This is a genomic window from Janthinobacterium sp. GW460-12-1-14-LB5 (assembly GCF_059423585.1).
In genome coordinates, this window is sequence record NZ_JBWKYD010000018.1 from 55,895 (window position 1) to 113,352 (window position 57,458).

50 protein-coding genes, 1 tRNA gene and 1 pseudogene (2 of these 52 running past the window's edge) are annotated in these 57,458 nt (G+C 60.1%); 28 read left to right on the forward strand and 24 right to left on the reverse strand.

Annotated elements, in window-relative coordinates; translation table 11 throughout:
- The 14 genes from pseG to AC07X6_RS19110 form a co-directional block, all read left to right on the forward strand.
- Window positions 1-196, forward strand: partial view of a UDP-2,4-diacetamido-2,4,6-trideoxy-beta-L-altropyranose hydrolase gene (gene pseG / locus AC07X6_RS19045; RefSeq protein WP_494792019.1) — the 3' end only. It extends 1,337 nt beyond the left edge of the window; 196 of the gene's 1,533 nt are visible here — the last part of the coding sequence; the start codon falls outside the window, past its left edge; the stop codon is at window positions 194-196.
- A 4-nt stretch (window positions 197-200) separates the two neighbouring features.
- A complete protein-coding gene (pseI, locus tag AC07X6_RS19050; RefSeq protein ID WP_230539896.1) occupies window positions 201-1,256 on the forward strand; it encodes a pseudaminic acid synthase in 1,056 nt (351 codons plus the stop codon).
- A 118-nt stretch (window positions 1,257-1,374) separates the two neighbouring features.
- On the forward strand, window positions 1,375-2,700 hold the full coding sequence (locus AC07X6_RS19055; RefSeq protein ID WP_230539895.1) for a UDP-glucose dehydrogenase family protein: 1,326 nt from the start codon (window positions 1,375-1,377) through the stop codon (window positions 2,698-2,700).
- Window positions 2,701-2,815: 115 nt separating this feature from the next.
- A complete protein-coding gene (locus AC07X6_RS19060; RefSeq protein WP_230539894.1) occupies window positions 2,816-3,754 on the forward strand; it encodes a UDP-glucuronic acid decarboxylase family protein in 939 nt (312 codons plus the stop codon).
- A gap of 85 nt (window positions 3,755-3,839) precedes the next feature.
- Entirely contained in the window at window positions 3,840-4,790 is a 951-nt protein-coding gene (locus AC07X6_RS19065; protein WP_494792020.1) for a phytanoyl-CoA dioxygenase family protein, read from the forward strand.
- A 23-nt stretch (window positions 4,791-4,813) separates the two neighbouring features.
- Window positions 4,814-6,073 carry a polysaccharide biosynthesis protein gene (locus tag AC07X6_RS19070; protein ID WP_230539892.1) on the forward strand — a complete coding sequence of 420 codons (1,260 nt, stop codon included), beginning with the start codon at window positions 4,814-4,816 and terminating at the stop codon, window positions 6,071-6,073.
- A complete protein-coding gene (locus AC07X6_RS19075) occupies window positions 6,070-7,068 on the forward strand; it encodes an acyltransferase (RefSeq protein WP_474292667.1) in 999 nt (332 codons plus the stop codon). The genes AC07X6_RS19070 and AC07X6_RS19075 overlap by 4 nt, the downstream gene beginning before the upstream one ends.
- Window positions 7,069-7,089: 21 nt before the next feature.
- Entirely contained in the window at window positions 7,090-8,373 is a 1,284-nt protein-coding gene (locus AC07X6_RS19080) for an oligosaccharide repeat unit polymerase (protein ID WP_494792021.1), read from the forward strand.
- 13 nt (window positions 8,374-8,386) lie between these two features.
- Complete coding sequence (locus tag AC07X6_RS19085; protein ID WP_494792022.1) at window positions 8,387-9,955, forward strand: capsular polysaccharide export protein, LipB/KpsS family; 1,569 nt, start codon at window positions 8,387-8,389, stop codon at window positions 9,953-9,955.
- Window positions 9,945-10,703, forward strand: a complete 759-nt coding sequence (locus AC07X6_RS19090; protein ID WP_494792023.1) for a glycosyltransferase family 2 protein — start codon at window positions 9,945-9,947, stop codon at window positions 10,701-10,703. The genes AC07X6_RS19085 and AC07X6_RS19090 overlap by 11 nt, the downstream gene beginning before the upstream one ends.
- A gap of 61 nt (window positions 10,704-10,764) precedes the next feature.
- On the forward strand, window positions 10,765-11,751 hold the full coding sequence (locus AC07X6_RS19095; RefSeq protein ID WP_494792024.1) for an NAD-dependent epimerase/dehydratase family protein: 987 nt from the start codon (window positions 10,765-10,767) through the stop codon (window positions 11,749-11,751).
- Window positions 11,735-12,295 carry a sugar transferase gene (locus tag AC07X6_RS19100; RefSeq protein WP_494792025.1) on the forward strand — a complete coding sequence of 187 codons (561 nt, stop codon included), beginning with the start codon at window positions 11,735-11,737 and terminating at the stop codon, window positions 12,293-12,295. Before AC07X6_RS19095 ends, AC07X6_RS19100 begins: the two co-directional genes overlap by 17 nt.
- Window positions 12,296-12,410: 115 nt before the next feature.
- Window positions 12,411-14,357, forward strand: coding sequence for a polysaccharide biosynthesis protein (locus AC07X6_RS19105; RefSeq protein ID WP_474292658.1), 1,947 nt, complete (start codon window positions 12,411-12,413; stop codon window positions 14,355-14,357).
- 52 nt (window positions 14,358-14,409) lie between these two features.
- Complete coding sequence (locus tag AC07X6_RS19110; RefSeq protein WP_230539884.1) at window positions 14,410-15,678, forward strand: GumC domain-containing protein; 1,269 nt, start codon at window positions 14,410-14,412, stop codon at window positions 15,676-15,678.
- A 107-nt stretch (window positions 15,679-15,785) separates the two neighbouring features.
- Here the strand turns inward: AC07X6_RS19110 and AC07X6_RS19115 are convergent, their stop codons facing one another.
- On the reverse strand, window positions 15,786-16,682 hold the full coding sequence (locus AC07X6_RS19115; protein WP_230539883.1) for a sulfurtransferase: 897 nt from the start codon (window positions 16,680-16,682) through the stop codon (window positions 15,786-15,788).
- A gap of 125 nt (window positions 16,683-16,807) precedes the next feature.
- Here AC07X6_RS19115 and dnaE point away from each other — a divergent pair, with 125 nt between their 5' ends.
- Window positions 16,808-20,356: a DNA polymerase III subunit alpha gene (gene dnaE / locus AC07X6_RS19120; protein WP_442908059.1), complete on the forward strand. Its 3,549-nt coding sequence runs from the start codon at window positions 16,808-16,810 to the stop codon at window positions 20,354-20,356.
- Between the two features lie 63 nt (window positions 20,357-20,419).
- On the opposite strand, the gene AC07X6_RS19125 is transcribed toward dnaE, so the two are convergent.
- From AC07X6_RS19125 to AC07X6_RS19140, 4 genes are all read right to left on the reverse strand, one after another.
- Window positions 20,420-20,650: a DUF6139 family protein gene (locus AC07X6_RS19125; RefSeq protein ID WP_230539881.1), complete on the reverse strand. Its 231-nt coding sequence runs from the start codon at window positions 20,648-20,650 to the stop codon at window positions 20,420-20,422.
- Window positions 20,651-20,823: 173 nt separating this feature from the next.
- On the reverse strand, window positions 20,824-21,819 hold the full coding sequence (locus AC07X6_RS19130; RefSeq protein WP_230539880.1) for a VirK/YbjX family protein: 996 nt from the start codon (window positions 21,817-21,819) through the stop codon (window positions 20,824-20,826).
- A gap of 49 nt (window positions 21,820-21,868) precedes the next feature.
- Complete coding sequence (locus AC07X6_RS19135; RefSeq protein WP_494792026.1) at window positions 21,869-22,408, reverse strand: universal stress protein; 540 nt, start codon at window positions 22,406-22,408, stop codon at window positions 21,869-21,871.
- Window positions 22,409-22,510: 102 nt separating this feature from the next.
- Complete coding sequence (locus AC07X6_RS19140; RefSeq protein WP_494792027.1) at window positions 22,511-23,332, reverse strand: MipA/OmpV family protein; 822 nt, start codon at window positions 23,330-23,332, stop codon at window positions 22,511-22,513.
- Between the two features lie 157 nt (window positions 23,333-23,489).
- Here AC07X6_RS19140 and AC07X6_RS19145 point away from each other — a divergent pair, with 157 nt between their 5' ends.
- The 4 genes from AC07X6_RS19145 (at window position 23,490) to AC07X6_RS19160 (ending at window position 27,874) form a co-directional block, all read left to right on the forward strand.
- Window positions 23,490-24,176: a response regulator gene (locus AC07X6_RS19145; RefSeq protein ID WP_230539877.1), complete on the forward strand. Its 687-nt coding sequence runs from the start codon at window positions 23,490-23,492 to the stop codon at window positions 24,174-24,176.
- Window positions 24,173-25,561: an ATP-binding protein gene (locus tag AC07X6_RS19150; RefSeq protein ID WP_474292651.1), complete on the forward strand. Its 1,389-nt coding sequence runs from the start codon at window positions 24,173-24,175 to the stop codon at window positions 25,559-25,561. Before AC07X6_RS19145 ends, AC07X6_RS19150 begins: the two co-directional genes overlap by 4 nt.
- Window positions 25,562-25,680: 119 nt before the next feature.
- Window positions 25,681-27,276 carry an ATP-binding protein gene (locus AC07X6_RS19155; RefSeq protein ID WP_230539875.1) on the forward strand — a complete coding sequence of 532 codons (1,596 nt, stop codon included), beginning with the start codon at window positions 25,681-25,683 and terminating at the stop codon, window positions 27,274-27,276.
- On the forward strand, window positions 27,263-27,874 hold the full coding sequence (locus AC07X6_RS19160; RefSeq protein WP_230539874.1) for a response regulator transcription factor: 612 nt from the start codon (window positions 27,263-27,265) through the stop codon (window positions 27,872-27,874). The genes AC07X6_RS19155 and AC07X6_RS19160 overlap by 14 nt, the downstream gene beginning before the upstream one ends.
- 15 nt (window positions 27,875-27,889) lie before the next feature.
- Here AC07X6_RS19160 and AC07X6_RS19165 read toward each other — a convergent pair whose 3' ends face one another.
- The 4 genes and pseudogenes from AC07X6_RS19165 to AC07X6_RS19180 form a co-directional block, all read right to left on the reverse strand.
- Window positions 27,890-28,990: a glycosyltransferase family 9 protein gene (locus AC07X6_RS19165; protein ID WP_494792028.1), complete on the reverse strand. Its 1,101-nt coding sequence runs from the start codon at window positions 28,988-28,990 to the stop codon at window positions 27,890-27,892.
- A 35-nt stretch (window positions 28,991-29,025) separates the two neighbouring features.
- Window positions 29,026-30,759, reverse strand: a complete 1,734-nt coding sequence (msbA, locus tag AC07X6_RS19170; protein WP_494792029.1) for a lipid A export permease/ATP-binding protein MsbA — start codon at window positions 30,757-30,759, stop codon at window positions 29,026-29,028.
- Window positions 30,760-30,810: 51 nt separating this feature from the next.
- Window positions 30,811-32,022 carry an O-antigen ligase family protein gene (locus AC07X6_RS19175; protein ID WP_230539871.1) on the reverse strand — a complete coding sequence of 404 codons (1,212 nt, stop codon included), beginning with the start codon at window positions 32,020-32,022 and terminating at the stop codon, window positions 30,811-30,813.
- Window positions 32,023-32,276: 254 nt separating this feature from the next.
- A pseudogene (locus AC07X6_RS19180) lies at window positions 32,277-33,515 on the reverse strand (malic enzyme-like NAD(P)-binding protein); the annotation flags it as partial.
- A gap of 207 nt (window positions 33,516-33,722) precedes the next feature.
- On the opposite strand from AC07X6_RS19180, the gene AC07X6_RS19185 reads away from it, so the two are divergent.
- Together AC07X6_RS19185 and AC07X6_RS19190 are read left to right on the forward strand one after the other, a co-directional pair.
- Window positions 33,723-34,748, forward strand: coding sequence for a LacI family DNA-binding transcriptional regulator (locus tag AC07X6_RS19185; protein ID WP_230539870.1), 1,026 nt, complete (start codon window positions 33,723-33,725; stop codon window positions 34,746-34,748).
- A 73-nt stretch (window positions 34,749-34,821) separates the two neighbouring features.
- Window positions 34,822-35,361: a hypothetical protein gene (locus tag AC07X6_RS19190; protein ID WP_494792030.1), complete on the forward strand. Its 540-nt coding sequence runs from the start codon at window positions 34,822-34,824 to the stop codon at window positions 35,359-35,361.
- Here AC07X6_RS19190 and AC07X6_RS19195 read toward each other — a convergent pair.
- From AC07X6_RS19195 to AC07X6_RS19260, 14 genes are all read right to left on the reverse strand, one after another.
- Window positions 35,337-35,960, reverse strand: a complete 624-nt coding sequence (locus AC07X6_RS19195; RefSeq protein WP_494792031.1) for a LysE family translocator — start codon at window positions 35,958-35,960, stop codon at window positions 35,337-35,339. The two genes, AC07X6_RS19190 and AC07X6_RS19195, sit on opposite strands and share 25 nt — an antisense overlap.
- Before the next feature lie 79 nt (window positions 35,961-36,039).
- On the reverse strand, window positions 36,040-36,831 hold the full coding sequence (locus tag AC07X6_RS19200) for an AraC family transcriptional regulator (RefSeq protein ID WP_494792032.1): 792 nt from the start codon (window positions 36,829-36,831) through the stop codon (window positions 36,040-36,042).
- A 2-nt stretch (window positions 36,832-36,833) separates the two neighbouring features.
- On the reverse strand, window positions 36,834-38,297 hold the full coding sequence (rng, locus tag AC07X6_RS19205; protein WP_086143927.1) for a ribonuclease G: 1,464 nt from the start codon (window positions 38,295-38,297) through the stop codon (window positions 36,834-36,836).
- A 43-nt stretch (window positions 38,298-38,340) separates the two neighbouring features.
- The gene (locus tag AC07X6_RS19210) at window positions 38,341-38,961 is read right to left on the reverse strand and encodes a Maf family protein (protein WP_494792033.1); all 621 of its coding nucleotides are present in this window, start codon (window positions 38,959-38,961) and stop codon (window positions 38,341-38,343) included.
- 7 nt (window positions 38,962-38,968) lie between these two features.
- A complete protein-coding gene (gene rlmH, locus AC07X6_RS19215) occupies window positions 38,969-39,439 on the reverse strand; it encodes a 23S rRNA (pseudouridine(1915)-N(3))-methyltransferase RlmH (RefSeq protein ID WP_494792034.1) in 471 nt (156 codons plus the stop codon).
- 6 nt (window positions 39,440-39,445) lie between these two features.
- A complete protein-coding gene (gene rsfS / locus AC07X6_RS19220) occupies window positions 39,446-40,135 on the reverse strand; it encodes a ribosome silencing factor (RefSeq protein WP_494792035.1) in 690 nt (229 codons plus the stop codon).
- On the reverse strand, window positions 40,136-40,792 hold the full coding sequence (gene nadD, locus AC07X6_RS19225) for a nicotinate (nicotinamide) nucleotide adenylyltransferase (protein WP_230539864.1): 657 nt from the start codon (window positions 40,790-40,792) through the stop codon (window positions 40,136-40,138).
- 23 nt (window positions 40,793-40,815) lie between these two features.
- On the reverse strand, window positions 40,816-41,730 hold the full coding sequence (hemF, locus tag AC07X6_RS19230) for an oxygen-dependent coproporphyrinogen oxidase (protein WP_494792036.1): 915 nt from the start codon (window positions 41,728-41,730) through the stop codon (window positions 40,816-40,818).
- Between the two features lie 101 nt (window positions 41,731-41,831).
- Complete coding sequence (locus tag AC07X6_RS19235) at window positions 41,832-42,635, reverse strand: hypothetical protein (RefSeq protein WP_494792037.1); 804 nt, start codon at window positions 42,633-42,635, stop codon at window positions 41,832-41,834.
- Window positions 42,632-43,279 (reverse strand): hypothetical protein, encoded by a 648-nt coding sequence (locus AC07X6_RS19240; protein WP_474292626.1) that lies wholly within the window; start codon window positions 43,277-43,279, stop codon window positions 42,632-42,634. Before AC07X6_RS19240 ends, AC07X6_RS19235 begins: the two co-directional genes overlap by 4 nt.
- Window positions 43,280-43,283: 4 nt before the next feature.
- Window positions 43,284-44,576, reverse strand: coding sequence for a hypothetical protein (locus tag AC07X6_RS19245; protein ID WP_494792038.1), 1,293 nt, complete (start codon window positions 44,574-44,576; stop codon window positions 43,284-43,286).
- Window positions 44,577-44,640: 64 nt separating this feature from the next.
- On the reverse strand, window positions 44,641-45,387 hold the full coding sequence (locus AC07X6_RS19250; RefSeq protein ID WP_494792039.1) for a hypothetical protein: 747 nt from the start codon (window positions 45,385-45,387) through the stop codon (window positions 44,641-44,643).
- Between the two features lie 84 nt (window positions 45,388-45,471).
- A complete protein-coding gene (gene purD, locus AC07X6_RS19255) occupies window positions 45,472-46,740 on the reverse strand; it encodes a phosphoribosylamine--glycine ligase (RefSeq protein WP_494792040.1) in 1,269 nt (422 codons plus the stop codon).
- Between the two features lie 60 nt (window positions 46,741-46,800).
- Entirely contained in the window at window positions 46,801-47,526 is a 726-nt protein-coding gene (locus AC07X6_RS19260) for a YebC/PmpR family DNA-binding transcriptional regulator (RefSeq protein WP_100428161.1), read from the reverse strand.
- A gap of 143 nt (window positions 47,527-47,669) precedes the next feature.
- Here AC07X6_RS19260 and AC07X6_RS19265 point away from each other — a divergent pair, with 143 nt between their 5' ends.
- The 4 genes from AC07X6_RS19265 to AC07X6_RS19280 all read left to right on the forward strand — a co-directional run bounded on the left by AC07X6_RS19265 (window position 47,670) and on the right by AC07X6_RS19280 (window position 52,623).
- Window positions 47,670-50,153 carry an alkaline phosphatase D family protein gene (locus tag AC07X6_RS19265; RefSeq protein WP_494792041.1) on the forward strand — a complete coding sequence of 828 codons (2,484 nt, stop codon included), beginning with the start codon at window positions 47,670-47,672 and terminating at the stop codon, window positions 50,151-50,153.
- Between the two features lie 117 nt (window positions 50,154-50,270).
- Entirely contained in the window at window positions 50,271-51,191 is a 921-nt protein-coding gene (locus AC07X6_RS19270) for a DMT family transporter (protein WP_230539856.1), read from the forward strand.
- Window positions 51,192-51,220: 29 nt separating this feature from the next.
- Entirely contained in the window at window positions 51,221-51,610 is a 390-nt protein-coding gene (locus AC07X6_RS19275; protein WP_230539855.1) for a methylglyoxal synthase, read from the forward strand.
- Between the two features lie 23 nt (window positions 51,611-51,633).
- Complete coding sequence (locus tag AC07X6_RS19280) at window positions 51,634-52,623, forward strand: quinone oxidoreductase family protein (protein WP_494792042.1); 990 nt, start codon at window positions 51,634-51,636, stop codon at window positions 52,621-52,623.
- A gap of 183 nt (window positions 52,624-52,806) precedes the next feature.
- Here AC07X6_RS19280 and AC07X6_RS19285 read toward each other — a convergent pair whose 3' ends face one another.
- The gene (locus tag AC07X6_RS19285) at window positions 52,807-53,436 is read right to left on the reverse strand and encodes a DUF4136 domain-containing protein (RefSeq protein ID WP_474292611.1); all 630 of its coding nucleotides are present in this window, start codon (window positions 53,434-53,436) and stop codon (window positions 52,807-52,809) included.
- 198 nt (window positions 53,437-53,634) lie between these two features.
- On the opposite strand from AC07X6_RS19285, the gene pepN reads away from it, so the two are divergent.
- The 3 genes from pepN to AC07X6_RS19300 all read left to right on the forward strand — a co-directional run.
- The gene (gene pepN, locus AC07X6_RS19290) at window positions 53,635-56,289 is read left to right on the forward strand and encodes an aminopeptidase N (RefSeq protein ID WP_494792043.1); all 2,655 of its coding nucleotides are present in this window, start codon (window positions 53,635-53,637) and stop codon (window positions 56,287-56,289) included.
- Window positions 56,290-56,323: 34 nt separating this feature from the next.
- Window positions 56,324-57,325 carry a class 1 fructose-bisphosphatase gene (locus AC07X6_RS19295; protein WP_034747152.1) on the forward strand — a complete coding sequence of 334 codons (1,002 nt, stop codon included), beginning with the start codon at window positions 56,324-56,326 and terminating at the stop codon, window positions 57,323-57,325.
- Between the two features lie 115 nt (window positions 57,326-57,440).
- Window positions 57,441-57,458: transfer RNA gene (locus tag AC07X6_RS19300), tRNA-Thr, on the forward strand (it continues 58 nt past the right edge of the window).

Here is a 57,458-nt window from a genome sequence, read left to right on the forward strand (position 1 = left end):
CCTGGTTCCCGGCACGAAGCAACGGGGCTTGGGTGCAGAGTTGCTGGCAAGTGCCGAGCAATGGCTGCGAACAGCGCGTTCTGATATCAAGATAATAAGGGCCGAGGTGCTGGGCGATAACCAGCCTTCGCACCGCCTGTTCCTGGCTGCATCGTATGTCAGGGATTCCACATGCTATTTTAAGAAGGTGAACTAAAAATATGACTGATTCGATAAAAATCGGCAATCGCCTGATCGGCAAAAACCATCCGCCATTCGTGATCGCGGAAATGTCCGGCAATCACAATCAATCGCTGGAACGCGCGCTGGAAATTGTTGAGGCTGCGGCCAGGACAGGTGCGCATGCGCTGAAAATTCAGACCTATACGCCAGATACCATGACGCTGGATCTGGATGAGCGGGAATTTCACATCAGCGATCCCAAGAGCCTGTGGGCCGGCACATCGTTGTACAAGCTGTACGGTGAAGCGTACACGCCTTGGGAATGGCACGCACCGATCTTCCAGCGCGCGCGTGAACTGGGCATGATCCCGTTCAGCACACCGTTTGACGACACGGCAGTCGACTTCCTGGAAACGCTGGACATGGACTGCTACAAGATTGCCTCGTTTGAAAACACCGACTTGCCGTTGATACGCCGCGTGGCAGCCACTGGCAAGCCAGTGATTATTTCCACGGGCATGGCAACCGTTGCCGAGCTAGACGAAACCGTGCGCGCAGCGCGCGAGGCCGGTTGCCGCGATTTGATCCTGCTCAAATGCACCAGCACTTATCCTGCCACGGCCGCGAATACGAATATCCTGACGATTCCTCATTTGCGTGAATTATTCGGCTGTGAAGTCGGCCTGTCCGATCACACCATGGGTGTGGGCGTGTCGGTGGCCAGCGTGGCGCTGGGCGCCAGCGTGGTGGAAAAACACTTCACCTTGAGCCGTGCCGACGGCGGCGTCGATAGCACGTTCTCGATGGAACCGGCTGAAATGGCGCAACTGGTGGTAGAGACCGAGCGTGCCTGGCAAGCGCTGGGTCACGTTGCTTACGGTCCGACCGCAGCCGAGATGAAATCGCTGCAATTCCGTCGTTCGCTGTATGTTTCGCAAGATATCAAGGCGGGCGAGATGTTAACGAAGGAAAATCTGCGTGCAATCCGTCCTGGCTTGGGGCTGCCGACCAAGTTCATGGACGTTTTCCTGGGCAAGTGCGTGACCAGCGATGTGCCGCGCGGTACGCCCCTGTCCTGGGACCTGATCGGTTAAGCATCGCGTTCGCCATGCCCGTATGGGCCTGATGCCTGATGCCTGCTTCTGTTGCCAGCATCAGGCAGGATAGCCGTTATCCATCGATAAAGTAGAAGATTTTTAAAAGAGTAAGATTATGAATGTGACTGTCATTGGCACGGGGTATGTTGGCTTGGTCAGCGGTACCTGTTTTGCGGAAGTCGGCAACAATGTGCTGTGCCTGGACCTGGACGCGGAGAAGATCCGTATCCTGAATGAAGGCGGCATCCCAATTTTTGAGCCGCATCTGCTGGAAATGGTACAGCGCAATATCGCCGCCGGCCGCCTGCAGTTCACCACCGACGTCAAGAAGGCTGTTGATCATGCTTCGGTGCAATTTATTGCTGTCGGCACGCCGCCAGATGAAGATGGCTCGGCCGATCTGAAGTATGTGCTCGCGGCAGCGCGCAGCATCGGTCAGCACATGCAGGGTTACAAGGTGATTGTCGACAAATCGACGGTGCCGGTAGGCACGGCCAGCAAGGTGGCAGCCGTTGTGGCAGAAGAATTGGCATTGCGTTCCGCCGATATCGGCTACAGCGTAGTGTCCAATCCGGAATTCCTGAAGGAAGGCGCTGCCATCGACGATTTCATGCGTCCCGACCGTATCGTCGTCGGCGCCGATGATGAACAGGCTATCCACCTGATGCGCGAGTTGTATGCGCCGTTCCAGCGCAACCATGAGCGCCTGATCATCATGGATGTGAAGTCGGCCGAACTGACCAAGTATGCAGCGAACGCGATGCTGGCGACGCGTATTTCCTTTATGAACGAGCTGGCCGATTTGTCCGAGCGCCTCGGCGCCGATATCGAGTCGGTGCGCCTGGGCATGGGTTCCGATCCCCGCATCGGTTATCACTTCCTGTATCCCGGTTGCGGCTACGGCGGTTCCTGTTTCCCCAAAGATGTGAAGGCGCTCATCGGTACCGCCAAGGAACACCAGCAGGATCTGCAGATATTGAATGCCGTGGAATCGGTCAACAATGCTCAAAAGCATGTGCTGACAAAGAAGATCAAGGCCCGTTTTGGCGCCACCCTGAAGGGCATGCGTTTCGCCATCTGGGGCCTGGCCTTCAAGCCGAATACGGATGACATGCGTGAAGCGCCAAGCCGTGAACTGATCGCCGATTTGCTGGCGGCAGGTGCCGTGGTGAGCGCATACGATCCCGTGTCCTTGCATGAGGCCAAGCGAATTTATGCTGGGCAAGATGGAATTACTTTTGCGGAATCGCATCAGGACGCCCTGGATGGCGCCGACGCCTTGGTAATCGTGACTGAGTGGAAAGAATTCCGCAGCCCTGATTTTGCTGCGATCAAGGAAAAATTGAAAACGCCGGTGATTTTCGACGGACGGAATATTTACGACCCGGCGACGGTGCTTGCGCATGGCTTTGAGTATTTCCCGATTGGCCGCCGGGCATAGCAGCGGCTCAGGCGAAGCGTGCCGGCTCCGTGCTGGCTGCCGCACCGCCGCATATTGATATGGGCGCTTGACCGCCAAACCTGCCGAATAGGCAAACTTTTAAAAGTATATTGCGATGAAAAAAATTCTAGTAAGCGGCGGCGCCGGTTTCCTTGGCTCACATTTGTGTGAGGAATTGATCAGGACTGGAAATGATGTCTTGTGCGTCGATAATTTCTTTACGGGCAGCAAGCGCAACATCGCGCATTTGATGACCAATCCGTATTTCGAAGTGATGCGCCACGACGTCACCTTTCCTTTGTATGTAGAAGTTGAGCAAATCTACAATCTGGCATGCCCGGCCTCGCCCGTGCACTACCAGTTCGATCCCGTGCAAACGACGAAGACCAGCGTGCATGGCGCCATTAACATGCTGGGATTGGCAAAGCGCCTGCAAGCGCGCATCCTGCAAGCATCGACGTCGGAAGTGTATGGCGATCCGGAAGTGCATCCGCAACCGGAAGAGTACTGGGGCCGCGTGAATCCGGTGGGCATCCGTAGTTGCTACGACGAAGGCAAGCGCTGTGCTGAAACCTTGTTCTTCGATTACTGGCGTCAGCACGCTTTGCTGATCAAAGTGGTGCGCATCTTCAATACCTATGGCCCGCGCATGCATCCGAACGATGGCCGCGTCGTCAGCAATTTTATCGTGCAGGCAATTCGCGGCGAAGACATCACCATCTATGGCGAAGGCCAGCAAACTCGCAGCTTCTGCTATGTCGATGACTTGATCAATGTAATGGTGCGCATGATGAATTCGCCCGACGATTTCACCGGCCCGGTGAATATCGGCAACCCTTGTGAATACACGATGCTGGAACTGGCCGAAATGGTCTTGAAGCTGACGGGTTCGACCAGCAAACTGGTCTTCAAACCCCTGCCATCGGACGATCCGAAACAGCGTCAGCCAAACATTGCGCTGGCCAAGGAAAAGCTGGGCTGGGAACCGAAGGTCAGCCTGGAAGACGGCTTGACGCGCACTATCGAGTATTTCAAGAAGGAATTAAGTTTATAACCAGGAATTCCAGGGAGGGGGCGTAATGGCAAGCCTTCCTGGCGACCTCGGTAATTTTTTCTGATGCATGCCTTTGGGAGCATAAATGGCGGTAGCAAAATTGATGCAATTGGCTGGATCATTCAAGAAAAATCCAGGATATGTGGCGATGCGTAGTATTGCTCGTTTCAGACTGGTACGGCATGTGGTGAAGGCCGGACGGCACTATGCGCAAAAAAATGCTTGGGAGAAATACAAGCAACAGTTGCGCGCCGCTCTGCCCAATAGCGTTTTTGCCAATTGTGATCCGGATGCTTTTGTAGCAGAGTTGCGGCGCGATGGTGTCGCTTTTGGCCTGGCCTTGCCGCCGGCCTTGCTGGCGGAGATTTGCGCGTATACCGATCAAGCGTCATGTTATGCGGACCGTGAACCTGAAAAAGGCTTTATGGCGCAGCAACGGGGTGATGCGGAAGCGCACCTGGGCAAGCCGGTATTGGTGGCGCAATACCTGAACACAGAAAAAAATTGCCCGGCGATAGAACAGTTGCGTAATGATCCATTCCTGTTGTTAGTTGCCGCCGAGTATTTGGGAAGCATACCGACGCACGTCGGAACAAATTGCTGGTGGACCTTCCCTGTAGATGCCTCTGCGGAGGATAGGGTGCGCCATGCGCATGTATTTCATAGCGACCTGGATGATTTCAGTTTCTTCAAGTTCTTTTTCTATCTGAGCGACGTTGAAAATGATGGGGCGCATGTCTGCGTGCCAGGATCGCATACGCGTCCGCCACGTTTGAGCTTGCGTGACCATTTCCTGGTTCGACGCTGGCGCGATCAGGAAATTGAACAGTTTTATGGTGAAGAGAATATCCTGAGCATTAACGGCAAGGCCGGTACCGGATTTGCGGAGGATACGTATTGCATGCATAAAGGCAGTACGCCCATGCATCAGCCACGATTGCTGCTGCAGATGCAGTTCGCCTTGTTCGATTACGGCGTTCAGCACGACAATGTCGCGCCGAACAGGCTGAAACAGATTGCGGATGTGAATTGTTGAATATAGCTGCTCGCACCAGATCAATGACGGCGCGCATCATTGCGCACCTGAAATATACACCCATACTTGGTTTTGCAGCCATGCTCGGCCTGGTGCGGATAGGTATTTACGCCAAACTGCTGGACGTTGCTGAGTTTGGACTGCTGTCCAAGGCGCTGTTGATATCCGGATTCTTCTGTGTGGCTGGCAGCTTTGGTTTTCAAATACTGGCGCAGCGTGATTTACCTAGCGTATTTGCGCATCACCGCTATCGCCATGGCCTGGTGATATTGGGCAAGGCCGGCATGATTACATCGATGGCGGCATTGTTGCTGTGTTTTCTGCCGTTGTTGCGTTTTGTTCCGCTGCAAGTCAGTGCGCTGGTTTTTTTGATTGCAGTCCTACATGGTTGGGCTTTGCAGAATTTCATGCTGCTGGTATTGGACAGCCGTAGCCGGCTGGAAATGATCCCTTACTCCATGCATATTCTGTCGAGAACAGTTTTCTCTATGGTACTGGCTAGTGTCATCGCATTGCTGGGGGGAGGCGGTATCGGCATCTTGTTGGGCGAGTTATTGGTGACCCTTGTCCTGGCTGGCCGGATCATGCAGAAGTTATTGTCTGCTGCCCATTTTTCGTGGGGTATTTTCCTACGTTTGTGCAAGAAGGGATTTACGCGTAAAGAGTGGTCTGTCGCGGGAATATTGTTGTTGGGGACGACATTGGCTTTCCTGAGCAGCAGTGCCGATCGGTGGATCGCTGCCGATGCCCTGAGTGCCAAACAATTCGGTTTGTATTCATTTTCGTGGATACCCTTGGTGGCTGCCATGTCGATACAGAGCTTGTTGAATGCCGGCTTGTTTCCACTCATTGCGCAGCGGCGGGTTGCCGGATCGGACGGAAAAGCGCTGCGCGTCACAGCCATGGTTTCAATTGGTTTATTGCTGTTTTCATTTGCGGCAGCATTTTTGGCGAACTACCTGATTGCCTGGATTATTCCGAAATGGTATGGGCAATATACTGAGGCGTTGCCTTTGTTCCTGCCTTTACTGTTGGCCGCTGCCTTCAGGGTATCGGATTTTTGGTCAAGCTACTTGATCATCGTGCATCGGCACATTAGTTTGCTGGTCACGCAATCTTTTTTGATTTTGACGGCATTCCTGTATTGCCGTTATGGCTTGCAGGGTACTGATTGGATGAGCGACCCATATAATTTCACTTTGCTGGCCTTATTTTTGGCAGTGGGAAACTATATTGTGAATGCTGTTGTTGCATTTTTTGCAGGATATAAGGTTGGTTCGTGAAAAAAATAAAAAGAATTTTCGAGCTTTCACCGTTCTGGCGCTGGTGGAGCTGTTTTTTCTGGGCGCGTCAGCGTGTCCGGTTGCATCCGTCTGTCCGTATTGAAGGTAGTGCTGCCCGTCTGCGGATTGGTCATTCCACAAAAATTGGCGCTGCTTCTGTGCTGGAGATCGGACCTGCATCTCGGGTCGCGATCGGCTCTCATTGCTGGTTTTATCGTGATATTGAAATACGCAGCAATGGCGTCCTGTCGATCGGTAGCAGGACCACGCTGCAAAAAGGTGTGACTTTGAATGGCAATGTCAGAATCGGTGCGAACTGCATATTGGCACCGAATATCTTCATTTCTTCGGGTACGCATATTTTTGACCGTTGGCCAGGCTTGCCGATTCAATGGCAGGAACAGTTTTTTCACGAAGGTGTCGCAGCTCCTGCGGGCGCCAGGCTGGCTAGCGATTATGACCGTCCGGTGGAGATTGGCGAGGACTGCTGGCTTGGTGTCAACGCGATGATCCTCCCAGGCGTGACGATAGGGCGGGGCTGCGTGGTGGGCGCCGGCTCCGTGGTGAGCAAATCTGTTGCGCCATACAGTATCGTGGCAGGGGTGCCCGCCAAGCCGATAGGCCAGCGGCTGATATGGCTACCGCCGGTCAACCTGGATGCGTCACAGCGTGACGCAATACCCTATTTATATGAGGGGTTCGATTGCCAGTTACAGGCGCAGATGCTGGTCGCGCGCATGGGTGAACGTACCAGGATTGCGCTATCGTCAGAAGTTGCGGCCAGCCTTAGGATGAAGCTGCATGCTGCTGCAGGTGGGCGTTTGCGTCTGGGTGAACATGAGCAGGATTTGGTCGCTGGTGACAACCTGCTGTCTTTCCCTGTTACGCAGGCGACGGGGCAGAGTTACGCAGGCGCAGTCCTGTATGAGTTCATTCTGTCTGGCTCAGCCCTGAACAATAGCGTGACATTATTGTCTTGCGAATTGTCAAATTGAAATTTTATTAAAGCAGGATTTATGCCTTATAGCTTGCGTGTATTTGTAGGGGTCTGGATATTATATTTCTTGCTGGTATTACTTGCACCGGCATATTCAATGACGTCGGAAATGAATCAGGTGGTATTTTTGGATGCCGGATTTGTGGCGCTGACGTCGTTGGTGGCGGTATTGACCAATTATTTTCTTGAAAAAAAACTGCGCGTGGATAGTGGCTATTATCTGCAACAGGCACAAGGTATTTCAGATAAGTTAATTCGCTTCACTTTGTTATTGGCATTGGTCGGTTTGCTGGCGTTGATGTTCGATAAAATCCAGGTGCAACATATTGACTATAGCGGTGAGCTGGCGCGTGCTCGAGAAGAGTGGCGCGAGTTGGGCGAGGGACGCGAAGGTGTGTCATCGCCGTATAGCATGATTGGATATGCACTCTCGACCTGTTTTATCCTGACGCTCGTTCCACTCATGCTGAGCCCCAGGCTCTTGCGTCCGGCAAAGATCGGCATTGCCTTGCTTGGCTTGTTCTTCTTTTTAATGTTGAATTCGATTTTGATCGGCGGCAGGTCGATTATTTTGTTGACACTATGTTTCGCAGTGGCGTTTTATGTTATCCGCCGGGAACGCGGTGACAGGGCATATACCTTTTCAAAAAAAACAAAAATAGGTTTGCTGATATTGGGTGGGATCGCCATCATGTATATTTTCTATGTGTTCATGTCGCGCGCCAGTGCTACCCATGACGGCGTTTCTGGCGCCGAATATCTTGAGGCGATGCAAGAGTATATGGAATTGAAAACTGCGACCTGGCCGGCGCTTCTGGAAAAATCGTTTCCTGCGCTTGGGTCCCTGGTCGCATTTGGCATGTTGATCATCACTTATTTATGTCATAGCGCCTTCATCTTTGCCGAGTACTTGCAGCATCAGACTGATTATGCGGGTGATCCATTTATCCTGTTCAATCATATGCGTGGGATTTTCGCCAAACTGGGCCTGATAGGCCCTCAAAGTACCGATTGGTTCCTGGCTGGACGTTTTCCGTCTTTGCCAGGAGCATTATTTCATGATGGCGGATATGTTTTATTGTTTGTGGGGACTTTGATATTGGGTGGATTAGTTGGTGTAGCGAATTTTTTCACCAAGGCAAAGCAGATGTCGCTCATGCGTGTCGGTTTCGTCTCTTCCGTCTATACAATTCTTTTCTTGTCGCCATTGCTTTTCGCGCCGGACATCATGAGCTTCCCCTTCATCGTATTTGAATTTATCATGTTTGGCGTATTGTTTTCCAAATTCAGAATTACAAAATAAAGTAGGTGTAAAAATGCGTTTAGGTTTAGTTTCCCTGTATTCGTTCCGGCCCCATGTCGAACATTTGTATTATGTGTCGACACTGCTGAAGGAGGCCGGCCATGAATTGTTCTTTCTGACATGCGACGGTGCGCTGGACAATTGTTATGGGCGGGCCTTGAAGGGAACCTCCAAGTTGGCGGAATGTCCTACTTGCATGGCAGGCGGTATCCGTTCGTTCCCGGTTTCGCAAATCACGTCGGTCCGCGCCAAGCATCGCGTCAACTTGTCCGAAGATGAACGTAACTTATTGGCCTCATCGAGCGCATGCACCTTGCTGCGTACCGAAACGGAGGCCGATACGCATTTGCCGGACTATCTGGCGCTTAGAGAAACATTCTACAAGCCCGTCGAAACGATGTTTGGCAATGCCGCGCAATGGATCAAGAGCAATCAGCTGGATGGCGTGATTTGCTTTAATGGCAGGATGGATGGCACGCGTGCCATCACTTATGCGTGCGAACAGCTGGACATTCCTTACCTGACGATGGAACGGCCATGGTTTAGTGATGGGTTGCAATTCATCCCACAAGCTAATTGTCTATCCTTGAAAGACGTCGACCGTCTGAATATCCAGTACCGCGACGTGCCGTTGACCGCGCGCCAGGCTGGCGTGGCGGCCCAGTTAATCGCCTCGCGCTTTGTGCGCACGAATCTGAAAGAGTGGCGTGCCTATAACCTGAATGCCACCCAGGCCGACTGGCCGACCGATGCCGTTGCCGGGCCCAAGGTGTTGATACTGCCAAGCAGCCGTAATGAATTTCAGGGACACCCTGAACAGGAAAGCGGCTGGGAAAGCTATGTGGAAGGCTTTGAACTGGTGCTGGCATCGCTGGGTATTCCCGCGGCGAATGTAGTGCTGCGTTGTCATCCCAATTGGAGCGAAAAGATTGGCGTCGCCGACGGTGCCAGCTCCGAACGCTATTATGCCGACTGGGCAAAAGGCCAGGGCATCCGCTGCATCGGCGCACGCGAAACAGCCAGTACTTTTGACTTGATCCAGCAATGCGACATCTTGCTGGTCAATGGCAGCAGCGCGGCGTTTGAGGCGGGTGCCTGCGGCAAGAAAATTATTTGTCTGGGGCATTCCACGTATCAGGAAGCGGGTATCGCTGTGCATCTGGACAAGCGTAGCGAATTGCACAAGCTGCAGGCATTGGAACAGCATGAACCGCTGGATGTGATTCGCCGCACCTTGCGCTACGGCTATACGATGGCGCGCCGCTTTGCTCAATTCACGGATTTTGTCGAAGCGCTGACGCCCACGCGCTACCGCTATTTTGCGGGTGCCGACGCCGACAGGATCGTGCGCGCGTTGTGTTCCGGCATGCTCGAAGCCGACGACCCGGAAGTGGCCGCCGACGACATTAGCGAAATGGACGTGGTTGCCAAGATGCTGGACAAGAAATGGGATCAGCTGGCTGTATTCGATGAGGCAAGGCCTGTACGCCCGGAAATTGACATCGGCCGTCGCGTTGGTTTGCGCTGGCTGGACCGCGCGCGTGAAAAGTTACCTACAGGGGATTTGTGGCATGGAAAATAATAAACTGGTATCGATCATCACACCGGCCTATAACGCGGCCAGGTTTGTGGAAGAGACGATACGTTCGGCGCAAAGCCAGTCTTACCCGCACTGGGAAATGTTGATCGTCGATGATTGTTCGAAAGATGATACTTGCGCGGTCATCGAGCGCCTGGCTGCGGATGACGCACGCATTCGCCTGATTCGCCATGAAAAAAACGGTGGCGCGGCAGTGGCGCGCGAAACGGCCTTGAAGGCTGCCAGCGGCCGCTATATCGCGTTTCTCGATAGCGATGATGTGTGGCTGCCGGAAAAGCTCACGCGCCAGCTGGCTTTCATGGAAAGCACTGCGGCCCCCTTGTCCTACACCAGTTTCCGGCGCATTTCCGAGAACGGCGATAGCTGTGGCGAACCGATTGCCATCCCCTTGAGCCTCACGTATCGGCAGTTGCTGGGCAATACGGCAATCGCCACGTCCACGGCCATCATCGATCGCGAAAAGACGGGGCCATTTGCCATCACGCGCACCTATTATGATGATTTTGCCCTGTGGCTGACCGTGCTCAAGCGCGGGTTGGTCGCGCATGGCTTGCGCGAAGACCTGATGCGTTACCGTGTGGTGAATCAATCACTCTCCCGCAACAAGAGCAAGTCGGCCATGAAAGTGTGGCGTGCCTATCGCGACCTGGAAAAATTGGGCGTCCTGGCTTCGTCGTGGTATTTCGTGAACTATGCCTGGAACGCATCCAGAAAGTATCGCAATTTATAGATGGCCATTCACCCTTGCCAGCGTGAGCTGGCATCGTAGTTTTTCTTCAGGTAATTATATTGTGCAAAATAATCAAGGTGAATCCAGACACATCGCCGTCACCGGTGCAAATGGCTTTATCGGCAGGCAGTTATGCGTCCACTTGAGCGATAAGCAGCACCAGGTGCGGGCGATCGTGCGTGCGCAGGGCGCGCAGCCGGTCAAGGTAAGGCAAGTCGTCCAGGATCTGGCTGCGCTGGCGCCGGACAGCCGGGTGTTTGAGGGCTGCGATGTCGTCGTCCACCTTGCCGGGCGTGCCCATGTCTTGCACGATCAGGTGGCCGATCCGCTGGCGGAGTTTCGCAAGGTAAATGTGGAGCTGACGCGGCACCTGATCGCCGATGCGGCGCGTTGCGGCGTCAAGCGCTTCGTCTTTGTCAGCTCGATCGGCGTGAATGGGAATGCCAGCGCTGCGCATCCATTTACGGAGGCCGATGCGGCAGCTCCGCATGACTTGTACGCGATCAGCAAGCATGAAGCAGAGCAAATGATAGGGGAGCTGATTCCAGCATCCGAAATGCAATTTGTCATTGTGCGTCCGACGCTGGTTTTCGGCCCTGATGCACCGGGCAATTTTGCCTTGTTGCTCAAGCTGGCAGCAAAGTCCCTGCCATTGCCCTTTGGTAGAATCGCCGCCCGGCGCAGTTTGTTAAGCATCTGGAATCTGGTGGATTTTCTGCATGTGTGCGCCATGCATCCGGCCGCTGCAGGAGAAACATTTCTTGTGTCCGATGAGCAAAGTTTGACGCTGGGAGATATTTTCCGGCACATAGGGACGGGCATGGGAAAAAAGCAACATATATGGCCCATTCCTGCGGCCGTGGTACGGGCCGTGGCGACGCTCTGCGGGAAGCGGCAGATGTATGCGAAATTGACCGCACAATTGCTGGTAGATACAACTAAAGCAAAGTCCATTCTTGGTTGGCGCGCGCCATACAATAGTAGCGCAGCACTCGAGCGCGCGGGACGGGAATACATATCAGGGAAGATGAATGAAACGAGTATTTGATTTGGTATTGGCGTTGATCGCGTCGTTGTTGCTGCTGATTCCGGTTGGCCTGGTCGCCCTGATGGTGCGGCTGACGTCCGCGGGGCCCATCGTTTATTGGTCTGATCGTGTGGGGCGGAAAAACAAGATATTCAAGATGCCGAAGTTTCGCACCATGCGTGTCGATACTCCCGCTGTGGCGACGCATTTGCTTCCGGACCCCAAGCAATTCCTGACCCCGGTGGGTTCCTTTTTGCGCAAGTCCAGCCTCGACGAATTGCCGCAATTGTGGAGCATATTGAAGGGCGACATGAGCTTTGTGGGGCCACGTCCGGCCTTGTTCAACCAGTACGATCTGATCGAATTGCGCAGCCGCCATGGTGTCGATGGCATCTTGCCTGGCTTGACGGGATGGGCGCAAATCAATGGGCGCGATGAATTGCCTATCGTGGAGAAGGTCAAACTGGATGCCGAGTACTTGCAGCGCCGTTCGCTGGCACTGGATCTGCGCATTCTGTTCCTGACGTTCCTGAAGGTGGTGCGCCGGGATGGAGTGACCCATTGATGAATATCTCGTCCGGTTTGCCAGAGATTGTGCCTGGCAATCGCGTATCGCTCATGGCGCAGGCCAGGTGCTGCCTGGCATTGGCGCCAGCCGCTGTAGAAAAAGGAACCTTTGAATGAAGCCGATATTCAATTTTTCGCGTTTTCACAAGCAAATTGTGGCGGCGTTTGCTGATCTGTTTTTCTTGCCGCTGACTTTTTGCATTGCGATTGCATTGCGTTTCGATGGCTTGGCAAATGCCCAGTTTTCCCCCTACATTTGGCTGATCCTGGCGGCGCCGCTCGTCTCATTGCCTATTTTTATCAAATTGGGCTTGTACCGCGCAGTGATCCGCTTTATCGACTACAAGATCGTTTATGTGGTTTTTCTTGGCGTCAGTTTGTCCGTGGCCGTATTGCTGGCCATGGCCGTGTTTTTGAATGGCATGAATGGTTTGTCGCGCGGCGTTTTCGGCATTTTCTGGGTGTGCGCCATCATGTACGTGGCGGCCAGCCGTTTCCTGGCGCGCGCGTATTTTTTGTACGCTAACCGGCGTGCGGATGGCATACGCGTGGTCGTTTATGGCGCTGGCGCTTCCGGCAATCAGCTGGCCCAGGCCCTGAACCATGCTGGCGAGTACAAGGTAGTCGCTCTGATTGACGACAAGAAAGAACTGCATGGCGCCAGTATCGGCGGCATACGGGTATATGCACCCGAAGCTTTGTCTGATTTGGTGGCAAGCAAGGACATCAGCAAGGTGCTGCTTGCCATGCCGTCCCTGAGCAAGGCGCAGCAACGCCGTATTCTGGAAAAGCTGGAACCGCTGAAAATCAAGACCTTGGTGACTTCGCCGATCAAGAGCTTGATACGCGCCAGTACGCAGGTGCAGGATTTGCGCGAAATCGAAATCGAGGATTTGCTGGGGCGCGACGCGGTGGAGCCGGATCAGGACTTGATGGCTATGTGCATTTCTGGCAAGACAGTCATGGTGACTGGCGCAGGTGGTTCGATCGGCTCCGAATTGTGCCGCCAGATATTGCGTCAGCGGCCGGCTTGCCTGATTCTGTATGAAATGTCGGAATTTGCCTTGTATTCTATCGAACAAGAATTGCAAGGATTGAAAAAAATCCTGCGGGTCGAGGTGGAGTTGCTGCCGTTCCTGGGATCCGTGCTGGAAACAGCCAAGTGCGAAAGAATACTACGAACTTTCCGTGTTGAAACTTTGTATCATGCCGCTGCGTATAAACATGTGCCCTTGGTGGAGCACAATCCAATAGAAGGTATACGTAACAATGCATTGGGAACGCTGAGCATGGCGCGTGCTGCGATCGATGCCCAGGTGAAGCGTTTTGTACTCATTTCTACAGACAAGGCCGTTCGTCCAACCAATGTGATGGGCTCCACCAAACGGCTGGCAGAGCTGATTTTGCAGGCATTTGCCCGTAAACAGGACAAGACGCGGTTTTGTATGGTTCGTTTTGGCAATGTACTGGGATCGTCTGGCTCGGTTGTGCCCTTGTTCCGCAAACAGATTATGGCGGGCGGGCCGATTACGATCACGCATCCGGAAATCACGCGTTATTTCATGACAATTCCCGAGGCCGCGCAGCTGGTATTGCAGGCGGGTGCCATGGGACAGGGGGGAGATGTTTTTGTTCTGGATATGGGTGACCCTGTCAAGATCGTCGACCTGGCCAAGCGCATGGTGCATTTGAGTGGACTGGAAGTCAAAAGTGAACAGGCGCCCGATGGCACCATCGAAATTCATCATGTTGGTTTGCGTCCAGGCGAAAAGCTGTATGAGGAATTGTTGATTGGAGACAATGTTGAAGGTACAGATCATCCGTTGATCATGCGTGCGCGCGAGGTTGAAATCCCCTGGGCAAAGCTGGAAGGTATGCTGAGCGCATTGACGATGGCATGCGATCAGTTTGACCAGGCCGCCGTACGAACGTTGTTGCTGGAAATCGTTACCGAATATGAGCCGCAGTGCGGCATCGAGGACTGGGTCTGGAATGCCCAGCGGACTGCGCAATCCAATAGCCCGGTCGTGGTGATGGCGCGCCAGGCCAATGCAGACTGATGGTCAGATAATTGCTTTTATTTTTGATGTACTTATTACTTAAAGAAGAATCATGGACAAATTGGTAGAAATGAAACAAGCGCCAGAGCAGCAAGGTGCGCCTGAATTTTCCTTGACGGAGGTACTGATCGTTTTATGGAAAGGCCGTAAATTGATCGTGGGCGGTACGGTGGTCGTGATGATATTGTGCGTATTATTTACCTTGTATACGGCAACGTACAAAAGCGAGGGCTTTTACCAGTTTGGCGGTGCAATTCCGGTACTGAAAGAACAGGTCAATGGTGAAAGAGACAAGGATAAAGAGAAAGAAAAAGAAAAAGAAAAGGAGCCACCTCCAGGTATCGCGCTGGGCGACTATAAGCGCTATGTGGCGGCATTAAGCAGTAGTGGTCGCTTTGACGACTATATGCAACAAGTTAAGCTGAACAATGACCCTACGGTGCAAGAGTTACGCCATACGCTGATCGTGCGCAACAATTTTTCCAAATTTCTGGAGCCGATTTATCCGATGACCAAGCTCGATGCCAAGGAGTTGATGGATACAGCCAAGGATATCAGCAATAATGTTATCGGTTTGCGTATCAGTTACGAGGCGACGACGCCTCAGGATGGGCAACGTATGGTTGCCCTGCTGGGCCGTTATACGATGGATAGTGTGATTTACCTGGTATATTCCGACTTCTTGCGTTCTAAACACCTGGATTTGACGAGCAAGATTACCAAGCTTGATAATGAGATTATCAGCAACAAAGAGAAGCTGGAAAGTTTTGCCCGTAAAGGCGATACCTTGAGAAAAATTGTTTCGCGCTATCCTGATGCTGCGGGGCAGGGAAGCCGCCAGGTGGTCAGCGTGACCGAGGACAATGCGCGTTATCTGTCGCCATCGACGCAGTTGATGTCAACCGAGGTAGATGCCTTGATGGCAAACGAAGCAATTCTCAAGGCGCTGCGTGAACAAAAGCAAAATCTCATATTGCGCGAATACTATGATGGCGCCAAGGTTGTGCTCGATAGCAATAAGTCCGGCGAGGCGGTCTTGCGTTCGCTCGAATCGATCAAGGAAAATGTCTTCAAGAAGAGGGACTTGAATGATGAGTCAGTCAAGGAGGTGTTCAATACGATTACGGTCGATAATCAGAAAGCCACGGCCGTCTATCTGGAAAAGAGCCGCTTTATTGCGGGACCCACCTTGCCAGAAAGCCGCACCAGCCGCTTGTCGAATAGCTTGCTGGCGGGTTTTCTGACCGGTCTGGCGTTCTTCTCGTTGTTGGTGTTCGGCCGTAGCTGGTGGCGGGCAAACCGGTTGAAGTTGGCTGACTAACTGTCGTCACAATGACCGCCATGTGCTGGCGGAATGGAAATGCCCATCCTGGCAGGCAACGGCCAGGATGGGCATTTCAGTTTACTGCAGGCGCGGGGAGCCGCTTCTCATTTTTCGTCACTGTTGTAGCAATGCGGGCAAGATACCTCGTAGACATATTCCGGCGCCAGTTGCTGGCGCGGCGTGACGACGGCGCGGCACACAAAACATTGCACGGTTTCCGTCGGTTCCAGTTTCGGGTTCAGGGCCGTGCGGTAGTCGAAGACGAAGCAGTCGCCCGTGTAGTGCTCGCCGCCCACTTCCTCGAAATATTTCAAAATGCCGCCGTCGAGCTGGTACACGCTGTCGTAGCCGATTTCCTTCATGTGGATGGCGGCCTTTTCGCAGCGGATGCCGCCCGTGCAGAAGGTGACGACGGTCTTGCCTTCCAGTTCGTCCTTGTGGGCGGCGGCCACGGCCGGGAATTCCGTAAACTTGTCAATACGGTAATCGAGCGTGTTGTTGAACGTGCCCACGTCCACTTCAAAGGCGTTGCGCGTTTCCATCATGACCACCGGTTTACCCGCGTCATCGACGCCGGCATCGAGCCAGCGCTTGAGCGTATGCGCGTCGACGGACGGGGCGCGGCCCAGTTCCGGCTTGATCAGCGGCATGCGCATGGTGATGATTTCTTTTTTCAGCTTGACCAGCATGCGCTTGTGCGATTGCTCGTTCGACAAGCTTTCCTTCCATTCCAGATCGGCCAGACGGTCGTCGCTGCGCACCCAGGCGAGGAAGCTGTCGATATGCTCGCGCGTGCCCGACAGGAACATGTTGATACCCTCCGGTGTCAGCAGGATCGTGCCCTTCAGTCCCAGCGCCAGGCATTGCTCCTGGTACAAGGGACGCATGGCTTCCGTATCGGCCAGCGTAATGAATTTATACGCGGCGATATTGACAAACGTGGCGGCCGGCGGGCAGACGGTGGCGGAAACGGCGGGTGTTGCTGGGGTGATGGCTTGCATGATGGCGATCGGCTTAGACTGAACAGCCGATATTATAAGCCCGACAGGCCAGGCAGGATACCCGGTCCGTACGCGCGACGCGGTAGAATAGACCCCATTGAATTTTGCACGAAACGGTACACAGGATGGAAATGGTAATGCAAGAGGCCGGCGCTCCGGCAGGTTCACCGCAAGCCCCGCAAGGGCCCGCATTTGTCCACTTGCGCGTGCATTCGGAGTATTCGATCGTCGACGGCCTGGTGCGCATCGACGACGTGGTCAAGGCGGCGGCGAAGGACAAGCAGGTGGCGCTGGCCGTCACCGATCTGTCGAACTTGTTTGGCATGGTCAAGTTCTACAAGGAAGCGCGCGGCAAGGGCATCAAGCCCATCGTCGGCGTCGACGTGTGGATCACGAATGACGACAACCGCGAAAAACCGTCGCGCCTGCTGTTGCTGGCGAAGAACCGCATGGGCTATCTGCAGCTGTGCGAACTGCTGTCGACGGCATGGCTGACGAACCAGTACAAGGGGCGCGCCGAACTGCGCATCGAGTGGCTGCAGGCGCTGGCGACGAATACCTACGACCTGTACCCGGGCGAGAGCGCGGCGAATGGCTTGATCGTGTTGTCCGGCGCGCATTTCGGCGACGTCGGCATCGCCATCGAGAATGGCAACCTGGCTCTGGCCGAGCGCAATGCGCAGCGCTGGGCCGAGATTTTCCCTGGCCATTTCTATATCGAAATCCAGCGCGGCGGCCAGGCCAACCAGGAAGCGCAGGTGCGCCATGCAGTGGCCCTGGCGGCCAAGCTGGGCTTGCCCGTGGTGGCCACGCATCCCGTGCAATTTATTTCCCCTGAAGAATTTATTGCCCACGAAGCCCGCACCTGTATCGCCGAAGGCGAAATGCTGGCCAACGCCAAGCGGGTAAAGCGCTTCAATGACAGCCAGCGCTTCCTGTCGCAGGCCGACATGGCGGAATTGTTTGCCGACTTGCCGGCCGCGCTGGCCAATTCCGTGGAAATCGCCAAGCGCTGCAACCTGACCTTGACCCTGGGCAAGCCTCAATTGCCGAATTTCCCCACGCCGGACGGCATGACGATCGACCAGTTCCTCGTCGCCGAATCGCAGGCGGGCCTGGAAAAACGGTTATTGCAGCTGTATCCGGACCCGGAGCGCCGCGAAAAGGAACGTCCGCGCTACGAGTCGCGCCTGAAATTCGAGACCGACACGATCTGCAACATGAAGTTCCCCGGCTACTTCCTGATCGTGGCCGAGTTTATCCAGTGGGCCAAGGAAAACGGCGTGCCCGTCGGCCCGGGCCGCGGTTCGGGCGCCGGTTCGCTGGTCGCGTATTCGCTGCTGATTACCGATCTTGATCCATTGCAATACAACCTGCTGTTCGAGCGCTTTTTGAATCCCGAACGCGTCTCGATGCCCGACTTCGATATTGACTTTTGCCAGGAAGGGCGCGACCGCGTCATCCAGCACGTCAAGGATTTGTACGGCAAGGAGGCCGTCTCGCAGATCGCCACTTTCGGTACCATGGCGGCCAAGGGCGCAATCCGCGACGTGGGCCGCGTGATGGACTTCGGCTACAACTTCTGCGACGGCATCTCGAAGCTGATCCCGTTCAAGCCCGGTAAGCCCGTGTCGATCGCCGACGCCATCGAGGAAGAGCCGCTGCTCAAGGAACGCCTGGAAAACGAGGAAGAGGTCAAGCAGCTGCTGGACCTGGCGCAGCAGGTCGAAGGCATCACGCGCAATATCGGCATGCACGCGGGTGGCGTGCTGATCGCCCCGGGCAAGCTGACGGATTTTTGTCCGCTGTACACGCAGGGCGGCGATTCGGGCGTCGTGTCGCAATACGACAAGGATGACGTGGAAGCCGTCGGCCTGGTGAAGTTCGACTTTTTGGGTCTGACCACGCTGACGATTCTCGACCGCGCCGTGCGCTACATCAAGCAGCTTGATCCCGCGCAAGCTAATTTCGATCTGGCAACATTGCCGCTGAACGACAAGCCGTCGTATGACTTGCTGACCAAGGCCAAGACCGTGGCCGTGTTCCAGCTGGAGTCGCGCGGCATGCAGGGCATGCTGAAAGATGCGCGTCCCGACCGTTTCGAAGACATTATCGCGCTCGTGGCGCTGTACCGTCCGGGCCCGATGGACCTGATTCCCGATTTCTGCAAGCGCAAGCACGGCGAACGCTTCGATTATCCCGATCCGCGCACGGAATCGATTCTTTCCGAAACCTACGGCATCATGGTGTATCAGGAGCAGGTGATGCAGATGGCGCAGATCGTCGGCGGCTACTCGCTGGGCGGCGCCGACATGCTGCGCCGCGCCATGGGTAAAAAGAAGGCCGAAGAGATGGCCGAGCACCGCGAGATCTTCCGCGCCGGTGCGGCGAAAGATGGCTTGACGGCGGAAAAGGCCGACGAGATCTTCGACTTGATGGAAAAGTTCGCCGGCTACGGTTTCAACAAATCGCACGCCGCCGCTTACGCCCTGCTGTCGTACCACACGGCGTATTTAAAGGCGCACCACACGGCCGCTTTCATGGCCGCCAACTTGTCGCTGGCCATGGACGACACGGACAAGATCAAGATTCTGGTGGAAGACTCGCTGGAAATCTGCAAGCTGACCTTGTTGCCGCCAGACATCAACGAATCCGATTACCGCTTCATGCCGAGCGGTGCGGCGCCGTCCGTGAGCGGCAAGAAAGTCACGCAGATCCGTTACGGCCTGGGCGCCGTGAAGGGCTCGGGCCAGAACGCCATCGAAGCCATCATCGCCGCGCGCGAGGCCGGTGGACCTTTCACGAGCCTGTTCGATTTCTGCAAGCGTGTTGATAAAAAGCAAATCAACCGCCGCACCATCGAGTCGCTGATCCGCAGCGGCGCCTTCGATTGCCTGAAGGTCGACCGCGCCATCCTGCTCGCATCCGTGGCCTTCGCCATGGAGTGCGCCGACCAGGCCGCCAAGGCGGCGAACCAGGTGAGCCTGTTCGGCGGCGACGACAGCGACATGGTGGCGCCGCCCGAGTACGTCAAGGTGCCCGTGTGGAGCGATAAACAGCGTCTGACGGAAGAAAAGATCGCGCTGGGCTTTTACCTGTCCGGCCACCTGTTCGATTCGTATGCGCCCGAGGCGCGCCGTTTTGCACGCACGAAATTGTCCGAACTGTCGCCGTCGCGCGAGCCGCGCATGATGGCCGGCGTCATCACGGGCTTGCGCACGCAGATGACGCAGCGCGGCAAGATCCTCATCGTCACCCTGGACGACAAGAGCGGTACCGTCGAGGTGACGGTGTACGGCGAATTGTTCGATTCCAACCGGAAAATCTTCAAGGAAGATGAATTCCTCGCCGTCGTGGGCAAGGTGTCGGAAGACCGTTTTTCGGGCGGCTTGCGCATCACGGCCGAGAGCGCCTTCGACATCATCGCCGCGCGCGTGCAGTATGGCCGCCAGCTGGGTTTGACTTTGCCCACGACGCTGGACATGAAACGCATCAGCGACGTGATCATGCCGCACCGGGCTGTGGATGGCTTGCCGATCGCAGCCAAGGTCAGCCCGCAAGGCGTCAGCTGCGTGCTGCAGTTTGGCGACGAGTGGAAAGTGGCGCCATCGGATGAATTGCAGATGGCGCTGGAGCAAATGCTGGGCGCGCAAGAGGTGGCGGTCGAATACTGACCGGCACTGCCCGGCGCGTACAGCAAAGCCAAACCGCAGGCATGCAGGTTTGGCTTTTTTCGTTTACATGTCTTTCAGGCCCGTGATCGCATAACCCTTGGCAGCGATTTGCTGGTGCGGCTGTTCGATATGGTAGTCGGGCAAGACCTGGGCATCGTCGGCCACTTCGCTGGCGCGTACTTCCAGTTGCCAGTCGGTATTGGTCACTTCTTCCGGAATGAGCTTTCCTTCCGGCACGGCGAGATAGGAAAAAATGCCGTCGTGCTCGGCCCGGCGGTAGATGTCTACGCGCATGAATGCCTCCTAGTAAGCGTTGGGGGAACCGGCGCACCGCAGTGCATGCCGATAACGCTAGCGTAACAGGATTGTGCCGCGCACGGGTTGAAGCGCGTGCGACAGGAACGGCGATGCGGAAGTGACGGCGAGCAACGACGCGAGGGCGGGCGCCGTGCGGTGGCCGGGGAGCTTCAGGCGGCAGCGGAAGCGTAGTCGTCGTCGAGATCGGCCGATAGCCCCACCTGGTTGGCAGCTGCGGCAGCGCCTGCCGTGGCGACCTGCACGGGGCTGCGATGGGCGTCGAGACCGCTACGCAGGCTGCTGATCATGGCCAATGTCAGTTCGTGGCGCTTGCGGGCTTCCGAACGTTTCTTTGAAGGAATTTCTTCCAGGGCAGGCAAGGGCAGATTTTCGCATGGCAATTCGAAGTCGCCATCCTGGCGTGCCTGGGCGCCCAGTTCTTGCCAAAGGGAATTGTAGTCGGCGAACAGACGGCTCTTTTTTGCGGCGTGATGCACGGCGCGGTTGGCGTTGCCTACAAGCACCATGGTGCGGCAGCCATGTTCATGCCCCAACTGGCGCACCAGGCGCACCATCAGGGCCTTGGGACGCATGCCATGCAGGTCGCGCGTTGCCTCGCGCACGCGGCGCAAGCCTTCCGCGCCGTGCGGACCCTGGATGCAGCCGATGCCCACGCCCATGCTGGCGCGCGCGCGGGAACCGAAAAAGGTAAACGCGACCGAGTAAAGCATGTCATCGCCATGCACCAGTTGCAGAACCATCTCGCCTTCGCGGTCCATCGGTTGTAGCGAACATAACTGCAAATGGTAGGGCGCGCCCGACTTTCCCGGCACGGTGCCCAGCCGCACCGGCGCGCGCGCCGCTTGCGCCATCAGCTTGCCCCAGCCTTGTTGCAGGATGAAATCATAGTGTTCGACCAGCATGGCGACGCGCTGGCGGCACGACAGATTCGTGCTCAGATAATGGCGGTACACCTTGTGCATCATGCGCGGATAGGCTTGCAGCAGCTCGTGGAACACGGGATGGGAATTGAGCAGCTGCAGCCAGATGCGCGTCTGCCGGCGCTGCAGCTGTGCCCGCAATTGCAGCTTGAGCAGCTCGCGCGTGCGCGACATGCCTGGCGGCATATCGGTCAAGCCTGCGTGCAGGGTGATGGTTGGTGTCATTAATTAGTTTCCATGAGGAATGTGAATGGGGCGTGGCGCCAGCGGCGCTTCAGGCGGGCGGCGGCCCGCTCATGCCGTCGGTATCGGCCAGCAATACCGTGGCGCTGCGCGTGGCGCGCGCCAGCTTGCGCGCCAGCGCGCCGGCGAAGCGGCGCTGCCAGGGGCTGTGCCGGAGGGCCGGCAGGACGATTTCGTGGCAACCGAGCAATTCAGCCGTATCGAGTATCGTAAACAGCAGCTCGCCGGCGAAAATATGGGTACTGAAGGCGAGGTGAGAACGGCTCAGGTAGAGTCCTGCCTCGTGCATCATCTGCTGCGTGGCCAGGTCCAGTGCCTGGCATGCGCTGGACCCGTGCCGGGGCAGGCCGTCGGCCTGGCGTGGCGGCGCCGGTGTCACGTGCAACAGGTTGACGCGAACCTTGATGCCCCATTCCTGCAGGCGCCTGGCATAGCGCGCGCCGTAGATGATGTCGCTGGTGCGCTTGACGGGCAGGAGCAGCAGCAAGGTATCCTGGCCCGGCATGCCGCACGCGCCCGCGGCGCTGTCGGCGGCGCGGTGGCGTTGCGGGGCAAGACGCGATGCATGCATGGCAGGGAGGATCTGGTCGGAAAATCATGTCATCTTATCCATGCCATCCCCCCCTGTAAATTGGCGAAACAGCGTACGGGTTCCCCTTATGCCGCCCCCGTTTCAATAGCGGTAGGTGACGTACACGGCACCGATCGGCGCCGTCTTGCGCTGCACGATGGGGCTCTTGGCCGCGTCGCCCAGGCGGCTCTCGACGCCGACCAGGGTATTGATACCCCAGCGCGCATCGAAGCGGTGCTCCCAGTTGATGGTGGCCTGCGCCTCATAGAAACCGCCCTTGGGCGTGTATTGCTTGAACGATGTATTGGCGGCCTGGGTGGCCGTCACGCCATACATGGTTTGCACGTACTTGCGCTCGCCCCAGCCCAGCTGGCCGCCGATGCTCACGCTGTCTTGCTGCACGCCCTTGGCATCGGCCCGGCCGTACACCTGGCCAGTCGCGCCGAAATGCACATTCGCGCCATTTTCGCGGTTCGACAGGGGAATATCGCTCGACACGCTCAGCGACAGGCCCGGCAATGGCGAATAGCCGGCGCTGAGCAGGGCGCTGGCGTTGCCCTTGACTTCGCCCATGCCCTTCAGATAATCGCTGCCGCCGAAACCGTTCACACCCGTGCGCTTGTGGTCTTCGCGCTTGCCGCGGTAGCCCAGCCCGGCGCTGTAGCTGAAGGGGCCGGCCTGGCTGCCATAGCCGATGCCGCGCGAGGTGCTGATGAACACGCCATTGGCCATGGCGTAGTCGAGGATGATCAGCGGCGAGGCCGACAGCTTGTCGGAGCCGGAGTAGCTGGATACGGCGGCGACGCCGCCGCCGATGGTGAAGACATTTTCCGCTGGCGGTTCGGCCGCCGCGGCGGCCAGCGGGTTGAGGATCATGCCGCTGGCGAGTGCCAGCGAGGTCAGCAGGGTTGTGGGTGCGTGCATGGAGTGTTCCGTCAGGTGGAGAACCGAGTCCGGAGTGGCTCGATTGACTGCGGACAGTATCGGTCCTTGCCATGAAGGAAAAATGAGCCTTTTATTAAGATTGCATGAAGAAGGCTTCTTTACCCATTCTTCAGCTTGCGGTGGTTTAATACTCACCATGAAGATACTGCTGATAGAAGACGATATGGACCTGGGCAACGGCGTGCGGATTGCCTTGCGCGACCAGGGCATGCAAGTGGTCTGGGTGCGCAGCCTGGAAGACGCGGCGCGCAGCATCGAGCACGACAGTTGCGAACTGGTGCTGCTGGATCTGGGCTTGCCCGATGGCGATGGCCTCGATTTGCTGGCCCGGTTGCGCGCGGCCCGCCTGCCGGTGCTGATCCTCAGCGCCCGCGACACGCTGGAACAGCGCTTGCGGGGCCTCGATGGCGGCGCCGACGATTACCTGGTGAAGCCCTTCGTGCTGGCCGAGCTGCTGTCGCGCGTGCGCGCGCTGGCGCGCCGCAGCTATGGCTTCGACGGCGACACCATCGAGCTGCGCGGCCTGCTGCTGCAGGTGCCCACGCGCCGTGTCAGCGTGCACGGGCGACCGGTGGAGCTGACGGCCAGCGAATATGCCTTGCTGAAGACCTTGCTGATGCGCGCCAACCGGGTCATCACGCGCCGCGTGCTGGAGGAGCATATCCTGCCCGGCGGGCTGGCCAATGCCAGCAATACCCTGGATGTGCATATGGGTAACCTGCGCCGCAAGATAGGCGAAGGCTATATCCGTACCGTGCGCGGCGTCGGCTATGTCATCGACCAGCAGGGCGAGACATCGGCCCAGCCGGGTGCCGGCGCATGATGGGGCGTTTCTGGGCCACGCTGCGCCAGCCTACCCTGGTGCGCCGCCTGATGATGGCGCAAATGCTGATGCTGACCATGGTGTGGAGCCTGGCCGTGGCGTATGTGCTGGTCGAGGGAGCGGACGAAGCGAGCACGGTGAGCCGCAGCGTCCTGCACGCCATTATCAGCGTGGCCGATAATCTGGCCGAGCAGCCGCAGCGCCAGGAACAAAGCTTGCGCGCCATCGACGCAGCCTTGCGCGAGGAGTTTGAAACGGGAAAAGTGCCGGAACTGGCGCCGCGCATCCTGGTCTGGCGCGAGGGCAAGCTGGTCTACAAGTCGCCCGATGCGCCCAGCGGCATCCGCAGCGCCGGCCCGGAACAGATGGAAGTGGTGTACATCAAGGGCCAGGCCTGGCGCAGCCGCAGCCTGGCCGAGGGCAACACGCGCGTGACGGTGCTGGAAGCGGGAGGCGCCTGGCAATTGTTCATTACGATCAATTCACGCGGTTACTACCTGCTGCCGTTGCTGATCAGCCTGCCGTTCCTGCTGGTGCCGGCCTGGCTGTCGATCCGCCTGGCCATGCGCCCCTGGCGCAAGCTGGCGCAGGAGGTGGCGGCGCGCGGGCCACAGGACTTGCGTCCGCTGGAGTTCAAGCCGCCGCATGGCGAACTGGCGGCACTGGTCGACAATATCAATGCCCTCCTGCAGCGGGTCGATGCCAGCGCTGCGCGCGAACGCAGCTTCATCGCCGATGCCACGCATGAGCTGCGCACGCCGCTGGCGGCCATGCGCGTGAATGTCGAGGCCTTGCAGGGGCAGGTACATGATGCGCGCCAGCAAGAGCTGCTGGACGGTATCTTGAACAGCGGCAACCGGGCCGCGCGCCTGGTGGGCCAGCTGCTGCAGCTGACGCGCAGCGAAGTGCAGGCGGGCGCGGGCGAACTGCCGCGGCGGCAGGCGCTCGATACCTTGTTGCAAGACCGCCTGGCGGCGCTGTCCGGCCTGGCCCAGGCGGGCGAGATCGAGCTTGAGTTGCAAGCCAGCATCTCGCTCAGTGTGCCCGGACAGCGCGAGAGCCTCGTTTCGCTGATCGACAACCTGGTGGAAAACGCCATCAAGTACAGTCCGCGCGGCAGCAGCGTGACGGTGTCGCTGCATGCGGAGCGGGGCCAGGCCGTGCTGCATGTGGCCGATCAGGGGCCGGGCATTGCGCCGGCGCTGTATGACCGCGTGTTCGACCGCTTTTTCCGCGCGCCGCAGCAGGCGCAGCCAGGCAGCGGCCTGGGCTTGTCCATCGTCGCTTCCGTCGTGCGCCAGCACGGCGGCACGATTCAGTTGCACCGCGGTAATGGCGGCCTGGGTTTGCTGGTGGAGGTGCGCTTGCCGTTGGCCGAGGCCTGATCGTGCTGGCAGCGCTTGCGATATTGCCTGAAAATTATTTCATGTGCTTATAACGCAAGATGGCATGGCGTGGCGCACGCTTGCGATGCATAATGCGGGACAGTTAAAAAAACACCGTTATGCACCCATTCCTGTCCCGCTACTTGCCGTATCCCGCCTTTGTCGGCCTGTACCTGCTGTTTGACTGGGCGACGTATATCGACCCGATGTACGGGCTGAACATCACCCCGTGGAATCCCGATCCCGCGCTGGGCCTGGTATTTTGGCTGATCCACGGCCGCAAGGCGGCACTGCCGTGGTTTATTGCCCTCGTGGCTGGCGAGGTGCTGGTGCGCGGCATGCCGGCAGGCCTGCCCTTGACCTTGCTCTGTTCGGCGTGGCTGGTGCTCGGCTATGGCGGTATCGGCGCGGCACTGCGCTGCAGTTTCAGCAGCAGCGATATCTTCGACAACCGGCGCCGCCTGAGCGCCTGGGTGGGGATCGTCCTGTCTGGCACCGTGCTCAATGCGCTCGGCTATATTTCCCTGCTGTCGCTGACGGGGCGCATCCCGGCTGGCGAATGGGGGACGGCCGTATGGCGTTTCGGCATCGGCGACACGGTCGGCATGCTGGTGTCGATGCCGCTGATCTGGGTGCTGTTCAGCGAGCGGGGGCGCGAACGCCTGCATGCCGCCGTCTGGCGCTGGGAAACCCTGGCGTATCTGGCCCTGGCCAGCTTCGTGCTCTGGAGCGTTTTCGGTTCCATCGTGCGTTCCGAATACAAGCATTTCTATTTCCTGTTTCTCCCCGTGATCTGGGCTGCCTCGCGCCAGGGCTTGCATGGCGCCATGCTGGCCGTGTTTGTATTGCAACTTTGCATCATTACCCTGGTGAAATGGACGCATGCGGTCGATATCCAGTTTTATGAATTGCAGCTGCTCGATGCCGTACTGGCATTGGTGGGCTTTTTTATCGGTATCGTCGTCGATGAAATGCGGCAAGTGGCTGACGAACTGAAACACACGATGCGCCTGGCGGCTGCCGGCGAGATGGCGGCCGCGCTCGCGCACGAGCTGAACCAGCCGCTGACGGCCTTGTCGACCTATGGCAAGGCGTGCGAATACCTGCTGGAACGGGGCGAGAAAGGCGCCTTGCTGCAAGGCGCCATCGGGCACATGATCGTGGAATCGGGACGCGCCGCGGACGTGGTGCGCCGCTTGCGCGACTTTTTCCGTACCGGCGCGATGCAGCTCGAAGCGGTGGAGGCGAGTGCCTTGATCGCGGGCATGGCGCGCCAGTTCACGCCGCTGTTCCACGAGCATGGCATCGAGCTGGTGCTGGCGCCGCCGTCGCCGCTGGCCGTCAATGCCGACCGCCTGCAAATCGAACTGGTGCTGCGTAATTTGCTGGCCAATGCACAGGATGCGGTGATGGGCCAGCCGCGCGGCCAGCGCCGCATCACGGTGTCGGCCGAGCGCCTCGAAGGCGGGCGGTTGCGGCTGTCCGTGGAAGATAGCGGGCCCGGCATTTCCAATAGCCTGGCGGCACGCCTGTTCGAACCGTTTGTCTCGACCAAGGCCAGCGGCCTGGGACTGGGGCTGGTGCTCAGCCGCAGCATCGTCGAAGCGCATGGCGGCCAGCTTTGGGCCGAAGTGGGCAAGCATGGCATTTTTCGTTTTATCCTGCCCCTGGCGCGCGCCAGCGCGGCCGCTACAGGAGAGTATGGTGACAAGTAATTTGACGGTGTTTATCGTGGACGACGATCCCGCCGTGCGCGATGCGCTGGGTTTGCTGTTGGGCATACGCGGCTACCGCACGGCCCTGTTTTCCTGCGGCGAGGATTTCTTGCACAGCTGGCGGCCCGACTGGGCCGGCTGCCTGCTGGTCGATATCCGCATGTCCGGCATGGATGGCCTGAGCCTGCAGCGCCGCCTGCTGGAGCTCGATTGCATGTTGCCAATTATTATCATTACGGGACATGGCGACGTGGCGCTGGCACGCCAGGCATTCAAGGCGCAGGCCAGCGATTTCCTGGAAAAGCCGTTTGACCACGACAAGCTGCTGGCCGCCATCGAGGAAGCGTTTTCGCGCGAGGCGCATGCGCGCGGCCAGTTGCAGCATCAGGTGGCGGGGCAAGCCTTGCTGCGCACCCTGACGCCGCGCGAGCGCGAAGTGATGCAGCTGGTGGTGACGGGCCAGCACAACCGCGATATCGCTCCGGCACTCGGCATTTCCGTGCGCACGGTGGAAGTGCACAAGGCGCGCCTGATGGACAAACTCGGTGTGGATAATGTGGCCGACCTGGTGCGCATCAGCATGCTGGGCACCGGCTAGCCGCGCTAGAGCCGTCTAGGCGATGGTCTGCAATACCTGATCGACCGAGATCGCCTTGACCCAGTCGCTGCGCCGCGCCACCGTGATGACGGTGCTGTTGGCGCTGTCGAAGGGAGCCCATTCCGGATTCTTCTTGCGCATCAATGCCACCACGGGCACATGCACGGCGTTCGCCAGGTGCATGATTGATGTTTCCACCGAAATAATCAGGTCGCATTGCGCCAGCATGGCCGGCAGCTGGAAGAAGTTGTCGACGGCGCTGAAGGCGTGTGTACGCGGCAAGCCATGCGCCTGCACGACGGCATTCACCTTGGCCAGTTCCTGCGGCATGGCATTGATCAGGAAGCAGGCATGCTGCCATTTCGGCATCGTTTGCATGCGCGCGATCAGCTCGGCAATGCGCTCCAGCGGCCAGCCGCGCTTGTGTGACTTGGCAAACGGGTTCAGGAGTACGAGAGGACCCTGGCGCGGGGCAAAGCCCCAGGCGGCCAGCTGCTCCTGCGCCTGCTGCAGTGCGTGCTCGGGGATGTGCACGAAAGGGTAGCGTTCGGCCACGGGAATGTCGAGTCCCGTCAATTGATGGAACCAGTCCGCATAGACGCTGCTGATATGGTGCTCGCCGGCATCCTGTCCCGCATACGATGCCAATACGGCATCGATCTTGCGGTAGGCCAGGTAATGCCAGGGGCGAAGCGGGCTGAACGGTTTGCGCGTGCCGATCACCAGCCCGTTCGGGCTGATTGCGCGCGCAAGATCCGCATATTGCTGTGGCCGTACGTGGGCCAGCGAGACGACGACAGGATAGTGCTCCGCCTTGGCCTCGCGCAGCGACTCTTCATAGAGCGCGGGGCTGTAGGTCTTGCGGTATACCTTGGCGAACAGGCCCGACTGCTCTACCCAGTCGTACAGCGAATAGGTGCGCAAGCCTTCCCATTGCCTGGCATCGGACGTGCGGCGTACTTCGTCGACCCACAGGTGGATCTGAATATGAGGGTAGGCCGCGGCAAAGGCGCGGAAACCATTTTGCAGGTAGGTAAAGTCTCCCAGCGCCAGATGGGCGATGAAAAGAATTTTGTCCGACTTTTGTAACAGTTCGGCGGGAATCAAAGGCGTCATGTATCAGTACGATTTCAGGTATTCATTCGATGGTGTCAAACCACTTGCTGGGAAAATTGCAGGCGATGCAGATTGGCATACGCGCCGTCGGCATCCAATAATTGCTGATGACTGCCGGTTTCCATTATTTTCCCATGTGACAATACCACGATACGGTCCGCGCGTTCAATTGTAGATAGTCGATGAGCAATAACTAATGTCGTTCTGCCTTGCATCAGGTGCTCCAGCGCTGCCTGCACGGCCCGTTCCGCCTCCGTATCCAGTGCCGAGGTGGCTTCATCGAGGATCAGGATGGGAGCATCCTTGTAGATGGCGCGGGCGATGGCCACGCGCTGGCGCTGGCCGCCGGACAGGCGCGAGCCGTTGTCGCCCAGGCGCGTTTCCAGTCCGTCGGGCAAGCCATCGATGACGTCCGACAGGAAAGCGGCCGCGGCGGCCGCTTCGACGCGCTGCCGGTCCGGCGCCGCATCGCCATACGCGATATTGGCGGCCAGGGTATCGTCGAACAACACCACCTGCTGGCTGACCATGGCGATCTGGCTGCGCAGGCTGGTCAGGGCGATGTCGTCAATATTCTGCCCATCGAGCAAGATTTCACCGCTGCTGACTGAATAAAAGCCGGGCAGCAGGCTGACCAGGGTCGATTTGCCGCCGCCGGACATGCCGACAAAGGCGACGGTTTGTCCTGGCGCAATGTTCAGGTCGATATGTTGCAGGGCTGGTTCCTGATGTCCGGGATAGGCAAAGCTCACATCCTTGAACTCGATGCGGCCTTTGCTGCGGCCGGCCAGCGGCTTGCCACCCGTGCGTTCCGGCGTCTTGTCGATCAACTGGAAGACTTCCTCGGCGGCGGCCATGCCGCGCTGCAGGGGACCGTTGACTTCGGCCAATTGCTTCAAGGGCGTCAGCAGCATCAACATGGCCGTGATGAAGGAAACAAAGCCGCCGACCGTGATTTGCCCCTGTTCCGACTGGAACAGGGCCATGACGATGACCAGGGCCACGGCGGCGGCCGTGATCACCTGGGTAATGGGCACGGTGGCGGAAAAGGTCGTGGTCATGCGCATGCTGTAGCGGCGCAATTGCTCGGCACGCTCCTCGAACCGGGCCTTCTCGTACTGCTGGCCGCCGAAGATCTTGATCACTTGCTGCGCGCGCGTGGTTTCCTCGATGACCTGGGTCAGTTCGGCGTTGACGGCCAGCGAGTCGCGGTTGAGTTTTTTCAGGCGCTTGCCCGTGGTGCGCACGACGATGGTCAGCACGGGCAGCAGCACCAGGGTCACCAGGGTCAGTGCCCAGTTCAGGTACAGCAGCCAGGCCAGCAGGCCCAGCACGGTCAGCGAGGAGCGCACGATCGAGGTAAATACCTTGGTCACCATCTCGATGATTTGTTGCACCTCAAACATGATGGAGTTGATGACCTTGCCCACCGTGTGCGTGTTGTAAAAGTCGATAGGCAGGTTGAGCATGCTGACAAACATCCTGCGCCGCAACTCGTTGAGGATGCGCGTGGATACATAGCTCATCAGGTAGCTGCTGGCAAAGGTCGAGGTGCCGCGCATGGCAAAGATGCCGATGACGATCAGCGGCACCAGCCAGAAGGAAAAACTGACCTTGCCGCCAAAACCATTGTCGAGCAGCAACTTGAGCGCATATGGCAACAGTGGTTCCGTCGCCGCCGTGACGACCATCGCCAGCAGGGCCAGGGCCAGGTGTTTTTTATAGGGCGCGTGCAGCGCGGTGAGGCGCTTCAGGTCGGGCGTGAGCATCGGTATGGTTCCTTGCAAGGGACAGCAAAAACGGTCAGGCGGAAAACGAGCTCAGGCAAGGCGTTCTTGCTGGCGCAACATGGCCCACAGTATCACCATCGGGAAGGTCAGCATGATGATGCCGATATTCAGGGTTAGCGAACTCGTCGTCAGGCCAAAAATCATGTAGCAGGTGCATAGCACCACGCCGGCCAGCGCATAGGGCTGGGCTGCGGGGGCACTCTGGCGCAGGGCGCGTGCAAACAGGAGCAACGGCACGAGGAAGAGCGCCAACAAGGCCATTACGCCGATGATGCCGCGCTTGACCAGCGTATCGAGGTAGTCGTTGTGGGCATTGGTATGCCGGCGTATGGCAACGTTGGCCTTGCCTTCATCCACCAGCATCGATTTTTGTTCCATGTAACCGTTGCGGCCCAAGCCTGTCCAGGGGCGTTGCTGGTACATGTCTATCGCGGTGCGCCACATTTCCATGCGCTGGCCAATCGACGTGGTCACATTGTCGCTGTCCTGGAACTGTTTGATTTCATTGACAGCCACTTCCACGCGCTGGGGCATGCGGGAGTTGGGAAGTGTATAGGCAAGCAGGAATGCCGCCAGCAGTGCACCGAGCAGAGCGGCCAGATAGCGTGCGCCGCGGCCCTTCGAATAATAGTATGAAAAAAGGCAGCCACAGGCGGGTAACACCAGCCAGCCGCTGCGGCTGCCGCTGATGACGGATCCCAGAATGCCGGACAGGCCACCGGCTAGCAGGAGCAGGCTCCATGCCAGGCGGTGGCGCTGCTTACTTGCCCATCCCATGCCACATAGGGCTAGCATGCCAAGCAGCATGCTGACATTGCCATAGTGGATGGCATTACTGGTTGCCGCTTGCGGGCGGTATACATCGAGTGCGAAAAATTGCCAGGAAGCCAGAGCCGTACCACTGATGGCGCCGATGACCAGGCCGCTCCACCATGCCTCCGGCCGGGGTGGGTATGCCAGCAGCAGCAGCAGCACTGGTGCGGCCAGCAGGGCACGCAGGGGAATGTCGAGTTCGCGCGCCGGATCGGCGTGATAAAGCATATTGGCCGTAAAAATGGCGAAATACAGTAGCAGTGTACCGAGCATCAGATAATCCCGGCGTTGCAGGTTCAGGCGGGGGCGTTTCCATAGCAGCCAGCTGCTTGCGAGCAGGAGCACCAGTGCACCAAGGGAATATCCGCTATTGACAGCCAGCGCCAATGCAAAAAAAAGAAAAACAGAAACAGAAGTCAGGCCGAGCATGAATATCCTTGTTAACGCATGTTGTCGCCACAATGGCAACTGTAGCAACATAAAATAGCCGCCATTGTAATCGAAGGTTCATGCCAAAACGCTCGCATGATATGTGCTTATTAATAACGATTTGACCGTATCCAAGGGCAGAAACGAAAAAACCATGGTTTTTAGCCATGGTTTTTTTGTAAGCAATGGTAACTTGCTGTTATTTTGCTAAGGCAAGAAAGTCCTTGCCATGCGCATCAGGCTGTCGCGGGCACGCGCGTCGCCACGCCCGTGGCGATCGCTGCTTGCGATACGGCAGGCGCGACCCAGCTGCGCAGGCGTTCATCGAATGGCGATGGAATCAGTTGCAGCGGCGTCAGCGCGCTGCTTTCGTGGCCTGGCAATGGCTCCTTGGCCAGTGCGGCGATGGCGCGCACGCAGGCCAGCTTCATTTCTTCGTTGATGGTGGTGGCGCCCACGTCGAGCGCGCCGCGGAAGATGTACGGGAAGCACAGCACGTTGTTGATCTGGTTCGGGTAATCCGAGCGGCCCGTGGCCACGATGGCGTCGTCACGCACGGCATGCACCTTCTCAGGGGCGATTTCCGGATGCGGATTGGCCAGGGCGAAGATCAAGGGCTTGGCGGCCATCGATTCGACCATCTGCGCGCTGACCACGCCGCCCTTCGAGACGCCGATGAAGATGTCGGCGCCGACCATGGCGTCGGCCAGGTCGCGGTCGCTCGTGTCATTCGCGTAGCGCGCCTTGTTCTCTTCCATGCTGGCATCGCGGCCAGGGTAGATCACGCCCTGGCTGTCGCAGACCTTCAGCAGCGATTTGTTCAGGCCCAGCGAAACGAGCAGGTCCAGGCAGGCGATCGACGCCGCGCCGGCGCCCGAGACGGCCACTTTCACGTTACCGATATCCTTGCCCACCAGTTCCAGGCCATTCAGGATGCCGGCCGCGACGATGATGGCCGTGCCATGCTGGTCGTCGTGGAAGACGGGAATGTTCATGCGCTTGCGCAATTGCTGCTCGATGTAGAAGCAGTCGGGTGCCTTGATGTCTTCCAGGTTGATGCCGCCGAAGGTCGGCTCCATGCGCACCACGGTGTCGATGAACAGGTCGGGATCGTTTTCGGCCAGTTCGATGTCGAACACATCGACATCGGCGAACTGCTTGAACAGGCAGGCTTTGCCTTCCATCACGGGTTTGCTGGCCAGCGGGCCGATGTCGCCCAGGCCCAGCACGGCGGTGCCATTGGTGATCACGGCCACCAGGTTGCTGCGCGAGGTGTAGGTGCCGGCCGTGCGCGGATCTTCCACGATGGCTTCGCAGGCGAAGGCCACGCCCGGCGAGTACGCCAGGGTCAGGGCACGGGCGTCGCCCAGCGGTTTGGTTGGCGTGACGGAAATCTTGCCTGCACGGGGTTCCGCGTGATAGGCGAGGGCGGCTTCTTTCAGGTTGAAGGTTTCGCCGTTCTGTTCGGCGTGCTTGCTGTGCGAAGTAGACATAGGAATTCTTGGAGGGGCATACAAGGCCCGAGTGGTCAATCCGAGCCATGGTATGCAAGCGTTTGCACGCTGTCAAGGCTGGATTGTGCTTAAGTCGACCAAAACCGCTTTGAGCAACGGCATTCTTTCAATGCAAGCGTTTGCTCGGTTTTTGACGGAGTGGGGATTTTTTGCGATAAAATCACGGTATTGCGATCCGGGAAGCCCATGACAAACAAGAACCCCACCTTAAGCGACGTCGCGCGGGCCAGCGGCGTGCACTTTTCCACCGTCTCGCGCGTGATGAACCCGGCAACGCGGCAAATGGTCAGCGCCGAGGTGGCCGCGCGCGTGCTGGCCGAAGCGGGCCGGCTCGGCTACCGGCCGAACCGCGCCGCCTCCACCCTCGTCACGCGCAAGTCGCGCATCATCGGCGTGGTCTTGCCCGACATCACGAATGCCGTTTTCCCGCCGATCCTGCTGGGCATCGAGGAAGGCTTGCGCAAGCATGGCTACCTGGCCATCGTCGCCAACGTGGGCGCCGACGAGGAGGAACAGCTGTTCGTCATCAACCGCCTGCTGGGGCAGCAGGTCGATGGCCTGATTTTGGCTACCGCACGGCGCGACGATCCCGTCATCAAGATGTGCATCGACCAGAATGTGCCTGTCGTCACCGTCAACCGCAGCGACGAGACGGGCGTCGCGTCCTGCGTCGTCAGCGACGACGTGGTCGGCATGCGACTGGCCGTGGAACACTTGCTGGCGCTGGGGCACCGCCATATCGCCCACATTGCCGGTCCGGAAAACCTGTCCACCGGCCACGTGCGCCGCCTCGGTTTCCTGGCCGCCATCCAGGCCAGCGAACTCGATCCCTCGCAGGCGTTCGTGTTTGAAAGCAGCGGCTATTCGCGCGAATGCGGCAAGGCGGCCCTGCTGGAACTGCTGCGCCAATCGCCGCAGACGACGGCCGTGGTGACGGGCAGCGACCTGGTGGCCATCGGCTGCTACGACGCCATCCGTGAACTGGGCTTGAGTTGCCCTGAAGATATTTCCGTGGTGGGCCACAACGACATGCCGTACATGGACATGATCCGTCCGCCCCTGACCACCATCCGCATCCGCCACCATGGCATCGGCACGGAAGCGGCCCGGCTGATCCTGCAAACCATAGCCTCGCCCGATTCCCCGGTGCTCGACGTACGCCTGAAACCCGAACTGGTGGTGCGCGAATCGACGGCCGCTCCCAGGGGCTGATGCCGCGCCTGGGGCCGCGCCGCCGCAAGGTGGTACACTGGCGCCCCTCAACGTATTTTGCCCCTCCATCGCCATGACCAAAACCAACACGCCTTCCCCCAAACGCCGCGAAGAGGGCGCTGTCAAGCTGACCGTCAATCCTTTCCTCGATGCCGAGTTTTACGCGCGCATGCGCGACTACACGGAGCGCGATGCGGCCATCATCAAGGAATTGAAAGCGATCGCCGAGATCCGCGCCGGCAACAAGCAAGCCGATCCCCGCCTGGCGCCGTCGTTGCAAGCATTGCGCGATACCGTCAAGAAGGGCTTGAGCTTTGGCGAAATGCTCGAGCGCATGGCCGCCGGCAAGGAAAAAGGCTTGTGGGAACCGTGGATGACGACCTTCGGCATCGAGATCCGCGCCGTCAACTACGGCGCCGGCCCGCGCAACGCCTGCCTGGTGCTGGACCTGGCCGCCAACGCGCCCGCGCACGCCATGTTTGCCAAGGCGGGCATCCAGAACTGGCGCAGCCTGGCGGCAGACGACTGCTCCGTCGTGCGCTCGGAAAAAGCCACGGAAACCACGCCCTTGAAAGTGTATGCCGTGTTTTACCTGGATCCGCTGCCCGCCTGAACCAGCAGCACCAGCGCGAGTACGATCAGCACCACGCCCGACAGCCGTTCCAGTGACGGCAGCGCGCGCGCAAAGCGCTGCCGCAGGGCGGTGCTGCCGATGGCCAGCGCCACCGTCATATCCCACGCCAGCACGGCAAAGACCATCCACGCGCCATACGCCGCCATCGCAGCGGGACTCGTCTGCCTGCTGGCCAGCACGGTGGCCAGGCTGACATAGAACAGCGCATTCTTCGGGTTCAGGATGGCGGAGACAAACCCCATCACGATACCGCCGCGCCAGCGCGCCTTGCCGCTGGCGGGCTTTGCATCCAGGCTGCTCTTGCCCGCATGGCGCAGGAACAGCCAGCCCAGGTGCAGCAGATAGGCGCATCCTGCCAGCCGCACCACCATGAATGCCGTACTGCCTGCCCGCAGCACCGATAGTCCGCCAAACGCCGCCACGATGAACACCGCATTGGCCACGGTGATGCCCATGCAGGTGCCGGCGGCGCCGCGCCAGCCGTGGGCCAGCGAGGTGCGCGCGATCAGGAAAAAATCGGGACCGGGCGACAGCAGGGAAAGAAAGTGGGCGGCGGCGATGAAGAGAAAATCCTGCATGTAAGTCGGCTCCGGCAATGGCGATGCGCGAGTATGCCGGGGCTGGCGACAGCCTGTATTGAAGAAAATTGCAGGTGTTCTAGCCGCCCTGGCCGCGATAGCGCCCCGGCGTGATGCCTGCATGCGCCTTGAAGACGCGCTGGAGATGGCTCTGGTCGGAAAAACCCAGTTCGCAAGCGATGTCCGCCAGTGCGTTACCTGCCTGCACGCCGTCGCGCGCGCGATTGACACTCAGATTCAGCTGGTAGGCATGCGGCGTCATGCCGGTGGCGGCGCGGAAGGCGCGGATCAATTGGTAACGGCTCATGCCGGCCAGTGCGGACAAGGACTCCAGGCTGGCCAGGGGCTGTTCCTGCAGCGCCTGCAGTACCTGGCGCAGCTGCGCGGGGATGCGAGCCGCGCGCGAGGGCAAGGAGGTCGCTCCGCTGGCACTGGCGCAGGCGTGCAGGAAGGCCAGCAGCGCGGCTTGCTTCTCGGCCGGGGGCGCGGGCGAGAACAGCAGCGCATTCATGGCGCAGAACTGCGCGTACAGGGCAGGATCGTGCAGCACGCTGGCGCTGTCTGTGCAAAGCGGGGGGATATTCGCCTGTAGCCACTGCGCATCGAGATGCAGCATCTGGTAGCTCCAGACGGCGTCAGGCAGGGGATTGCAGGCGTGCACGCAGCCGGCCGGCACCAGTACCAGGCTGCCGGCGCGCAGCGCTGCCTGGCGGCCGTGGCTGCCCGTAAACACGCTGCTGCCCGCGTCGACGGCGCCGATGGAAAACGTGGGATGGCTGTGGGGCTTGTAGCACGCCCGGCTGTGACAGGCGCGCCGGCTTTCCACGTGGGGGAGAAACGGGTCGCGCCAGAAGGCGGTGGTGCCCGGCATGACTACATCAAAATCACGTCGTACTGCTCCTGGTGGTAAGCATTCTCCACCTGCAGCGAGATTTTTTTGCCGATGAAGTCACCGAGCATGGCCAGGTGCTGCGATTCCTCTTCCAAAAACAGATCGACCACTTCCTGTGAGGCGAGGATGCGGAATTCGCGCGGGTTGAACTGTTTTGCCTCCCGCAGCAGTTCTCGCAGGATTTCATAGCAGATCGTGCGCGAGGTCTTGACTTGTCCCTTGCCGGCGCAGGCGGGGCACGGTTCGCACAGGATGTGGGCGAGCGACTCGCGCGTGCGCTTGCGCGTCATTTCCACCAGGCCCAGCGGCGAGAAATTGCTCACCGAGACTTTGGTGCGGTCGCGCGACAGGGTGCGTTTCAGTTCGGCCAGCACGGCGTTGCGGTGCTCGGCGTTGTCCATGTCGATGAAGTCGAGGATGATGATGCCGCCCAGGTTGCGCAGGCGCAGCTGGCGCGCGATGGCGTGCGCCGCCTCCAGGTTGGTCTTGAAAATCGTGTCGGCGAAGTTGCGCCCGCCCACAAAGCCGCCCGTGTTGACGTCGATCGTGGTCATCGCTTCCGTCTGGTCGACGATCAGGTAGCCGCCCGATTTCAGGTCGACGCGGCGGCCCAGGGCGCGCAGGATTTCTTCTTCCACGCCGTACAGGTCGAACAGGGGGCGCTCGCCCGTGTAGTGCTGTAATCGCGTCAGCTCGCTAGGGGTGTAGATTTCCGCGAATTCGCGCAATTTCACGTAGTTTTCGCGCGAATCGACCTGGATGGTGGCCGTTTCATCGCCGACGAAGTCGCGCAGCACGCGCTGCGCCAGGTTCAAATCCTGGTGCAGCAGGCTGGTGGCGGGGCGCGTGCGCGCGCCGTGCGTGATGGTGCTCCAGGTCTTGCGCAGGTAGTCGACGTCAGCCTTCAGGTCCGCGTCGGAGGCGTCTTCGGCCATGGTGCGCACGATATAGCCGCCCTTTTCGTCGGGCGGCAGCAGGCTTTGCAGGCGCACGCGCAGCTGTTCGCGCTCCGCTTCCTTTTCGATTTTCTGCGAGATGCCGATGTGCTTGTCTTGCGGCAGGTACACCAGCATGCGCCCGGCGATGGAAATCTGCGTCGACAGGCGCGCGCCCTTGGTGCCGATGGGGTCCTTGATCACCTGTACCGTCAGCACCTGGCCGTCGAAGAGGATTTTCTCGATCGGCGCCGGCGTGGCGTTCTGGCCGTCGTGGCCGCGCGCTTCCCAGATGTCTGCCACGTGCAGGAAGGCGGCGCGTTCGAGGCCGATGTCGATGAAAGCCGACTGCATGCCCGGCAACACCCGCACCACTTTGCCGGAATACACATTGCCGGCCAGGCCGCGCGTGAGCGTGCGCTCGATGTGCAATTCCTGCACGGCGCCCTGCAGGATGAGGGCGACGCGCGTTTCTTGCGGCGTGATATTGATCAGGATGTCTTCGTTCATGGGGGCGCGGGAGTGGAGGCAACGAATGACATCATACCCGGGATCAGGGCAGGGGCAAACCTGCCAGCCGTAGCAACTGTGCAGTTTCGTACAGGGGCAGGCCCATGATGCCGGAATGGCTGCCTTCGATATGCTCGACGAACAGCGCGGCGCTGCCCTGGATGCCGTAGCCGCCGGCCTTGTCGTACGGTTCCGGCGTGGCGCAATACGCGGCGATCGAGGCGGGCGAGAGCACGCCGAAGCGCACTTGCGACACTTGCGTGCGCTGCTCGGCGAAATCCTTGTAGTGCACGGCGATTGAGGTGAGCACCTCGTGCGTGCGGCCCGACAGCTGCTGCAGCATCGCCACGGCCTCGAGGCGGTTGGCCGGCTTGCCGAGGATGATGCCGTCGATGGTGACGGTGGTGTCGGCTGCCAGCACGGGGCGCGGGGTCAGGTGGCGGCGGCGCACCAGGTCCCACGCGAAGGCGGCTTTTTCATTCGACACGCGGGCCACATAGTCGAGCGCCGATTCGCCGGGCAGGACTTCCTCGGTGACGTCGGCGCCGCGCGGGCCGTCGCTGCGCAGCAGCAGCAATTCGAAATCGACGCCGATCTGGCGCAGCAGTTCGCGCCGGCGCGGGCTTTTGGAGGCGAGGTAGATCTTGTGATCAGCCGTTTTCATGGGGAGTTCAGACGCGGTGGTAGGGGTGGTTTTGCGTGATCGACCAGGCGCGATACAGCTGCTCGGCGAGGATCACGCGCACCACGCCGTGCGGCAGGGTCATGCTGGAAATGCGCAGCATGCCCTCGGCACGCGCCTTGAGTTGCGGATCGAGGCCGTCGGCGCCGCCGATCAAAAAGGCGGTGTCGCGGCCATCCTGCTGCCACGCCATCAACTGCTGCGACAGGCCGACGCTGGTCAGATCCTTGCCGCGTTCGTCGAGGGCGATGATGCGCACGCCCTTGGGCAGGACGGCTTCGATGCGTTCGCGTTCCAGCGCCATCGCCGTGGCGGCGGTCTTGCTGCCGGAACGCTCCACCGGCTTGATTTCTTTCAGCACGATGCGCAATTCCGGCGGCATGCGCTTCGTGTATTCCGCGAAGCCCGTCTCTATCCAGGCCGGCATTTTATGGCCGACCGCAGCGATGATGAGCTGCATCGAGGCTTACGCTTCGACTTTTTTGATACGCTTGATCACGGTTTTTGCCGGTGCAGCATCGGCTGCCGGCTTGGCCGCGCGTGGGGCGCGTACTTTTTTCTCCGGCAGCGCTTTCAGCGCTTTCACGGCGGCTGTCTCGGTCTTGGTAGGCGCGACTTTCACGGTCTTGCCGACGGCTTTCGAAACGGCGGCTTTTTTCGCCGGGGCTTTCTTGGTGGCGGTGGCGGCCGTGGCTTTCTTCGCTGGCGCTTTCTTTTCGATCACGGGCGCAGCTTCCACATTGGCCTTGCTTGCCGCCAGATGGCCGCTGACCTTCTTCGGCTCGTCGCCAGCGGCTTTTTTCGGCGCGCGCTTGGCGGCACCCAGCTTGACCGGGGTGTCGCCCCAGATTTCTTCCAGGCGGTAGTAGGCGCGGATAGGTGCTTGCATGATGTGGACGATCATGTCGCCCAGATCGACCAGCACCCATTCACCGGTGTCCTCGCCTTCCATGCCGATGATGTCGCCGCCGGCGTCCTTGACCTTATTGCGCACCGAGGCGGCCAGCGCCTTGGTTTGACGGTTCGAGGTACCGGAAACGATCGCGATGCGGTCGAACAGGCTGGTCAGGTGACTCGTTTCGAAGACGGCGATGTCTTGGCCTTTGACGTCTTCAAGGGCGTCAACGACGAGGGTTTGCAGTTTTTTGATATCCATTTAGCTTTTGTATAAATTATGTTGTTCAATATAGTCTAGCACTAGCGGGGAAACAAGCGGGTTTGCCCGATTCCCCCGTTGTAATGCCGCACGTATTTCGGTGGCGGAGATATCCACCGCGAAGTCCTGTGCCAGATAAGTCAGACCGTGCGGCGTGTTGCGGATGCTTTCCAGAGACCCCAGGCGGCGCGAAAATGCATCGGCGACCACTTGCGGCACTGCGGCGTCATTCAGCGCGAAGCCGGGGCGGGCCGCGACGCAGATATGCGCGTATTCAAATAATTGCTGCCATTCGCGCCAGGTCGCGAGCCGCTGCAGCTGGTCGGCACCCATCAGGAAAACGATGGAGGCGCGCGATCCCAGCTCGGCGCGTACCTGGCGCAAGGTATCGATGGTGTAGCTGGCCTGGCCATGTTCGCTGCGCTCGATTTCCTGGCGGTCGATCACCACGGGCAGGGGCAGGCCGGCGAAGGCCAGGCCGGCCATCTCGGCGCGCTGCCGGCCGGTGGCGCCCAGCTTACCCTTTTGCCAGGGCGCGCCGGCCGGAATCACGCGCAGTTCATCGGCGTGCAGCAGGCTGGAAAAATGCTTGCCCAGGGCGACATGGCCGATATGCACCGGATCGTAGCTGCCGCCAAGCAGCGTCACACAGGGCATACTGCCCGCCGTACCAGTTTCCCTCACGCCTGCAGCCAGTCGCGATGCACGAGGAAGTCAGTATACAACGCCGCTTCGGGACTGCCCGCTTCCGGGTGCCAGTCGTAGCGCCACTTGACCACGGGCGGCATCGACATCAGGATCGCCTCGGTGCGTCCGCCCGACTGCAGGCCGAACAGGGTACCGCGGTCGAACACCAGGTTGAACTCGACATAGCGTCCGCGCCGATAGCACTGGAAATCGCGTTCGCGTTCGCCGTAGGGCGTGTCCTTGCGGCGTGCCAGGATCGGCACATAGGCGTTGATGAAGGCGTCGCCAGCGCTGCGCAGCATGGCGAAACTGTCGTCAAAGCCCAGGGCGTTGAAGTCGTCGAAGAAGATCCCGCCCGCGCCGCGCGCTTCGCGCCTGTGCTTCAGGTAGAAGTAATCGTCGCACCACTGCTTGAACTTCGGATGCAGTTCCGCGCCAAACGGCGCCAGCGCATCATGGCACACCTGGTGAAAGTGCTTCACGTCGCCCGCGTCGCCGTAATACGGCGTCAGGTCCATGCCGCCGCCGAACCACCATACGGGGGCGCCATCGGCATTCACGGTGCTGAAAAAGCGCACGTTCATGTGCACCGTCGGTGCGTAGGGATTGCGCGGATGCAGTACCAGCGACACGCCCATCGCTTCCCATGCCTTGCCACCGAGTTCAGGGCGCGCGGCCGCAGCCGATGGCGGCAGTGCGGCGCCGGTGACGTGCGAAAAATTCACGCCGCCCCGTTCGAACACATTGCCTTCCTCGATCAGGCGCGAAATGCCGCCGCCGCCCTCGGGGCGCTGCCAGGCATCGGTCAGGAAGGGCTTGCCGTCCTGCGCTTCAAGCGCCTGCACGATACGGCTTTGCAAATCGAGCAAATAAGCCTTGACGGCCGAAGGAGAGGGAGTTGACGACATCGCGTGGGCCGACGAGGCCGAAATAAAAAAGTAAGGACGGATTGTACCCTGTTACGGATTTTTGTGATAGCAAAACCGGCGATGCTGTTGCCGGCCCTGCTTTATTGAGGCGGCTTGTCCTGTATTACCTGCACCTCGAATTGGGGCGCATCCGCGCTTGGCTGGCGGGCGTCTTCCACCATGCTTGCCGCGCGCTGTTGCAGGTCCGTGCGTTTGATCGTGTCGGCCGGCTGCGCCAGCGGTGCCACAGGCACTGGCTGCTCGTGCTTGAACCATGCGCGTCCTGCATACGTCAGCATCGTCAGTATCGCCAGCAGCAGTGCCGCAGCCATGATGGTGGAAGGGCGCGGGCGGGGCCGGCCATACTGGGTCGGCGGTTTGCCAGCGGCGTCGACGATCACGCGCGCCAGTTCCGAGCCGTTCGCGCGCGTGCGCGCTTGCAGCGCCTTGTATTGCAACGGCGATAGCGTGCCGTGTTTCAGCATATGGCGCAAGGCCGCGACGGGCGTGGCGGCCAGGTGACCGGCCGGCAGGCTGTCGTGGGCGGCGTCGCGCTGAAACTGGTTGATCAGGTTCTGCTCGTACAGCGCGTCGACCGCCTCGCGGTTCACCTGCTGCAGCGCGGCGCTGGCCAGTTGCCGGCGTGGTTCGTCGGCAGGCAGCTCGCGCAGCATCTTGAAGAAACGCTCCTCGGGCACCAGTTCGGCGCTCAGCAGCCAGGCCAGCGTCCTGACCTGGCCGGCATTCATCGCCAGTTCCGGCACATCGATGTCTTCGGCGGCATTGTGTGCGCGCTGGATCTCAATGATCTGCAGTTCGGCCAGCGTATCGTCGTATTCGTCGCTGCTGATCAGATCCAGCTGCCGCAGCTCGCCGAGCGGTTTGAGGCGCGGATCGGTACTCATGGCTGCAGGCCTCCGGTCAACAAGCCATACACCATGGACATCACCAGGATCAGCCCCAGCACGATCAGCGCGCCTTTCCAGGCCGGTGGCCGCTGGTACGCGATGCGGTCGTGACCATGGCGCAGCCTGGACGCTTCCACGATTTCGCGCGCCAGTGCGCTGCCATGTTCACGCACGTGCACTTCCAGCGCCTCGAACTGCGCCGCAGGCAGGATGTCGTTGACCACCAGCCAGCGCATGGCGATCCAGGGCGTATAAAACATGCGGTCTGCTGGCACCGCCGCGTGCGCGGCATCGCGCTGGAACGGGTTCAGCAAATCGAGCTCGTACAAGGCGTCGACCTCGCGGCGGTTATAGTGCCGCACGCCGTCGGCCAGCAGCGCCTGCTGCCCGGGCGGCAGTGTGGGCATGCGCTTATCAAGGTCATTTTTCGGCAGCAGATCGGTCAGCAGCAGCCAGCCCAGGGTGCTGACCAGGTCGGCATCCTGCGCCAGTTCCGGCATGTCGACCGGTTCCGCGGGCGGGTGCAGGCGCTCATGGGCGGCGATATCGCGTTCCGAGTTGGCCTCGTCGAGTTCCTGCGCGGTGATCAGGCCAAGCTGGTGCAGCTGCAGCAGCGATGCGTGGGGCGGTTCGATATGCATGGTCTTACTCTGTGACCTTGGCCTGGCGCAGTTCGGCGGCAAATTGCGGCGTCACCGACCAGCCATTGCCGCTCGCGTCGCGCTGGAAGGTGAACTCGCCTTCCTGCATCACTGCCGTGCCGCCGTTGAGCATGCCCAGCAAGGCGTCATTGCGTTCGATCAGCAGGCGGCAGGAATAGACGCCCGGCGAGATTTCCTTGCATGGCGCCAGCGGTTCGATTTCGGCGATTTCGCGCGTGCGCTGCATCGATCGCGTCAGCGAAAAAGCTTGCCGTGGCTGGGGCATGATGCGCGCGCCATCCATGCCGTTGCGGAAAGCTTTTTCCAGCGCCTCGCGTCCCAGGGGCGTGGCTTGCTGGGCAAAGTCGCCATCCTGGATGGTGCCAAAGCGCGCCTTGACCAGCATTGGCTGTGCGCCCACATAGCTGATGCGGCGCTTGCTGCCGCTGTCGTCGCGCGCGACGGTATAGGCATAGTCCATCTTCTTGCCATCGAGTGCTATCGTGGCCAGGCAGCCACGGATATGGTGTGACGAAGCGTAACCCGCTTCTTTTACGTCGTGCAGGCTTGCTTTGCCCGTGCCTTCCGGCGCCGCGTTATTGAGCATGCGTGTCACGGTGGTAAGCGTGTTGGCGGAGTCGCACTCGGGCACGGAATTGCCGCTCATCGCATACCAGACCATGCCGGCCAGCGCCAGCGGCGCGCCGATCAGCCAGGCCAGGCGCGAGCCGGGAAACAGGCCATCGAGGATCACGCCGTGTACCGCCTTCTTGTGCTCATCCTGGCGCCCTTGCGCATGCCGGACCACACGTTTTGCGTCGTCGCTGCCGCCGGACTCGATGCGCTGGGCCACGGACTTGAATTGCGCGCGCGGCAGCAGTCCCACATGCAGCATCCAGTTCAGTGCCTCGCCCGGCGTGGGCAGCAAAACATCGCCCGGCAGGTGCTGCAGCGCCTGTTGATAAAGCTCTGGCGTAATGATCGCTTCGTCGCGCAGATGATCGAGCGATTCGCGATTGAGCACCTCCACCACCTGCTGCAAGATCGACAATCGCAGCGCCAGCTCGTCGCCGCTGAAGTGGCGCGCCACGCTCGACGACAGGCTCGTCACATCCTCGGACGTAACGATCTGGCGCCGGTACAGCCACAGCAAGGTGTCGGGTAGCGGCGTGCCGATGGCGAGCTGCGGCAAGTCGGGATGCGCCAGCGCCTGCTCGCGCTGGCGGCGCGTCAGCAGCTTCAGCACATGCAGCGCTTCGACGGAGGTATGCGTGGACTCAGGTAGATTGCTTGTCATCGGAGGGACTTTATCAAGAATCAAGATGATAAATTTTACAATGCAATCTCGTTTCCCCAGCGTACTATTGAAGTTGCGCCTGATCCAGTTCTGTCCTGAACTGCGGTGTTACTGACCAGTTCTTGCCATTTTTGCTGCGCTGGAAAGTAAAGTCGCCTCGCTGCAGCACCGAGACTGCCAGCACCTTGCTTGCGGCAGCGGGCATAAGGTCGTTACGGGCCAGCAGCAGGCGGCAGGAAACTACGCCGGGCAATACTTCCTTGCATGGTGCCAGCGCTTCAATATCGCCAATTTCACGGTAGTGCTGCGGCGATACCACTGCGTTGAGGTTGGCATGGTAGAGCGGCTTGCCGCGCAGTGCATCCATGCCGGCCAGCACCGCATGCTTCAGCCCATCGCGCCCGATGGGCTGGCCCTGCTGCGCAAAGCCGCCATGCCAGGCGATGTCGGCAAAGCGCGTTTGCACGATGCTCGGATGCGCGTGGTCATACGCCAGCCGGCTTTTGCGGCGGCCTTCCACGCGCGAAATGGTCCAGGCGTACTGCATCGGCTTGCCGTCCTGGATGACGGTGGCCAGGCAGCCACGGGTTTTTTGCGACCAGGCATAGCCGGCCTGTTGGATATCGTGCAGGCTGAATTTGCCATCCGTGACCGCGGCCACGGTTTGTCTTGTGTCGCAGCGTGGCACGGCATAGCTGCTGAACCAGTACCAAGCCAGGCCGGCAACGAGCAGCGAGGCAAGCGCCAGCCAGGCAAGGGGGCTCACCGGGGCATCGTAGTCTGGTGCGGCAAGGCCGGTTGGTATGCTCATGGCGGGGAATGGGGGCAATCAAAATGAAAACGGGCCGGGCGGATCAATTCCGCGCCGGCCCGCCGTGTGATCGTTATGCGGCGATCAATGCTTCAGGCCGCGCCAGCCGATGTCGCGGCGGTACTGCGCGCCGTCGAAGTGGATTTTTTCCACGGTTTCATAGGCCTGCTTCTGCGCCATCTTGATGCTGTCGCCCAGACCCACCACGCACAGCACGCGCCCGCCGTTGGTGACCAGGCGCTCGCCCTCGATGCGGGTGCCCGCATGGAAGGTGACGGAATCGACCGTTTCGGCCGGGATGTCGCCGATCGGCGTGCCCTTGACGGGATCGTCCGGATAGCCGGCGGCGGCCATGACGACGCCAACGGCCGTGCGGCGGTCCCATTCCAGTTCCACGGCGTCGAGCGTGCCGTTGACGGCGTGTTCCATGACGGTGACCAGGTCGGTTTTCAGGCGCGCCATGATCGGCTGCGTTTCCGGGTCGCCCATGCGGCAGTTGAATTCCAGCGTCTTTGGCGTGCCCTTGTCGTCGATCATCAGGCCCGCGTACAGGAAGCCCGTGAACGTGATGCCGTCCTTGGCCATGCCCTGGATGGTCGGAACGATGATTTCGCGCATGACGCGCGCATGCATGGCCGGCGTGACGATGGGCGCCGGCGAGTACGCGCCCATGCCGCCCGTGTTCGGGCCCTGGTCGTGATCCTTCAGGCGCTTATGATCCTGGCTGGTGGCCAGCGGCAGGATGTTCTTGCCGTCGCACATGACGATGAAGCTCGCTTCTTCGCCGGCGAGGAATTCCTCGATGACGATGCGCGCGCCGGCGTCGCCGAACTGGTTATCGGACAGCATCATGTCGACTGCCTGGTGCGCTTCTTCCAGGCTCATGGCGACGACCACGCCCTTGCCGGCGGCCAGGCCGTCGGCCTTGATGACGATCGGCGCGCCCATGGCGTCGACGTAGGCGTGCGCGGGAGCGACGTCGGAGAAGGTCTGGTAGGCGGCCGTCGGGATGCCGTGGCGCTGCATGAAGGCCTTGGCGAAGTCCTTCGAGGATTCCAGCTGTGCCGCTTCCTTGGTCGGGCCGAAGATTTTCAGGCCGCGCGAGCGGAACAGGTTGACGATACCGGCTGCCAGCGGCACTTCCGGGCCGACGACGGTCAGGCCGATGTGCTCCTGCTGAACGAAATCGGCCAGCAATTGCGGGTCGCTGATGTCGAGATTGACCAGGCGCGCATCGCGCGCGGTGCCGCCGTTGCCCGGCGCGACATACACCATCTGTATGCGTTCGGACTGGGCCAGTTTCCAGGCCAGGGCGTGTTCGCGGCCGCCAGAGCCGACTACCAGAATTTTCATAGGGACCGTTCGTTCAGTGTGGGTTGCAGGGCGGCGGTGCCGCCCTTGTGTGCAGAGTGATTAATTCTCAATGAGGGCGTTGGTGAACACTTCCTGGACATCGTCCAGCAGCTCCAGCGCATCGATCAGCTTTTGCATCTTGATGGCGTCGTCGCCCGCATACACGGTTTCCGTCGCCGGCTTCATGATGACTTCGGCAACTTCCGCCTTGAAGCCGGCCGCTTCCAGCGCTTCCTTGACGGCGGCGAAATCGTGCACGGGAGTGACCACTTCGAAGCCGCCTTCTTCGTCGGCGATGACGTCGTCGGCGCCCGCTTCCAGGGCCGCTTCCATCAGCTTGTCCTCGTCGGTGCCCGGCGCGAACAGCAGCTGGCCGCAATGCTGGAACATGAAGGCGACGGAGCCTTCGTTGCCCATGTTGCCGCCGTTCTTGTTGAAGGCGTTGCGCACTTCAGCCACCGTGCGCACCTTGTTGTCGGTCATGCATTCGACGATGACGGCCGCGCCGCCCACGCCGTAGCCTTCGTAGCGCACTTCTTCATAGTTGGCGCCATCGACGCCGCCGCTGCCGCGGTTGATCGCGCGCTGGACGTTGTCTTTCGGCATGTTCGCATCGGCCGCCTTGTCGACTGCCAGGCGCAGGCGCGGATTGGTGATGGCGTCGGCGCCGCCCATGCGGGCCGCGACCGTGATTTCCTTGATCAGGCGCGTCCAGATTTTGCCGCGCTTGGCATCGGTGGCAGCCTTTTTATGCTTGATATTGGCCCATTTGCTATGTCCTGCCATGTCGAATCTTCCTTAGACGGGTGTTCAATTGTGGCCGACATTTTAGCATATCGGCCCCCTGCGAAGCGGCATGGCCGCGTCATCAGGATGACACAATCTGTTGCTAAAGTGACGCGCTTTCACCATATCGAGGGCGCGACATCATGGCAAGTCAAATGGACAGGCGGCAATTTCTGAAATTGGGCGGCTTCATTACCGTCTCCGTGGCCACCGTCGGCCTCGCCGCCTGCGGCAGCACCGATTACAGCGATCCTGGCGTGCCGCTGGCCTCGGGCAGCGACTGGAAATTCCCGCAAAGCGTGGCTTCGGGCGATCCGCGCGCCGACAGCGCCATGCTGTGGACGCGCGTCGTGCCCGCCAGTTTCGACGCCGTCGCGCCCGCCGTTGCCGGCAAGTCGGACGTGGCCGTGCGCCTGATCGTCAGTTCGGCCGACAATACGTCCGCCCTGGGCGGCAACACGGCCCTGGCCGGCACGCCCATCGTCGACGCCAAGTTGCCCCTGAAAGCCGATTTCGACAACACGCTGCGCCACAAGGTGACGGGCTTGCAGCCGGGCCAGGTGTATTTTTACCAGTTCATCGCCGGCGACGTGCGCTCCAACGTGGGCCGCTTCAAGACGGCGCCCGCCGCGACCAGCGACGTGTCGCAGCTGCAGTTCGCCTACCTGACGTGCCAGGACTGGAGCATCAACCACTGGGGCGCGCTGTCGCACATCGCCGCCAACGAAGCGCTCGATTTCATCGTCCACCTCGGCGATTACATCTATGAAACGGTGGGCGAAGCCTTCCAGAGCGGCGCCGTGGAAAGCCGCCACGACCAGCTGAAATTGCCGGACGGCACGTATAAAAGCGGCACGTCCGGCGCGAAATACGCGACCACCGTGGCCGATTACCGCTACCTGTACAAGAAATACCGCACCGATGCACGTCTGCAAGCCGTGCACGAACGCTTTGCCTTCATCGCCGTCTGGGATGACCATGAATTCACGGACGACGCCTGGCAGGACGCTTCCACCTATGAAGGCCTTGTGGCCGCCGACGGCAGCGATTTGCACCAGCCGGCCCGCCGCCGCAGCGCCAACCAGGCCTGGTTCGAATACATGCCGGCCGACGTCACGTTCGATAGCGCCGCGACAACGTTCCAGAACATCCAGATCTACCGCGATTTCCAGTTCGGCAAACTGATGCAGCTGGTGATGACGGACGAGCGCCTGTACCGCGCCGACCATGCAATCGCCGAATCGACCATCAATCCGGCCACGGGCAAGCCGCTGGGCAGCATCGGCAGCCGCTACCTGGTGCCGCAAGCGCTGTTCGACAGCGTGGAAGGCCAGAAGATGGCGGCGGCCACGAAAGCCGGCGCGGACCCGCTGGCGGCCGTCGGCATGCTGGGCAGCACGCAGCGCGACTGGTGGAAGGGCAAGATGAAGGCGGCCACGTCCACCTGGAAACTGTGGGGCAATGAAGTGTCCTTGCTGCGCATGGGCTTGAATGGCACGGATGCGATTGCCACCTTGCTGGCCCTGAGCGCCATGGCGAACGTGGGCAAGGGCATCGCCAGCACCTTGCCGTTGGTGGGCGGCAGCGTGCCATTGGCTTCCGCTATCGTGGCCGCCTCGACGGCGGGTGCATCGACGACCGTGGCACAGGCGGCGGCCATGGCGATTGCCGGCGCGGCCGCCAATGCCGGCGCGCAGGGCGCCGCTGCCGTGGGCGCCGGCTTGAGCACGGCCCAGGCCGGCATCACGGTGGCTGCCTACAACAGCGCTTCGCCGGCGGCCGCTGCGCAAGTGATCGCCTTCGGCTGGATCAAGCCGGATGTGCAGGCCAAGGGCGCCGCCTCAAGCTTTGTCGCCGCTTCCGGCCAGCAAACGGCGCTGGCGCCATTTTTCACGCGCTTCCTGCTCAATTGCGACCAGTGGGATGGCTACAACAGCGAGCGCAAGAATCTGATGGCGCACCTGAAAAACAATGCCATCGGCAACGTGGTGGCGCTGACCGGCGATATCCACTCGTTTTTTGCCGGCACGGTCAGCGACGACTTCGACGCGGCCGGCGGCGGCACGCCCGTCATGGTGGACCTGGTCTCGGCCGGGGTCAGCTCCGATTCCTTCTTCAGCTACCTGAAGTCGGCCGCCGGCGCCATGGGCGACATCGGCACCCTCGTCAGCTATCCGCTGGCCATTCCCGTCACGGGCCTGGGCACCGTCAATCTCGACGTCAACCTGCTCGACTACACCATGGGCAAGGCCGCTCCCACCGTCGACAGCCTGCTGGAGCAATTGCGCGTGCAACTGCGCGGCGCCCTGGCCGCCAAGGGCGTGCCGGAAGCCCAGCTGGACGCGACGGTCGCTGCCATGCAGGCGGGCTTGAAAGCGAGCACTGACTTCAATGCGACCCTGCTGGGCCTGGCGCAGCAATTATCCGGCCTGGGTAACAACCCGTGGATCAAGCACCTGAACACGGATGCGCAGGGCTACACGGTGGTGACCTTGACGCCGGGCAAGCTGGTGGCGCAGTTCAAGCAGGTGAATAAACTGGTCGGCACGGCGGCGCCGGCGAACGTGATTGCGCGGGTGACGACGGCGACGGTGACGGCGGGTGCGGCGGCGGTGGTCATTTCTTAAACTTATTTCTTAAACGTCAACCCCAAAGAAGGCTGGGGTCGGATCCTCAGGGTTCGACCCCGGTATTTGCCGTTGGGGTTATCAGCTTGCTTTCGCTTTTGCCATTACAATCTGGGCATGAGCTCCAGTTCCCCGCAAGCAACCCCTCCATCTATTCCCCGTTCCGTCTACCTCGGTGGCCTGGCCATCGCCGTAGGCGGGGCGGTATTGTTTTCCACCAAGGCCATCGTCGCCAAGCTGCTGTACCGCTACCAGATCGACGCCGTCACCCTGATCGCCTTCCGGATGATCTTTTCGCTGCCCGTGTTCGCCGTCATCGCCTGGTGGAAGATGCGCACGGAGCCGCCGCTGTCGACCAGCGACCGCTGGCGCCTGGTCGGGCTGGGCCTGGTCGGCTATTACCTGTCCAGCTATCTGGACTTCCTTGGCCTGCAATACATTTCCGTGGGTCTGGAACGGCTGATCCTGTTCCTCACGCCCACTTTCGTGCTGCTGATTACCACTGTGTACTTCAAGCAGCGCATCAGCCGCCTGCAATGGATGGCCCTGTTCACCTCGTATTGCGGCATCGTGCTGGTGTTCGTGCACGACTTGCAGGGCGGCGCCAGCAATGTGGCGCTCGGTTCCACCCTGGTGCTGGGCTCGGCCTGTTCGTATGCCGTGTATCTGCTCGGTTCCGGTGAGCTGGTGAAACGCATCGGCTCGATGCGCCTGGTCAGCTATGCGATGTGCGTGGCCAGTTTTGCCTGCATCGCTCAATTTTTTATTTTGCGTCCCGTCGAATTGCTGATCCAGCCCATGCCCGTGTATGGCTTGTCCTTGCTCAATGGCATCTTTTGCACCGTGATGCCCGTCTTCATGACGATGATCGCCGTCGAGCGCATCGGCGCGCCCGTCGCCTCGCAGGCCGGCATGATCGGCCCCGTGTCGACCCTGTTCCTGGGCGCCATGATCCTCGATGAACCGATCACCAATTGGCAACTGGCTGGCACCAGCCTGGTATTGGCCGGTATTTACTTGCTGTCGAAAAAGAAATAATTCCTCCACCCACTGAAAATGTCCTCACCATGAAAACACGCATCGCCCTGATTGCCCACGACAAGAAAAAAGATGACATGATTACCCTGGCGGGCGAATACCTGGATTTTCTCAAGGGCTGTGAACTGTCGGCCACGGGCACCACGGGCGGCCGCCTGATCAACGAGCTGGGCCTGGCGGTCGAGCGCAAGCATTCCGGTCCGTTCGGCGGCGACTTGCAGATTGGCTCGCTGCTGGTGGAAGGCTTGATCGATTGCGTGATCTTCCTGCGCGACCCGATGACGCCGCAGCCGCACGAGCCGGACATCAATGCCCTGGTGCGCGCCTGCGACGTGCACAACGTGGCGTGCGCAACGAATCTGTCGTCGGCGCACCTGGTGCTGTCGCAGCTGCAGGCGCGGGCCGTTGCTGCCGCCTGATTTACCCAGACAAGGAGATAAGCATGAGCGCAACGATTACCACCAAAGCCATCCGCGTACAGCGCGTGGGCGGCCCGGATGTGATGGAATATGTGGATGTGGAACTGCCGCCGCCGGGGCCCGGCGAGGCGCGCGTGAAACACGAGGCCATCGGCCTCAATTTCATCGACGTGTATTTCCGCACCGGCTTGTATCCGCAACCGTTGCCGAATGGCTTGGGCGTCGAGGGCGCGGGCATCGTCGAGGCGGTGGGCGAGGGCGTCACGGACGTGAAGGTCGGCGACCGGGTGGCCTACGCGGCGCGCATCAATGGCGCGTATGCGCAGCAGCGCAACCTGCCGGCGGCCCTGCTGCTGGTGCTGCCCGAGCGCATCGGTTTCGATACGGCCGCCGCCATGATGCTGCAAGGCTTGACGGTGCAATACCTGTTCCACCGCACGGTGGCGCTGAAGGCGGGCGACACCATCCTGTTCCACGCGGCCGCGGGCGGCGTGGGCCTGATCGCCTGCCAGTGGGCCAAGGTGCTGGGCGTGAACCTGATCGGCACGGCCGGTTCCGATGAAAAGGCGGCGCTGGCCAAGGCGCATGGCGCGGCCCACGTCATCAACTACAACACGGAAAACTTTGTCGAGCGCGTGCGCGAGATCACGGGCGGCAAGGGCGTTTCCGTGGTCTACGATTCCATCGGCAAGGATACGTTTACGGGCTCGCTCGACTGCCTGGCGCCGCTGGGCATGATGGTCAGCTTCGGCAACGCCTCCGGTCCCGTGCCGGCCTTCACCCTCAGCGAGCTGGCGTCGCGCGGTTCGCTCTTCATCACGCGCCCGGCCCTGTTCAGCTATGCCTCGAACCGCGCCAACCTGGAAGAGATGGCTGCCTCGCTGTTCGGCGTCGTCAGCAGCGGCGAAGTCAAAATCGAGATCAACCAGCGCTACAATCTGGCCCATATCGCCCAGGCGCACGCGGACCTGGAAGGGCGCAAGACGACCGGCTCGACCATCATCGTGCCATGAGCGGCCCACATGACGGCACGCCGAAATTCGGCCGCCTGCTGATCGTGCTGGTGTTGGCCGTGGCCCTGATCGGCGCGCTGACCTTTGCGGCCGAGGCGTATTACTCATAGGCATAGAACGCAGGCATAAAAAAACCGGCTGGCGCATCGCTGCACCAGCCGGCTTTTTTGTCTTGCCACGAAATTATTCTATTTTCACTTCGACCTTGCGGGGCACGCCGCTCTGGCCGGGGAAGTCGGCAAAGGCGCTCGCCACCATGGCCGGCATCACTTGCGGCGTGGCGCGCTTGTTGCTGGTCGATTGCACGGTCACGTCGTACAGTTTCTTGCCGTTGCGGTCATTGATCGTCACGCGCAATTCGCGTTCGTATTTGTGGCGCACGCTTTCCTCGACATCCATCGGACCATACCAATAGGGGTTGTAGCCGAAGCGGCCATAGCCTGGCCATGCGCCGTAGCGGTAGCCATAGCGGCCAGGCCAGTAGCCGGGGCCATACCAGAATGGGTCGGTGGCTTGCAGCACGCGCTCAGGATAGTCGACGGTGGAAAAATGCATCGCCACGCGCAAATTGGCTGCCGCAGGGCCGGATGCTTCGCCGAAGCCGTGTTTGGCCAGTTCCGCGCGCACCAGGTTCTGGTAGCTGCGGTATTCCAGCGTGTCGTTTTCCGCCGCTGGCGCTTCGAAGACGTACGATTTGTCCTGCAATTGCGCAGGCCACTCATGGAAAACGGTCACATCGCTGCGTATGGTGGTGGCACATCCGGTGAGCAACACGGTCAATGCGGCCATCATGATGGTGAGATATCGTTTCATTGCATGACCTCCTGATTAGTAGACGCAATTCATCGCTTAGTATTATAAGAATAGTTCTATTTGTTTCCATTCATTATTACAGAATGTTACCTGGTATGTCGCCGTGTAAGGGAATCCAACATTCCTGCGCTGAATCGCGACGATCGGGGGCTGGTGTTGGTAAAATAGGCTTTTGCCTCCGCTCCCACCCAAATCCCTATGCGCACAGACAGCCCTCAGACGATTTACCGCAAAGATTACACGCCGCCCAGCTTCCTGGTCGACAGCGTCGAACTTGGTTTCGATCTCGATCCCGCCCGCACAGTGGTGGCGAGCCGGATCCGCATGCGCCACAACCCGGCCAGCTCCAGCCGCAGCATCGAATTGCACGGCGAACACATCGAGCTGGTGCTGGTGCGCCTGAATGGCAAGCAGCTGAAACCGTCGCAATACAAGCTGACGGCCGGCATGCTGACCATCCCCAAGGCGCCGGACGAGGTGCTGCTCGATATCGAGACCGTGCTGGCGCCGCAGGACAATACCTCGCTGTCCGGCCTGTACGTGTCGAACCATAATTTCTTCACGCAGTGCGAAGCGGAGGGCTTCCGCCGCATCACCTTCTTCCCGGATCGTCCGGACGTGATGGCCAAATATACGGTCATGCTGCGCGCCGACAAGGAACACTATCCGGTGCTGCTATCGAACGGCAACCTGATCGAAGAGGGCGACCTGGGCGACGGCCGCCATTACGCCAAGTGGGAAGACCCGTTCAAGAAGCCGTCCTACCTGTTCGCCCTGGTGGCGGCGCGCCTGGTGTGCCAGGAAGAGCGCTACACCTTGAAGTCGGGCCGCGAAGTGCTGCTGCAGGTGTGGGTGGAAGAGGGCAACCTCGATAAGACCGACTACGCCATGCAGTCGCTGAAAAACTCCATCCGCTGGGACGAGGAGCGCTTCGGCCTGGAACTGGACCTGGACCGCTTCATGATCGTCGCCGTGGGCGATTTTAATATGGGCGCCATGGAAAACAAGGGCCTGAACATCTTCAATACCAAGTACGTGCTGGCCAATCCGCGCGTGGCAACGGACGTCGATTACGCGGGCATCGAAGCGGTGGTGGGCCACGAATACTTCCATAACTGGACCGGCAACAGGGTCACGTGCCGCGACTGGTTCCAGCTGTCGCTGAAGGAAGGCTTGACCGTGTTCCGCGACCAGGAATTCTCGGCCGACATGATCGGCACGGACACGGGCCGCGCCGTCACGCGCATCGACCAGGTGCGCACCTTGCGCCAGGCGCAGTTCCCGGAAGACGCAGGCCCGATGGCGCATCCCGTGCGTCCCGACTCTTTTGTGGAGATCAATAACTTTTATACGGTCACCATCTACGAAAAGGGCGCCGAAGTGGTGCGCATGTACCAGACCCTGGTGGGCCGCGACGGTTTCCGCAAGGGCATGGACCTGTATTTTGAACGCCACGATGGCCAGGCCGTCCAGTGCGACGACTTCCGCGCCGCCATGGCGGACGCGAATGGCCGCGACTTCACCCAGTTCGAGCGCTGGTACAGCCAGGCCGGCACGCCCGTCGTCACCGCTTCTACGCGCTACGACGCCGCCAGCCGGACGTTCGAGCTGACCCTGGCGCAAAGCTGTCCTGCAACGCCGGGCCAGCCGAAAAAACTGCCGTTCCACATTCCCGTCACCGTCGGCTTGCTGGCTGCCGATGGCCGCGACCTGCCGCTGCACGTGGATGGCGTGGCGTCGGACGGCGCCACCAGCGTCGTGCTGGAATTGACGCAGGCGTCGCAGACTTTCCGCTTCAATAACGTGGCAGAAGCGCCAGTGCCATCGCTGCTGCGCGACTTTTCCGCGCCCGTGGTGCTGGAATACGATTACACCGATGAACAGCTGCTGCACCTGTTCCGCCACGACAGCGATCCCGTCAACCGCTGGGAAGCGGGCCAGCGCCTGGCCATGGAGCGCCTGCTGAAACTGACCGCCGCCGTCGCCACCGGCGAGGCCCTGGCGCTGGACGACACCTTCATCGCAGCGCAGCGCGCCCTGCTGGCCGATGAGACGCTCGATCCTGCCTTCCGCGAGCTGGCCCTGATCCTGCCGTCGGAAACCATCATCGCCGAGCGCATGGCGCAAGTCGACCCGCAGGCGATCCATGCGGCGCGCCAGTTCATGCGCACTACCATCGCTGCAGCCCTGAAACCTGAATTGCTGGCGCAGTACCACGCCAACCAGACGCCGGGCGAATACAGCCCGGACGCCCTGTCGGCCGGCAAGCGCGGCTTGAAAAACCTGGCCCTGTCGTATTTGCTGATCGCGCCCGAAGCGGCGGAGCTGGACCTGGCGCGGCTGCAGTTCGATAATGCCGGCAACATGACGGACCGCGCCGCGGCGCTGGCGGCGCTGATTCATTCCGGCTCGCAGCCGCACGCGCAGGCTGCCTTGAGCAGTTTCTATGCCGACTTCGAGAACGAGGCGCTGGTGGTCGACAAGTGGTTCGCCATGCAGGCGGCCGCGCCGACGACCGACGTGCAAGCCGTGCGCCAACTGATGACGCATCCGGCCTTCACCTTGAAAAATCCGAACCGCGCGCGCAGCCTGATCTTCAATTTCACCAACGGCAATCCATCGCAGTTCCATGCGGCTGACGGCAGCGGCTACGCCTTCTGGGCCGAGCAGGTGATTGCGCTCGACGCCCTGAACCCGCAGGTGGCCGCGCGCCTGGCGCGCTCCATGGACCGCTGGCGCCGTTACGTGCCGGCGCTGCAAAGCCACATGCGCGACGCGCTGGAAAAAGTCGCCGGCCAGGCCAGCCTGTCGAATGACGTGATGGAAGTCGTCAGCAAGGCATTGGCCAATTAACACTGCAATAACTCATTAAAATAAAAGGGATTTCATGAAACGCATCAGTCTTACGCAATACCTGGTTGAAGAGCAGCGCTCGAACAACAGCATTCCGGCCGAACTGCGCCTGCTGATCGAAGTCGTCGCGCGCGCCTGCAAAACCATCAGCCACGCCGTCGGCAAGGGCGCCCTCGGTGAAGTGCTGGGCACGGCCGACACGGAAAACGTGCAGGGCGAAGTACAGAAAAAACTCGACATCATCTCCAACGAGATCCTGCTGGAAGCGAACGAATGGGGCGGCCACCTGGCGGCCATGGCGTCGGAAGAGATGGAATCGATCCATCCGATCCCGAACCGCTATCCGAAGGGCGAATACATGCTGCTGTTCGACCCATTGGATGGCTCGTCGAACATCGACGTCAACGTCTCGATCGGCACCATCTTCTCGGTGCTGAAGGCGCCGGACGGCATGGGCCAGCCGACCGAGCAGGACTTCATGCAGGCAGGTAGCAAGCAAGTGGCGGCCGGCTACGCCGTGTACGGCCCGCAAACCATGCTGGTGCTGACTTTCGGCAATGGCGTGAACTGCTTCACCCTGGACCGCGAAATGGGTTCGTGGGTGCTCACGCAAAGCAATATGCAGATTCCGCCGACGACGAAGGAATTTGCCATCAATATGTCGAACGCACGCCACTGGCATCCGCCCGTGAAGCGCTATGTCGATGAACTGCTGGCCGGCGACACGGGCCCGCGCGGCACCAATTTCAACATGCGCTGGATCGCCTCGATGGTGGCCGACGTGCACCGCATCCTGAACCGCGGCGGCATCTTCATGTACCCGGCCGACCTGCGCGACACCTCGATGCCCGGCAAGCTGCGCCTGATGTACGAAGCGAACCCGATGGCCTTCATCGTCGAGCAAGCCGGCGGCGCGGCCACCGACGGCCAGCAGCGCATCATGGACATCGCTCCGCACAAGCTGCACCAGCGCGTGCCCGTCTTCCTCGGCTCGAAGGACGAAGTGGCCCGCGTGACGGCGTATCACGCCGAGTAAAAGCCGCACTTTTCCGCGATTTTCAGCGGCCCGCAGCCGGGCCGCTAAAAAAAATGAAAAAAGTTCGCGTTGACACTAGCAAATTTTGTGCATTGTTTGTAGAATGTGGGTCTTCGCCGTTGTAGCTCAGTTG

Coding starts and splice junctions, on each gene's coding strand:
- pepN (WP_494792043.1), top strand. CDS start 53,635: ATGCGCACAGACAGCCCTCAGACGATTTACCGCAAAGATTACACGCCG.
- AC07X6_RS19190 (WP_494792030.1), top strand. CDS start 34,822: ATGACCAAAACCAACACGCCTTCCCCCAAACGCCGCGAAGAGGGCGCT.
- AC07X6_RS19235 (WP_494792037.1), bottom strand. CDS start 42,635: ATGAGTACCGATCCGCGCCTCAAACCGCTCGGCGAGCTGCGGCAGCTG.
- AC07X6_RS19250 (WP_494792039.1), bottom strand. CDS start 45,387: ATGAGCATACCAACCGGCCTTGCCGCACCAGACTACGATGCCCCGGTG.
- rlmH (WP_494792034.1), bottom strand. CDS start 39,439: ATGCAGCTCATCATCGCTGCGGTCGGCCATAAAATGCCGGCCTGGATA.
- AC07X6_RS19285 (WP_474292611.1), bottom strand. CDS start 53,436: ATGAAACGATATCTCACCATCATGATGGCCGCATTGACCGTGTTGCTC.
- AC07X6_RS19140 (WP_494792027.1), bottom strand. CDS start 23,332: ATGCACGCACCCACAACCCTGCTGACCTCGCTGGCACTCGCCAGCGGC.
- purD (WP_494792040.1), bottom strand. CDS start 46,740: ATGAAAATTCTGGTAGTCGGCTCTGGCGGCCGCGAACACGCCCTGGCC.
- AC07X6_RS19055 (WP_230539895.1), top strand. CDS start 1,375: ATGAATGTGACTGTCATTGGCACGGGGTATGTTGGCTTGGTCAGCGGT.
- AC07X6_RS19060 (WP_230539894.1), top strand. CDS start 2,816: ATGAAAAAAATTCTAGTAAGCGGCGGCGCCGGTTTCCTTGGCTCACAT.
- AC07X6_RS19125 (WP_230539881.1), bottom strand. CDS start 20,650: ATGCGCGTAGACATCTACCGCCGGGCCGAGCACGACGGCATTTTTTCC.
- AC07X6_RS19070 (WP_230539892.1), top strand. CDS start 4,814: ATGACGGCGCGCATCATTGCGCACCTGAAATATACACCCATACTTGGT.
- AC07X6_RS19130 (WP_230539880.1), bottom strand. CDS start 21,819: ATGACACCAACCATCACCCTGCACGCAGGCTTGACCGATATGCCGCCA.
- AC07X6_RS19150 (WP_474292651.1), top strand. CDS start 24,173: ATGATGGGGCGTTTCTGGGCCACGCTGCGCCAGCCTACCCTGGTGCGC.
- AC07X6_RS19110 (WP_230539884.1), top strand. CDS start 14,410: ATGGACAAATTGGTAGAAATGAAACAAGCGCCAGAGCAGCAAGGTGCG.
- AC07X6_RS19275 (WP_230539855.1), top strand. CDS start 51,221: ATGAAAACACGCATCGCCCTGATTGCCCACGACAAGAAAAAAGATGAC.
- AC07X6_RS19210 (WP_494792033.1), bottom strand. CDS start 38,961: ATGAAAACGGCTGATCACAAGATCTACCTCGCCTCCAAAAGCCCGCGC.
- AC07X6_RS19085 (WP_494792022.1), top strand. CDS start 8,387: ATGCGTTTAGGTTTAGTTTCCCTGTATTCGTTCCGGCCCCATGTCGAA.
- nadD (WP_230539864.1), bottom strand. CDS start 40,792: ATGCCCTGTGTGACGCTGCTTGGCGGCAGCTACGATCCGGTGCATATC.
- AC07X6_RS19145 (WP_230539877.1), top strand. CDS start 23,490: ATGAAGATACTGCTGATAGAAGACGATATGGACCTGGGCAACGGCGTG.
- AC07X6_RS19065 (WP_494792020.1), top strand. CDS start 3,840: ATGGCGGTAGCAAAATTGATGCAATTGGCTGGATCATTCAAGAAAAAT.
- AC07X6_RS19195 (WP_494792031.1), bottom strand. CDS start 35,960: ATGCAGGATTTTCTCTTCATCGCCGCCGCCCACTTTCTTTCCCTGCTG.
- AC07X6_RS19175 (WP_230539871.1), bottom strand. CDS start 32,022: ATGCTCGGCCTGACTTCTGTTTCTGTTTTTCTTTTTTTTGCATTGGCG.
- AC07X6_RS19080 (WP_494792021.1), top strand. CDS start 7,090: ATGCCTTATAGCTTGCGTGTATTTGTAGGGGTCTGGATATTATATTTC.
- AC07X6_RS19160 (WP_230539874.1), top strand. CDS start 27,263: ATGGTGACAAGTAATTTGACGGTGTTTATCGTGGACGACGATCCCGCC.
- AC07X6_RS19155 (WP_230539875.1), top strand. CDS start 25,681: ATGCACCCATTCCTGTCCCGCTACTTGCCGTATCCCGCCTTTGTCGGC.
- hemF (WP_494792036.1), bottom strand. CDS start 41,730: ATGTCGTCAACTCCCTCTCCTTCGGCCGTCAAGGCTTATTTGCTCGAT.
- rng (WP_086143927.1), bottom strand. CDS start 38,297: ATGAACGAAGACATCCTGATCAATATCACGCCGCAAGAAACGCGCGTC.
- dnaE (WP_442908059.1), top strand. CDS start 16,808: ATGGAAATGGTAATGCAAGAGGCCGGCGCTCCGGCAGGTTCACCGCAA.
- AC07X6_RS19260 (WP_100428161.1), bottom strand. CDS start 47,526: ATGGCAGGACATAGCAAATGGGCCAATATCAAGCATAAAAAGGCTGCC.
- AC07X6_RS19245 (WP_494792038.1), bottom strand. CDS start 44,576: ATGACAAGCAATCTACCTGAGTCCACGCATACCTCCGTCGAAGCGCTG.
- AC07X6_RS19115 (WP_230539883.1), bottom strand. CDS start 16,682: ATGCAAGCCATCACCCCAGCAACACCCGCCGTTTCCGCCACCGTCTGC.
- AC07X6_RS19200 (WP_494792032.1), bottom strand. CDS start 36,831: ATGCCGGGCACCACCGCCTTCTGGCGCGACCCGTTTCTCCCCCACGTG.
- AC07X6_RS19280 (WP_494792042.1), top strand. CDS start 51,634: ATGAGCGCAACGATTACCACCAAAGCCATCCGCGTACAGCGCGTGGGC.
- AC07X6_RS19265 (WP_494792041.1), top strand. CDS start 47,670: ATGGCAAGTCAAATGGACAGGCGGCAATTTCTGAAATTGGGCGGCTTC.
- AC07X6_RS19185 (WP_230539870.1), top strand. CDS start 33,723: ATGACAAACAAGAACCCCACCTTAAGCGACGTCGCGCGGGCCAGCGGC.
- AC07X6_RS19270 (WP_230539856.1), top strand. CDS start 50,271: ATGAGCTCCAGTTCCCCGCAAGCAACCCCTCCATCTATTCCCCGTTCC.
- AC07X6_RS19135 (WP_494792026.1), bottom strand. CDS start 22,408: ATGCATGCATCGCGTCTTGCCCCGCAACGCCACCGCGCCGCCGACAGC.
- AC07X6_RS19105 (WP_474292658.1), top strand. CDS start 12,411: ATGAAGCCGATATTCAATTTTTCGCGTTTTCACAAGCAAATTGTGGCG.
- pseI (WP_230539896.1), top strand. CDS start 201: ATGACTGATTCGATAAAAATCGGCAATCGCCTGATCGGCAAAAACCAT.
- AC07X6_RS19100 (WP_494792025.1), top strand. CDS start 11,735: ATGAAACGAGTATTTGATTTGGTATTGGCGTTGATCGCGTCGTTGTTG.
- AC07X6_RS19240 (WP_474292626.1), bottom strand. CDS start 43,279: ATGCATATCGAACCGCCCCACGCATCGCTGCTGCAGCTGCACCAGCTT.
- rsfS (WP_494792035.1), bottom strand. CDS start 40,135: ATGGATATCAAAAAACTGCAAACCCTCGTCGTTGACGCCCTTGAAGAC.
- AC07X6_RS19090 (WP_494792023.1), top strand. CDS start 9,945: ATGGAAAATAATAAACTGGTATCGATCATCACACCGGCCTATAACGCG.
- AC07X6_RS19165 (WP_494792028.1), bottom strand. CDS start 28,990: ATGACGCCTTTGATTCCCGCCGAACTGTTACAAAAGTCGGACAAAATT.
- msbA (WP_494792029.1), bottom strand. CDS start 30,759: ATGCTCACGCCCGACCTGAAGCGCCTCACCGCGCTGCACGCGCCCTAT.
- AC07X6_RS19295 (WP_034747152.1), top strand. CDS start 56,324: ATGAAACGCATCAGTCTTACGCAATACCTGGTTGAAGAGCAGCGCTCG.